Origin of the sequence: Pseudoalteromonas sp. 2CM37A, from assembly GCF_023161885.1 — a bacterium.
In the GTDB taxonomy this organism is placed as follows: Bacteria; Pseudomonadota; Gammaproteobacteria; order Enterobacterales; family Alteromonadaceae; genus Pseudoalteromonas; species Pseudoalteromonas atlantica.
This window is the reverse complement of the sequence record NZ_JALNTJ010000002.1, coordinates 231025-288695: the sequence shown is the minus strand read 5'-3', so window position 1 is coordinate 288695 and position 57671 is coordinate 231025. Positions and strand designations below refer to the sequence as shown.

Sequence of the window (57671 nt, the reverse complement as noted above, 5' to 3'; positions counted from 1 at the left end):
TATTTGTGAGCTCCAATAAGATGAGCCACCTTGGTTATGGCGCAAATCTAACACCACGGCTTTTGCAGTAAGTAACTTGCTACGCTGCTGTTGTATTTTTTCAAACACTTTATTGTAGGCAGCAGTTTGCTTTTCGGTTGATGAAAAGCTAGGCATAGCAATCCACGCAATACTTTTTTCAGGCCAGGTTAAATCAATGGGGAGTTCATCACCGTTGTAGGCATTTTCTAAATGCTTACTGACTGACTTAGGCCTTACAGACCAATTTAATACGTGTGTATAGGTATCGCCATTGGCTTTAACAAATTCGCATTCTTTTAAAGGAGTTAAAAATGGGTTGCCCTCGTCAATGAGTAACCGCCAACCTTGCTGCCACCAATGGCCAGGTTGTGCAACTTGCCCATAAAACTTAAACACTCTCTCACGTATTAAGGTCTCGGTGCTTTGCCCATCACATTGGCTTACAACGTCGCCTTTGCTAATACTTTTGTTTTCACTGTAATACACTTTTAGCGCATCCCCTCGCCACACAGTTCTAAAGCCCGGCCAGCGGCGCGCGGGTCTATCTACGCTTGAAAACGCACCGGCGTGGCCATCTTGTAAAATAGTGCTAAAACGAGAAATTGCCGCTGCATGAACCTGCGGCCCACTCGCTTGAGCCGACAATGTAAGTGCTTCTGCTTTTGCTTTTTTTAATAAGTCAGGGAACGTTGGATTATTAACATCAAACATGCCTGGGTGATTTTTTACCGATATGCTGTAAGCAGCTTCAATATCACGCTCAGTAACACTGCGCCATTGCTCTGGAGTTTTAGGAGTAAGCGATAATTCGGCCATGCTCAAGGTAGGCGTAATTAATAAAGCGCTCAATAAAGTACGGCTAACTATTTTTGTTTTTATGTTCATGAAAATCCATTTTAAATTAAGTTATATAATTACTGTAAACTCATTTGGTAGAACTAAAAATACCTTAAATCCAATAAGTTTAAGCAATTTTTACAGCAATAACTTAGCAACATTGAAAGCAGCTAGTAATAAGTAACATTTAAAATGAACCGGCTTTAAATTTAGGGCAACAGCTTACTTAGCGGTTTGTTCAATTTTGGTTTGTAGTAGTGTTATGCGGGCGTTGAGTTTTCTAAAGCTATACTGTGAATAGAAAAAATTTAAAAAGAAAGCAGCAAAACCTGAACAAGCAAGCCCTATCAATGGGCTGAAATAAAACATTAACAACAAAACAATAACAGCCATCGCTATCGTAAGTCCCAAATAATGAGATGCACTAAATAACTTTCGGTTATTTTTTTCAAGCTGAACTATGTGAGAATCTATATCCATTAAAAATTTCCTTTTAACAAACCAACGTTAACTATCTTGAGCTTTAGGTAGCTACATAAGCAGCATCTAAAGAAGTCCATTCATTCCACTGCGCCTTTGTTAATCGATATAACTGTACGGCACGACCATGAAATTCATGATTGCTATAATCTGTAAAGCCAATTTTCTTTGCTACTCTCAATGACGCAATATGCTCAGGTTCAATAATAACAACGACCGATTGATGAGTAGTTTGAGTAAACACATACTTTAAAACACTTTTAGTCGCTTCGCAGGCTAAGCCTTTATTCCAAAAATCGACAGCTAATCGATACCCTAAATTAGGCTCTTCGTTACCCGCAACACTTTGTGGGGAAATACCACAAAATCCAATCAATAAATCGCTGTTTTTATCTATTAGTGCCCATGGGCCCAAATCATATGAATCGTAGCATTGTAAACACCACTTTATAAATTCACCAGTTGCGGCTTCATCGCACACACCACGAATTGAGTATTTCATTACTTCATCGTCACTAAGAATTTTACTTAATGCCGGCACATCATCAATTGAAAACTGCCGAATAAGCAACCTTTGGGTTTCACAAATTTTCACTCAAACCTCCTTGTAATTACAGCTAAAAACTTTCAAAAACCAAGTAATTAAGGTAGGTCTCTCAGTTATTTAGTTCTTTTATGTTTCGAATGCCACATAAAGTATCCAAATAATATGCCTATTAAAGAAAATATTATTAAAGATGAAATGATTCCATCAAAAAAATCTTGCTCACCTGTAAGGTACATGATTAATTGAAATAAAATAGCTGTAGGAATTCCCCAGCCTAATGGGCCTCTTAGTAAAATAAAACGGAATTTAATAACGTTTATATTCATAAGTTTCCCTTGATTTATAAGCCCAAATAATGAGCTAAAATCAACACAATGCTGATGTATTTCTTAGATTGACAAGCCTAACGTTTAAAGAAATGATAGGCACTAGTGATTGTTTTAAATTAATGCTATTGAAAAAACACTTAACCAACTTAATTGAATACCATAAGAGATACGTTGATAGGTACCAGGTTTACTTTGTAGTTTTATTGCTTTAGCCATAGCAAACAAATAATAAACTGTAGCGATAACAGAAACAATTGAAAAAACACGAAAGTATAGAGAGATAACTTCTGTGGTTGGACTAATAGCTATTAATATTGGTGCTACAACCAGCGAAAGTAACATAATAAAACCAGCCCAAGAATGTACCTTGCAGCTAAAAGTTGGATGTTTAGTAAATGGGTCAGCATCCATAGGAAAATAACCCGCAACCCAGGTACTAATACCATGCACTATAACTAACCAACCAGCAATATTAACCAATTGCGCCAAATACCAGCTCCGCCTTAAATTCATCACCCCACTCAGCCATTCTGTACTTTCCTCTTATGCAGGCTTTCTTGGGGTGTAATTTCGCCACATTAAAACATAACCATATGATAATAAATGAATTTTCAGCTTCATCATCTTTTCTTATTCGACAGTCATCCTCTTTATAATGAAACCAAATAAGATGAAAACCTCACTTCAGCACGTTAATGACACTATACACAATGAGTTTTAACGATTAATTCTGCTCACTTTAATCAAATTATCGTAAAAGTACGATTTTGCCCTGTAATTATTAATTAAGGGCAACAGTTTTTCAGTTGGACTACCACTTGCTTCTAATTTTATTGTAGTTGCAAATGCTCTATAAAAAATTGCCAGCGTTTTTCAACAAAATATGGATTGGCGTCCAATACATGTCCCATCTTAGGCATAATTAACAAATCAAAATCTTTCTTTGCCTTAATAAGCTTATCAACTAACCGTAACGTTGCCGATGGGTGAACATTGCTATCTAGCTCTCCATGTGCAAGTAGCAACTTACCTTTGAGGCGTTCAACGTTAGTATAGTTAGATTGCTGCTCCCAATGTTCGGTCATTGGCCAGCCCATCCAAAGCTCATTCCAACCCGCTTTATCAACTCTAAAATCATGATTTCCAGAAGCGCTTACTCCTGCCTTAAAAAAACCATCATGGCGAAGCAGTGCTTGCACCGTATCATATCCTCCGGCACTAAAACCAAAAATACCAACTCGATCAATATCAATGAAGCGATGCCTTTTAGCCAGTTGCTTAATTGCCCAAACATGATCATCGGTGCCACCTGCTAAGTTTTTATAACTAAACCGATGAAAAGCCCGACCACGTTTGCTGGTGCCTCGGCCATCCATTTTAATGACAATAGCACCTAACTCCGCTAACGCAGGTCGCTGGTTCATAAAAGTAGCAAACGACTTGGGGGTAAAAAAATTATGCGGCCCAGTATAGGTATCATCAATTATCGGGTATTTTTGATTTTCATCGAAATCGCTCGGTTTATACATTAATCCATATAAGGGAGTAACACCATCTTCAGCTATCACCTTAAAGGGCTCCGGTGGTTGCCAGCCAATCTGGAACAACTCACTTACTTGTGCTTCATCAAGCTTAACAAGTTTCTCTCCTGTATTCGCATCTCTTAACCAAGACTGTGTTGGGGTCTTAGCATCAGAGTAGTTATCAATAATATAATTTAAATCCGGCGATAATCGCGTATCATGCTCAAATGGCTCCGGTGTCAATAATTTGAGATTTGAACCATCAAGATTTACACGGTAGAGATGCCTTAAATAAGGATCTCTATTGCTCTCTCGACCTGACGCTTCAAAATACAGCACACCATTTTCTTCATCGACTGCGCGAATAACCCTAACTGTGAAATCACCTTTAGTAATTGGGTTTATTAACTTGCCTGTGGCTAAGTCATAAAGATATAAGTGTTGATATCCTGTGCGTTGTGAGCTCCAAATAACCCGCTCTGAATTATCAAGGTAGTATGCGGTTTGTACCCAAGGATCGATGAATTCTTCATCTATTTCTTTAATGACTGAAACGACTTTGTTCTCTTTAGCAACAACTTTACGTAAATATAGCTCCTGGTTACCACGGCGACGATCTTGATAGTAAAAGTCACCATGATGCCATTGGCCCCAAACTGCCGTTCCATAATAAGTCTGCATTATTTTAGGTGCTGTCATTAAGCTTGCTTTGTGCCTAGCAACATCAACTAAAACTAGCTGACCCATTGGTAACTTAACATCACCAGCCTGAGGATAGTAATAGCGAACTGCATTAACGTTAAAATCTTTATCTGCAACACTATCCGTTAATGTTAACTGGTTAACACCTTGTCTAAAAAGCTTATAACTAATAAAGTATTTACTGTCTTTTGACCAGTAAATACCTAATCGCTTTTGCTCATCAAAAGCTTCATTTGATAACTTTTCTTCAGGGTAAGGGTTGGCAACAGCATAAGGTGTCGCTTCACTACCATCAGTTGTAAGCTGTTTGCAAAAGTGAGTTGGAGTTTCGCATAAAAACAAATTATAGTTTTCTACTTTTGCATAATATTGCTCATCTGGTGACAAGTAATCAATATGTACTTTTTGACTAGAAGTTTTAAGCTTATTCAACTCGCATGCATATTCTGCAATCGTAATATCACATAAAAACTCTTCACCTTTGAAGTCAAATTTTAGTTTACCATTTGACAAACTAACACGCTCCATTGGTGAATCATGCCAAATAACAGCTTCTGCAGTGTCTAATGCTTGTTCTAGCTTCGCCTTGTTGAACAAGGCTTTTTTTTGAAAATTGGTTGTTGATACTAAAACGAATTCCTGTCCATGTGCTAGAGAATAACGTTCAAACCAAAAGTGTTTGTCATTATCCTGAAGCCAATTAGGCGTTAACTGTAGATTATGTACTTTTTTACGTAAGCTCTCAGCGCTATATTGTCGGGCTTGAGCTATATGCGTATTGCTTTTCTTCGAAAACGAAGGCGTATTTTGGCAACTTATTAGTAGTAGTGTAGATAAAACAAGGAGAAGTTTTTTCATTATTTTTCCAAAACCTATCAAGTTATAAGCATAGGTTGTTTCAAATTAAATTTATTTTATTCGACAAATTAATAATATTAAGCCAACAATTAACGTGTTGGCTTAATATTAAAAATATACAATGATATCAAGCTATAACTCGTTAAAAACGATAACTTGCTGTAACAAAGTACTCCAAGCCAACCGCGTTATATTTAGAAATATCAGCAAAAGGCCACCACTCTTCTGATTCATGTTGATGCGGCTTTTTATCGAATAAATTAACAATTGACATACTAATATCTAAGTCATCATTAACATGATAATTCATATTAAAATTGTATCGTGTCCAAGCGCTGTAGCGTTCGTTCTCGTCATCAGACCATCTTACTGGAGATGTACCTAAACGGTTTGCAAAAAGTGTTAATGAAATATCATCATTATACCAACCTAATGTGGCCGTAGTATGCGTACGAAACTCTCTATTCCATTGTAGATCCCTAATATCTTCTATCTCATCTTCAGGTAAAAACCTTTCATTCGTTTCAAATATATGGGTGTAATCAATGTTAAAGAAAATCGCACCAAAATCACCTAAGCCATAATTAAATTTAGATGAGATATCCATGCCTTTTTGTTCGCGCTCACCAGTATTGAACGGACTAGTGATCGTTGAGAGTATGGTATCTCCCTGCGGTCCGCCTCTAGATACGCGACTGAGCATTTCTTGACATCGGGGTGAATCTTTATCAACCGCTTGTCCTGACTCATTAAAGCCAACAATACACTCAGCTTCATATCGCAATACAGTACTAGCACCTAAATTCCCTATTTTTTTCTCCAAACTAATTTCATAGTAATCTGCGGTAATCGACCAATTATCAGTGATATTAGCCACAAAACCAACGTTCAAACTATCTCCGGTTTCTTCTTCAAGCGACAAGTCTCCTTGGGAGTTTTGGCGAACGCCTGATGTACCATAGTTGTCACTACAGCCTGACCAAGTTTGTCCTGAAGTGAGTTCCTCACTTTGCACGCATTTCAGGTAGTCAGTAGGGCTAGCAAATGAAGAACTTTCCCCCGCATACATATAATGCATATCAGGTGCTCTAAATGATGTTGAATAAGAGCTTCGGATCATTAAATCTTCGATCGGTTTCCATGTAAAACCGACTTGATAAGTAAATGCACCACCGACATCTGACTCATCATCATAATAATCATAACGACCAGCAAGAATACCTTCTAGCGCACCTATGCTACTGTCTTTACTAGCTAGCGGAATAGATAACTCTAATCCTAGGGCATAATGGTCACGGTCTCCTTCACCTGTAATACCACTCCAACCCCATATATCGCCTTGCACCGTTTTTTGATCGGTATCAAATTCATAGCCTTCTTTCATATATTCTGAAACAAATGCAAATTGTAAATCTCCGGCAGGTAGTTGCATTACACTACCGGTAAGATCAAACGCTAAACTATATAAATAGGAATCGCCGTCACCAACAGATTTATGTGTCACATCGTTAAACATATCGGGAGTTAACGCACCAAAAAAATCAATACCAGCGGGTTCAAAATTATCATTTAATTGAGAAGCATTAACGACAGCCCATCGAGATCCTTCCCACGGTTGATCCCAATCAACACCTTTTTCACCAAAAAGTAGGCTGAGCATTTTTTGATCATCAAAACGAATAACAGAATCTTCATAATTATATTGGCTGGCAGTCAAGGTAAGAGAGTAATCAAAGTCGTTGGCAATCACTCCCTCAATACCAAAAATACCCACTAAAGAAAGTTCCTCAAACGACTGGTTGGACGTGGGTACTTCAAAATTTCTGAAGGCACGCCAAGCATGCCGACTGCCTTGCCAAGTACTGCCGTCATTTATATCGGTACGAACATCGTAATCAGTAGCAAAACTATAACGATAAATGCCTGCATCACCTTCTGACTGTGTGCCAAGTAAAGTTGCAAATAATCGGCCATCCTCAGTCTCATATTCAAGATTTACAAATGCAGACTTTTTATCACGCTCGTTACGAATAGTATTGGTACCATAAGTATTATCACCACAGTAATATGGATCTGGGTCAAAATGAGAGCGCCCAGGAGGCTGAACGTCTTCATAACCTAGCGGCTCACATCGGCCTGATAAGTCCATCATCATAAATGAATCTGGCTGCCACCTAGCCCAGTAACTCATAACTTGAGAGGTGCCATGACGGTCTACATTTGGCCCATCAGTAGGTTCATCAAACCAATCTCTATCATCACCATAAATGGGGTCTCGTTGGTCAAGTTCAAATACAGCCGTGTAGCTCAATTTATCCAATTTACCGCCAGTACTTAGCGTCAACTTCTTACTTTTACCTCCACCATCTTTCGTATCGCCATAACGCATTGTAACTTTGTTATAATCAAGGTTATCTTTTAAAATAACGTTAACGACCCCTGCAACGGCATCAGAACCATAAATAGCTGAAGCTCCACCACTTAGTATTTCAATACGCTGCACAGCCTCGGTAGGAATCATAGCAAGATTTACTATATTGCCACCCACACCTCCAGAAGGCTTAGGTAATATCGGGATCCGCCGTCCATTAACTAAGGTTAATGTATAGCCGGCTCCAAAGCCTCGTAAGTTTATCGCTTGAGCATTAGCATTAAAATTATTGCTGCTTTCTTCACCTACAAATATTCCCGTATTTTGTGCTAGTGTGTCGAGTGCATCAAAAACATTCGCATGGCCTTGTAATGCAATATCGGCAGCTGAAATAGTAACAATTGGCGATGCCCCTTCAAAATCAGTTCTCTTAATCCGAGACCCTGTAACTTCTATGACTTCAACGTCATTTTCTGCAGTGTCTTCAGATTCAGCCTCTGCAGCCAGAGCTCCGGAACTAACTGTACTTAAAACCATGCCAATAGCTAATGCCAGTATTTTTTTACGTGGTTCGATTCTATTATGTACTTCATTTTCCATTTCTATCCCTCTTTATATCTTATTAATTTTATTTCTTATTAGTTGAATATTTTTTAACCTTAAAAACAACTCATATTAACATACATTACATTTAATATATTGTATACAATATATTCAACTCTTTGGATAATTTAAATCAATTAATGATCAGTCTTAGGTTCGAATATTAAGTGCGACTTTTTAGATTAAGTGGCCAGCTGTTGTGGTTCGGCTATTGAATCGCCCCGTGTTTGCCTGAGACTCAATAACTTGAGAAACTGGGGTGTACACCAGAAACACATATAGCATGGGTTAAGAAGTCTCAAGCTTAACCGTCTAAACTCTCTTCTTACACTCAATCAGCTGAAGAGCTGACTGGCTACTTTAGAGCGTGAGAATAAAGAACTAAAGCGAACGAATGATATTTTGAGGCAAGCTGCCGCTTTTTTCGCCCAAGCGGAGCTCGACCGCAAACAGAAATAAGCGTGGTTTTTATAGATACTTATCGTGAGCATTTCAGTGTCGAGTCAATTTGCAAAGAATTGCCCATTGCACCTTCAACGTATTACGCCCACAAACAGCGACAGAGGCAGCCAAAGCGACTATCTAACCGCAAAAAGCGTGATGTTGAGTTGATGATACTCATTCGCCAATGAGTGGGAAGATAACATGTCTGTTTATGGAGCAAGGAAAATATGGAAACAACTGCAACTTGACGGCAATCAAGTAGCCCGTTGTACTGTTGAGCGACTAATGAGAAATACGGGTATCCAAGGTGCTCGCCGCGAAAAAGCATGTAAAACAACGATACCAGATGAGCAACAAGATAAGCCAAAGGATTTGGTTAATCGTCAATTTACGGCAGAGCAGCCAAATCAACTTTGGGTCGCTGATATCACCTATGTTGCTACGTGGAGCGGATTTGTTTTCGTGGCCTTAGTGATAGATGTATTCTCACGGTACATCGTAGGCTGGCGTGTACCAAAGACGATGCATACAGACTTGATTCTTGATGCGTTAGAGCAAGCCATTTGGCATCGTGGTGATCCAAAAGGACTGTTTCACCTAGCGATAGAGGGAGTCAATATTTACCCATAAGATACACTGAACGACTTGCTGAAGCAGGGATTCAAGTATCTGTAGGCAGTGTCGGTGATTCTTACGATAATGCAATGGCTGAAACGATAAATGGTTTATTTAAAAAAGAAATTATTCGCAGGAATGGCCCGTGGAAAAATGCTGATGCCGTTGAATAAGCAACTTTAGAATGGGTCAGTTGGTTTAACAAACTGGTCTGAGATGAACTCGGGGCGAATTATAAGAGAGCTATCTAAGAAGGTCACACAACGTCACATGTATAGCGTTTCTTCTTCGCCATCATCTAATATGAAAATAAACTGAATACTATAGTATTAACTCAAGAGCTAACATGCCGCTGTTAAATTAGCCCTAAAGAAAAATGATCCATAGATATAGGATAATTAACTACAAATTTAATACTATAGGTATTAAGGTTAAAAAAAGCGCTGCAAATATGCAGCGCCCTCATCACTTAATGGTTGTTGTGTTTAAGTTTGAATTGCTTTATTAGAAAAAGCCGAGTGGATCTTCGCTATAGCTCACTAATAAATTTTTAGTTTGTTGGTAGTGATCGAGTGCGAGTTTGTGTGTTTCGCGCCCTATACCTGATTTTTTATACCCACCAAATGCAGCATGTGCTGGGTACATGTGGTAACAGTTGGTCCACACCCGGCCAGCTTCAATTTTGCGCCCCATGGTATAAGCACGGTTCATGTTTCGGCTCCACACCCCTGCGCCTAAGCCAAATTCTGAGCTATTGGCAAGTTCGAGTGCTTCAGCTTCATCTTTAAAGGTCGACATAGAAATAACAGGGCCAAAAATTTCTTCTTGGAACACACGCATGTCGTTTGTACCTTTAAGCAGTGTAGGTTGTATGTAATAACCACCGTTTAAATCGTCATTTAGCTGCTCTACGTTTCCGCCGGTGAGTACTTCAGCGCCTTCTTTTTTGCCTATGCCTATGTAACTAAGTATTTTATCAAACTGTGCTTTTGAAGCTTGAGCGCCCACCATGGTTTCGCTGTCGAGTGGGTTACCACGTTTAATTTGTTGGGTACGTTCGAGTATGCGCTCAATAAATTGCTCGTATATATCTTCTTGAATAAACAATCTTGATGGACAGGTACATACTTCGCCCTGGTTAAAGTAAGCAAGCACGGCGCCTTCTATGGCTTTTGATAAAAACGCGTCGTCTTTTTCCATTACATCATTAAAAAATATATTGGGCGATTTACCGCCAAGTTCTACCGTTGAGGGAATAATGTTTTCAGCAGCACATTTTAAAATATGAGAGCCGACAGGTGTAGAGCCTGTAAATGCAATTTTAGCAATGCGCTTACTTGTGGCCAGTGCTTCGCCTGCTTCTTTACCAAACCCATTTACAATATTGAGCACGCCTGCAGGCAGTAACTCACCAATAATGTCCATTAAAACTAAAATAGATGCTGGTGTTTGCTCAGCTGGTTTTAGTACCACACAGTTACCTGCAGCAAGTGCGGGTGCAAGTTTCCATGCGGCCATTAAAATAGGGAAGTTCCACGGGATAATTTGCCCAACCACACCTAACGGTTCGTGAAAATGATACGCCACCGTGGTTTCGTCAATTTCGCCAATACTGCCATCTTGAGCACGCAAGCAACCGGCAAAGTAACGAAAGTGGTCCGCAGCAAGTGGAATATCCGCGGCGAGGGTTTCGCGAATGGCTTTACCGTTATCCCATGTTTCGGCCACTGCAAGTAGCTCTAGATTTTGTTCAATGCGATCAGCAATTTTTAATAAAATATTACTGCGCTCGGTCACTGAGGTTGTGCCCCACTGCGTTTTTACGGCATGCGCTTTATCAAGCGCCAAATTAATATCGTCTTTGTCAGAGCGGGGAATTTTACAAAACACTTTGCCATTTACAGGGCTAATATTCTCAAAGTATTGGCCATTAACGGGTTCAACCCACTCGCCGCCAATATAGTTACCATACTGCTGTTTAAATGTGATGAGTGCGTCTGCTGTGCCTGGATTTGCGTAAATCATATGTGTGTTCTCTTGTTGTTGTTAGCTAAAAGTCTAAGCCGAAATACCAGCAACTTGTTAGAGTAATGTAGCTAGTTGCTTTATATTTAATCGGTATTGATTGACATTAGACTATTAAGCGCTTAAAAACTTGATTAGCAGTCCAAAAAAATTGTCTGTGAGTCCAAACGATTTAATCATTAAAAAGGCTGATTATGTATTCGTCACAGTTAAATAAAAAACGCCAACAACTTGATGTACTTATTGAAAACAAAGTGAGCTTTGCTGCCGACAACAGCGAACTGAGTATTTATGATACTTATAAAAGTGCGCAAAAAGTGGCGCTGCATTCAAACGAATTACTGTTTTGTGCCATGCTCAGTGGCAAGAAAATTATGCATGTTGATAATAGTCATTATCATAAAGCGTTTTTACCCCACGAATCGTTTGTATTAGCGCCCGAGCAAGGGGTGCTGATTGATTTTCCACAGGCAACTCTCAACTCACCTACCACCTGTTTAGCGATTGAAATCAGCACAGATAAAATAACCAATGTGGCTAATGCGCTTAATATGCAGCAAAACTTTGCTAGTGATACCTTATTTGAATACAGCCCTAATTTAGTGCATACCCAACATAATGCGCAAACTCAGCAGTTATTAGAGCGAATGGTGCATTTATTTAGTGAGCAAGGCGCCGAGCGACACTACCTAATTGATTTATCGTTAAACGAATTGATCACCCGTTTACTGCAACAACAAAGCCGCGATTTATTAATGGCCAACTGCGATAAACTGCGTCTAAAAAGTAACGTGAGTGATGCACTGCAATACATTGAAGAGCATTTAAGCGACACACTCGACATAGACACATTATGCAAAATAACTTGTATGAGTCGTAGTAAGTTTTACCAGCAATTTAAACTCGCTTTTGGCACCAGCCCTGCGCTTTGGCAGCAACAACTTAGGCTTAAAAAAGCCCGCACGCTTTTATTAGAAGGCCAAGCTATAAGTAAAGTGTGCTACGACCTTGGTTTTAATAGCGCCAGCCACTTTAGCCGCTTGTTTAAACAAACCTTCGGGATTGCACCTAAACAGTGTGGGCATTAATAGCTAATACTTTACTAAGTGGTTAAAAGCGCAGTCATATTTTAATAACAATACTATAATAGCTTACAATACATAAACTTATACCTGCCAGTAACCACACTATGCCGTAGTTATGCCATAAGAAAGCGTTATAGTAGACTTGATGAGGGTTGTGCTTATCCACCAATAGCGTGCATTGCTTACCCTGCTTAAAACGCCACATCATATTTTCGTTATAATCAATTAATATACTGCACACTTGATCATCAAAACGAAAGCTCACTAGCATCGTTGGCTGATGTAAAAGCTCTGGCGCTGTTATTTGATTATTTGTCGCTGCCGTTATTTGTTCTATATGACACACTCGCCAATGGCGTTTATTAACTTTACATTTTAACCAACGAACAAGTGGCAACAAGCCTATTAGTATAAATAAACCCCCTAACCCTAGCAGTACCATACATTCACCTTCATTTTAATTAATTTTTTGGTAAACAAAATGAGTAAATAAATCACTCAACGTTCTACCTACTGATTTAAATACTGTTATTTTTTGTCTACTTTTTCGAACAGGTATATTTTGTTTGGCTAAATAAGCCAGTTCAACACACGGCAAGCTCAGTAAATATACCTTCTTGCATTGGTAACAATAACTTACCAGTTTCATTTAATATATTAATTACTACCTATAAATAGACTGCTACGAGTAATTGTGGAAGTATCTTTTTGGACGACCTGATGTAGTTCGCGCCACTAAACTTAATAGCGTGGCAGTGGTCATTTAGTAAATTACCATAGCCATGAGCCATCAAAACTAGAGGCTCCTTTGAAATTAGAAACACCAGGAGCTGCAGTACCTGGCGCTAGTAACGCAATACTCTCAAAACCAGTATTTACCGGCATTGCTTTAAGTTCAGCATCACTAAACGTTAAGCCAGAGGTGGAAGATGCCATATCTACACGACGAATTGCCGAACCTGTTACCGCGATACGCTCTATATCAGTACCAGCTTTATAAAGTTGTACATCAAGTATTATTGATTGGCCAATAGTTACCGCAACATTTTCTTCAGTCATTGCTTGATAGCCGTCTTTTACAATAGTTACATCGTATGTACCTACAGGTACGTTTCTTAATAAGTAATCACCCTCGGCGTTACTGGTAATGGTGTAAACCAACCCTTTGCTTTTGTGCTTAAATGTAATAGTTGCGCCGGTTAAATCATTCCCCGATTGCGCAACAATATGACCTTTCACAATACTACTGCCATCAACAGCGTGTGCCGCTGGCGCAATTAATAATGCTGCTGTTACCGCAGTTGCCAGCAGGGTTCTAGCACCTACGCCTCGAGTTTGTTTTTTATTATTTGTAATCATGTAAGAATTCCCTGATCTGTAGGTTTTATTGTGAGACTAACCTCGACGTAAAATATACAAAAATTACATATTGTATACAATATTAAATATGTGATAATTTTTAGTTAAAATTTAAATACAAATTAAACAAAGTCAATTGCTCTGCAAGTTTGTAACTAAAAGAAGCTTTATTAAGTATCGTAATTTAATACATGAGCTGAAGTATTTAACCTGAACTCTGGTTAAGAGATTTTCAGTGGGTACTAGGCGAAATTACTTGTAATAGCTAGCCTATTGCAAGTAGATTAAACTCAGTTTACGCTAAGAATAGCTACTTGGGGTAGGTTTATAATCCAGAGTACAGGTTATTAATAAGCAAACTATAGATAGTTAAATGATTAACCCCACTTTATATAGTTAGCGTTACTCGCCTTTGCATGCCCCTGTATAATTTACATATACGATACCCTTTTTAATTTAGTTCTTAGACTTGCCGAAGTTAATTTTACTGATACAATCTAGATGTATAATGTATACAATATTACTTATTAGAGGAAGTATAATGGAAACAAACTGTAAAGATTGGCGATACACAGTTATGCCAGCCGTATTTACATGGCTCAAAGAAACAGAGTCTGGAACCGTTGCAATTGACCTTGATGCAACGAAAAAATACGTTGCAGATATTTTAAAGGTGCAAGGCAAAGGTGGAACTCGTATGGGAGGCCTTGTTGGCTCTGGTACTCTTGGTGAGAACAGCTACCTAAGTTCCGAACAGCGTCTTTCTTTACTAAAAGCTCTCTCAAGTGTTGCTAAAGAATACAATGTTCCATTGATTAGTGGCGCAGCCGCAGAAACCAAAGAAGAACTGGCCAAAATTGTTACAGAGCTAGCAACTGTTGGCGTAGACACCGTAATGGTGATGCCACCAAAAACCAAATACACGCCTTCTGATGAGGAAATGTATGCGTATTATGCCCTTTCTGCCACAGCTGCAAAAGAGGCCGGTATTACAATAATGCCTTATAACAACCCGGACGCCGCTGGCTATCATCCACTTTCAACTGACCTTCTAACAAAGCTTGCCGCTTTACCTGAAATTACGGCGCTTAAAATATCCACCATAGATGTATCTGTTATTGAAACGATGGTGCTAGAAAATAAGGACATAAAAGTACTCGCAGGTGTAGATACGGTAACTATACATGCAGGACTCGCTGGCGCATGCGGTGGGATTACAGGCGTTGGCTGTATATTTCCAAAAGCGAGTGTCACTATGCAGGAATACGTGAATAAAGGTGAGTGGGCCGAGGCAAACAAAATTTCTCAAGCTATGAATTCTATATCTTACCTTGATGCACAACCGTTACTTTTAGAATACCTTAAATTTGCATTTGGCATTCATCATAATGATGTAACTGGCGGACTTCGTACTTTTGGTAAAAAGTTAAATCAACAGCAAATTGATGATGTACACACAAGGTATGCCTTAGCAAAAGAACGACTCGAGGCTCTGGATTTAATAGACTAAATTTTCAAAAATTGGCAAACAAAAGCTCCGTTTTTACGGAGCGTTTTTGTAGCTATAGATAAGCTGCTCTTGCGGTGATTGCACTGACCCTATTAAATAATCATACTTGAGCATAAAAGAAAATCAGATGTATCGTTTATTCAAATATAGCGTAAAGCTAAGCTTGACACTTCTGAGTTTTTTACCCTATCTACCTAAATTATTTTTTACATATCCACTTAATAATACAGATAAGTTGGTGAGATCTTGTTCAGTTATCTAACATCGCACTAAACAAACTAATCGAGGTAAGTTAAAAACAACATAAATATAGCATTCTTATTTGCCTACGGCAGCAAGCTGAGCACATTATAAAATATGTGCTAATAAGGGGGCTTATTTAAAACTACCTTTTTTCGTCTTCTATTTTAAGTAATAGCTTTTTAATGTCGTTTTTGGCGCCTAAGATATGCTTTTTCAAAAAGTCACACGCTTTTTTAGTGTCCTTTGCACGACAGTGATTTAGCAATGTACGGTGCTCTTCTGGTGCAGTGGTTAAACCACCTGCTAGTAAAATATGCATGCGCACATAACGCTCTGAATTTTTACTATACATATCAACTAGTTCACGAGTTTGTGGGCGTTGCGCGCGTGAATACAACTTACCATGAAAACGGCTGTTTAAATCGCCCGTTGCTAGGTGGGTATCACCTGCATCCATGGCGCTTTCTAGCTCAGTTAAGATAAGCTCAGCATCAATTAAATCTTGATCTGTTAAACCTTCTATTGAGTGACTTAGCAGCTCAGCCTCTAGTAATGCCCTTAAATCAAAGATTTCATCAATTTGTGATGCTGAAAGCTCTGTTGCCGTGGCTCCTTTATGCGCTTCAAAATTTACAAGCCCTTCAGCTTCTAGCTGAAGCAGTGCTTCACGAACAGGTATTCGGCTTACATTAAGCTCAGCAGCGAGTGCAGCTTGACGCAGTGGATCACCAGCTTTGATTTCACCGGTTAATATTTTTTTACGAATTGCTTCTGCTACTAATTGGGTGCGTGTTTTGTGTTCGATAGCCATAGTGATCCTTAAGTATTGCATTTAGCATACATTATACTCAAGTAACATGAGATGCCAAGTTAGATTCCGTCCTCAGTTAGCGTTTATAAAGGAAAAGCGGGAATATACAATTTGCATATCCCGCCCAATGAACCTTATGCTTGATAGCAAATTGGTCGCATAAAACGTAACATTGCATTTGTGCCTACAGAGGTACTACGTACATCCGTTGAGCTTGGAAATGGCCCACCGTGGTTCATTGAACCACACACTTCAACACCTGTTGGCATCTGATTTTTTATCAAACGGCCCACTTTATATTGCAGTGCTTCGATGAGGCTATCTGCTTTGCTTAAATCCGCTTTCGTGCCATGAACGCTGGCTGTAAGCTGCCCTTGCAGTTTATTTATTAATGTCATGAGTTGCTGTTCACTGTCATAACGCACAACTAATGCAGCAGGGCCAAACATTTCTTCATTCAACGCTGGGGTTGTTAAATAATCGTCGGCATTACAAACGAATACATGTGCATTAGCATGGAACGTTTGCTCAAGCTTACCTTTCCCTAACACGCTTACTTGAGCAAGTTGACTTCGCTCTTCTACTTGGTGTTTAAACGTTTTAACAATGCCTGGCGAGAGCAAAGTGTCAGATGGTGCATCATTAATACTCGCAGTAATATGTGCTTCAAGCTCATCACACCCGGTTGGCACTAACCAAAGCCCAGGGCTGGTGCAAAACTGGCCGTTACCCATAAGCATTGACTGGCAAAGTGACTGCGCCATTTCTTTACTCTGTTCAATGGCTTTATTGGGTAAAATAACTTGAGGGTTAATACTTCCCAGCTCACCATAAAATGGGATGGGCTCTTCACGTTTAGCAATCGTTTCTTGCAGTTTACTCGCCACGTTAAATGAGCCTGTAAAGCCAACCGCTTTAATTGCCGGCGCTGCAACTAATTGATGTGATATGTCATACTCCTTACTTTGCACCATTGCAAACACGCCTAATGGCATCGCACATTCTTTTATGGCTGCAAGCGCCGCACGTGCCATCAACTCGCCGGTTCCTGGGTGCGCTGTGTGATTTTTAACAATGACCGGGCACCCAGCAGCAAGTGCCGCAGCTGTATCGCCACCCAATGTTGAAAAGGCATAAGGGAAATTAGATGCACCAAACACAGCAACCGGCCCCAATGGTAAATAGTTAAGTTCAGTGTGTGGTTTTGGTAACGGTGATCTTGTTGCATCGGCCTCATCCACTATTTTTAAACCCAAAGGTGATTCAGGGTTTTCGCGCAATGCACTAGCAAACGCTTTAAGTTGATTTACGGTGCGCATGCGCTCCCCCTGCAATCGCGCAAGCGGTAAGTTGGTTTCTTGTTGAGTTTGCTCAAGTAGATCATCACCAAGCGCTAATATTTGATCTGCAATACACTTTAAAAAATCAGCACGTTGCGCATAGCTAGTTTTACGATACTCATAAAAAGCCGATTGTGCGGCTTCGATTGCAACGTTTAATTCAGTGGCGCTGAGATTAAAAAAGCATGTAGGTAGTGGTTCATTACCAGCGGGAGAAAATGCATTAAATTCACCATTCGCTGAATCACCAACCCATTGTCCTGCTACTAAACTTTGTCCTGTTAATGTCATGTTTTGCTCCTGATTATATTACTTGAAACCCAAATGCATATGGGTCATCGTCATCGACTGTGATAGCACTTGTGCCTGTTACTCTAGACCAACCTTGAATACTTGGCAGAATGGCTGTTAAGCCTGCGATTTCTGTTACCTGTTCAATGCAGCCGATAAATTGGCTACCGATATAACTTTCGTGGATAAATTCTTGCCCTTGGGCCAACTGCCCTTTCGCAAAAAGCTGTGCCATACGTGCGCTAGTGCCTGTTCCACATGGTGAGCGATCAATGGCTTTGTCACCATAAAAAACAGCATTTGCGGCATGTGAATTGGCATTTTTAGGTGTGCCTGTCCATAACACATGGCTTGCACCTTGAACGGTTGGGTCAAGGGGGTGAACACATTTTATTTTTGCGTTTATGGCATCACGCACCTGCGGGCTGTACTTTAAAATTTGCCCAGCGCTAAAATGCTCAATGCCTTTGTAATTGGCTTGCGGTTCAACAATAATGTAGAAGTTACCTCCGTAGGCAATATCTACTTTAAGCTCGCCCAGTTCAGGTACTTCAATTACAATTGACTGATATGCTAAGTACGCGGGAACATTATAAATTTTTACCCACTGAACTTTACCATCGGTCATTTCATAATTGATTTGTACACGTCCAGCTGGCGTGTCTAATAGCAAGGTCCCGGGCACTTTTGCATGTAATAAACCATGCTCTAAAGCAAACGTAACAATACCCATTGTGCCGTGGCCGCACATGGGCAAGCACCCTGATGTTTCAACAAATAAGATAGCGGCATCGCCGTCTTCTGTGGTGGGCGGATATAAAAATCCGCCCGACATCATATCGTGACCACGAGGCTCAAACATTAGCGCTTGGCGTATCCAATCGTGATTTTGAAAAAAGTCTTGGCGTTTCTCACTCATGCTCTGTCCGCTCAATTGCGGGTGACCACTGGTAATTAGCCTTACGGGATTGCCACAAGTATGGCCGTCAATACAAAAAAAGGTCCCTTTGAGCATAACTTAATCCAACTTTAATTTTGTTACGTCAATACCGCTTGCCATCGCTTTAGTGTAAAGCGTGGTAACAGCTGCATTTTCATCTGATGCGTTTAGCTTAATAATGCTGTGAACAGTTTGATTATTTAGCTCATCGATCATGTTTGCGCTACTTGCAAAATGAATAGCGCCATCTGCATTAAACTGAGCCGAAAACGCTCCAAAGGCCTCTTGCCAATTTACTGTCATTTTAATTACCTGATTGATGTTTATGCTTGATATAGTAAGTATATTGTATACAATAATCAATATCCTATTTCATCATTCCTTTCTTTAGTGGTATTGAAGGGCATCGATAAAACAGCAGTAAAAACATTAAGCATTTGAATTTAAAAAACAATAAAGCTAAATAACAAGTATTGAAAAATCATATTTCGTAACTTAAAAAATAAATGCAATTTTGAGATAGAGACAATACATCCGTCACAACAAACATATTGCATAAAGAGGTAAGCATTTTGTCTGATAATAAAACACAACATATTGGCGTGGTTGGAGCAGGTATAATCGGTATTTGTTGTGCGTTAAAATTACAACGCGCTGGCTTTACAGTTACTTTGTATGATGAAAATGGCTTAGCTCAAGGCTGCTCGAAAGGGAATGCTGGGCACTTTGCAACAGAGCAAGTATTTCCTTTAGCGCACTCATCGTTATTAAAAAAGCTGCCTATGATGCTATTAAACCCACTCGGCCCTCTAAGAATAGATTGGCGCTATGTGATCAAAGCACTACCTTGGTTTTGGCGGTTTGTTAATAACATGGCTAGCTCAACCTATAAAGCAAATACCCACGCTTTACAGGCGCTCAACCACCGTGCAATTACAGCCTACGAGACCCTGCTAGATGAATTCAAATTAAATCATTTAATAACAAAGAAAGGGAGCTTGCTCACTTTCGAAACAACGCCAGTTACACAAATACAGGCTATGTTTGAAAAATATTTAGCACACGGTATCGCTGTAGAGCTGCTCAATGCTGAACAACTACAACGACTGGAACCTAATTTAGCAAAAACCATAACGCATGCATTATTTTTTAAAGAGGTAGCGCACAGCGTTGATCCTCATTTATTTTGCTTAAGTTTAGCTGAGCAATTTAGAGCTTTAGGTGGGCAGTTTTGCCAACAAAAAGTGATTGAGGTTTCACCTGTTTATAGTGGCTATGAAATTAATTGCCCTGACCAAAAATTTCAAGCCGATAAAGTCATCATCGCAGCTGGTGCGTGGAGCAAATTACTGCTCAAGCCCTTAGGTTACAATGTACCTCTTGATACAGAGCGAGGCTATCATTGCATGTTATCGAGTAATTATGGTCTATCTCGTCCTGTCGCCTCTGCAGAGCGCAGTTTTATTATGACACCCATGAGCCAAGGTTTACGAATTGCTGGAACAGTAGAGTTCGCAGGTACAGAACGTAAAATGAATAATAAACGCGCTTTGGCATTATTACCCAGTGCCAAAGCAATGCTCAATCATTCAGCGGTAACACTTCAACCTAGTAGCGTGTGGATGGGCTGCAGACCATCACTGCCCGATTCATTACCGGTCATAGGCGAAGCACCTAACCACACTAATTTATTTTTTGCATTTGGCCACCAGCACCTTGGATTAACTCAAGGTGCTATTACAGGTGAGCTAATAACTAGTTTGTGTTTACAACAAGTACCTAGCGTAGATATAAAACCGTATTGTATCAGCCGCTTTTCATCTCAAGCTGCTTGCAGTTCACACGCCCCACTTGCACAATAGTCACACTTACGAGGAAAGCACTATGATAGCCCAAGGTATTGGTACCCATACCAAAGAACAAGCACTTGCCAGTTTATCTAATATGACTGACGATTTAACCCCGATCCAACCGCAAGAGCACCTAGAACGAATTAAAAAAGCTCAAGTATACATGCAACAAAATGGTATTGACGCCATATATCTAAACGCTGGTACAAATCTTACTTATTTTACGGGAATGCGTTGGTATGCCAGTGAAAGACTGGTGGGAGCAATTTTACCTGCACAGGGCGATGTACAATATATTGCTCCTTTTTTTGAAATTGGTTCACTCAATGGCTTTAAAGTGATTGATGGCCCAATTCATGGTTGGCAAGAACATGAAAGCCCATATCAGCTATTTGTAGATGTAATAACCGAAATGGGCATTGCAAAAGATGGCACTATCGGCATTGATGAAAGTGCACAGTTTTTTATTTTTGATGGCATTAATAAAGCACAAAGCGGCTTAAAACTGGTTAACGCACAACCCGTAACAACACATTGTCGTATGCACAAATCAACCAATGAACTTGCATTAATGCAACGCGCAATGGATATGACCTTAGTGGTACATAAAGCCACAGCCAGTATGCTGTATGAAGGCATTAGCACCACTGAAGTAGAAGCTTTTATCAAACAAGCGCACCAAAAAGTAGGTGCCCCAGGTAACCATTTTTGCATTGTGTTATTTGGTGTTGCTACCTCTTTTCCCCATGGCGTAAAAGACGCGCAAATTCTTAAAAAAGACGATGTGGTATTAATTGATACTGGCTGTAAAGTGCACGATTACTTATCTGATATCACCCGCACTTATGTGTTTGGCGAAGCAAGTGATCGCCAGCGCCAATTTTGGGATTATGAAAAAGCGGCACAAATAGCTGGATTTAATGCAGCAAAAATAGGCCAAACATGTGAAGCCGTAGATGCTGGAGCTCGTAATTATTTAGCTGAGCAAGGCCTTGGCCCTGAATATCAAACGCCAGGGTGCCCACACCGTACCGGCCACGGCATTGGCTTAGACATTCACGAGTGGCCTTATTTAGTCGGCGGCGATAAAACCCCTCTAGCCACCGGTATGTGCTTTAGTAACGAACCCATGCTCGTTGTACCAAATGAGTTTGGTATAAGATTAGAAGATCACTTTTATATGACCGACAACGGGCCAAAGTGGTTTACTGAGCCATCCCATAGTATCGACGACCCATTTAAATCAACCAGTTAATTTATAACATTCTCTGCTGCATGTATACGAAAACCATGCAGCCACTGGCACTACTCACTTCACTTAGCTTGTTTTTGAGTAATTAATAATAAATTTGCAACATTCCATCAGAGATTAGGCGCTTCTTGCTGTTCACCATATAGGGCAGTGTTTTGTACTGCTATTACAGTGAACTGCTTGAGGTAAATAAGTGTCTAAAATCACGTACTTTACCAAAGCGAAGCATTATGCTTCTGGCATAAACCTCCCACTTAGGCAAAACGTGGGATGTACTTTATAAGGTAAGCGTAGGTCAGTTGGTTAACCATTTTCCGCGCTAGAGACTTGGCAAATTAATGCTCATTTGTTTGGCCCTTATTCAGGTCTTACTACGGTACTATTTCTTTTACTGCGACACCTTACGACCAAGCTGCGCCAATAAATACACAACAACAGGACGTTGCAATCACGCCTTATGAAGATAAGAAATACGAGTTTGAGTTACCCCCTACTTCTAAAGCAATGTTAATCACGATCACGGCACTATTAGATGTAGACGGAGAAGAAATTCGCATCATCAAAAAGCAGTCAATATAACCTTTTGAAGACAAAAATAGTGTAAAAACCTTTCAAACAAAATCAATGCTGACCAGTGAGCAAACTGATCGGCATTTTTCAGTTTTAGTTTTATTTCATAGATAGTGTGAATAAACTTTTCCTTTAAAGTACCATTAATAGGGCGAGTAATTAACGACATCCACTACTGTTATAGTCAACGACTAAACTAACACCATGACTTGAGCCTGATACCTTTAAGTAACCCCAATATTGGCTTGAATTAGCAATATAAATACACTCGTCGTTACCACTATTATTTGACTCAGCCAATTCGTTATTGCCATTAGGCCACGAGCTCTCGGCATAGCTAAGGCTTATATCGCCACTACCATTGGCCGTGGTGATTGCAATCCCACTTTGACTTTGCAAATCAGCAAGACTAAACCACATCGGACCGCTGTTACCTAAACAAACCGCTTCGCCATCATTTAAACGACCGTTGCTACGACTGCCTTGTGTGGCACATACATCGGGCACATTGGAAGTGGCTGGCGTATAAGACGCTGTTAATTGCACATTTTCAAATGCATTATATCCACGTAACATAACCTGATAAGTACCAACTTGTGCTGGGTCAATGGCGCACTGCTCTTCGTTACCACCAATATAAGGACGACAGTCGTAAACGGTCTCTGTTGGTGCCGCTTCATAGCTTACATACAGGTCAGCATCTCCTTCTCCTCCAGTAATTGTAAATACTAGTTCACTGGCCCCTTGCGGAACGGCAAAAGTAAAGTATTGCTGCTCATTTTGCGCGCCGTTAGTCTGAACTGTTTGATTATTTTGCAATATGTTATCACCGGCACTACTATCTTTTTCGATGGTCGCTGTCGTGATAGCTGATTGACTTGCTCCTTGATTGTCAGTAACTGTCAAACTTACGTTGTACTCCCCTTCACTGATATACCTGTGAAGTGGATTAGCCTGATTCGAGCTACTGCCATCACCAAAGTTCCATTGATAACTTACAATTGAGCCATCGCTATCAATACTGCCATTGCTGGTAAAACTGACGTCATTATTTTGCACGTCATAATATGGGCCGTTGATTTGAACGGTCGGCGGAATATTTGTAGGCGCGCCAGCAACTAAATCATCGCACCATTGTACAAATTCACTTTCGTAACTACTTTCCCACTGTTCTGTTTTTGCTTTGTAGGCAATCCAATCACCCACTCTGGTATGGGCAAGCATAGTATTAATTTCATCATAATGGCGTTCAAACATAAACCTCACAGCTAGGTAACCCCAACGATAGATTCGGTCTTGATCAAAACCATCATAAGTAGTGGAAAAGATTTGTGCTAAGGTAAAACGTGAGCCATCACTAATGGTTTCTTTTGCGGCGTCATTATCATTTAAATTAGCAACGTATTCAGCAACCCCTTCCGACCACCAAACAACATCTTCTGTAGGAGAGTTAAAATCGCCATACAGATCAAATCGCCCATCGAGATAGTGCACATATTCGTGCTCTAAATTCCAAACGAAATGCTCTGCATTTGCATAATTTGCTTCATAAGCAATAAAGTTTGCTTGGTTGCCAACAACGGATGGATCACCTTCTAAATACATGCCACCATTATTGGTATTAATACCAAAAATGACCCCCGCATATTTACCGTAATCGTCGCTACTATCGAAAATATTCACTTGTAAAAAGCTATTATTATCATCAGCTACGGGGGTGTTATTAGTGGCAAGTTTAGTATGGAATAGCCCTTCCTCAGCACCCATTGCATCACACGCGGCGGCATGTTGCGCAGCAGTCATATTTTGCGAACGAATTTTAATCGTGCTGCTGCAACTATAGCTTTGTGACAGTGCTTGACCTATCAGGTTATCTACAAACCCACAAATACCATAATCATTACAATCTGCGTAATAACTAACCGAGTCAGCTGCCGCAAGCCAAACCGCATCACCATAGCCAAAGCTAGTATACGTTGAAAAAATAGCATTTAGACCAGTATCTACAGCACTTTGAATCGGTGTATCTGAGTATTGCTTTAACCGAGCAAGTTCACTTGCTGCATTAACAATAAGGTACTGTGCGTCTGATCCAATCATCCATTGTTTTTGAGTAAACGCACTGAGCCTTGTTACTAAATCAGTGTCTTTGCCCACTGCCGTAACAAATTCATCATTCCATTGACCACGATATAACAAGGTAAAGATACCATTCACTGCACTTCGTACATTCCACTTGGCGCCGTAGCTTTCATTAAAACGGCTCAACCATTGTTTTACCACTTCAAGGTAACGATGCTGTTGCTCTGAGCTGTCCATCGTGATGATTACTTCGTTTAACGTTTTAGCATGACCGTCGTTATCGTCGTAAAAATGACTATTGGCAACAAATGCATCAACCGCCCCCACAACTGCGGTGGTGACCCACGTTGCAAAACTAACATTGTCATTATAAAACTCAGCGTAAAAACCAGTTCGTAGGTATAAAAATAGCGCTTCCAACTCTACATTTCCGCCGCCAGCATAAGTCTGTGAAAGTGCCTTAGCATGATTTGCAACAGCAAACATTTTATCAGACGTAAACACCTGACTTTGTGTTAATACAGAGGCACTAAACAACTCATTAATACATTGTGTACCTTGGTTTTGAATTTCTGTAATAATACTTGATGTGCTCGCGTTTGCTAATGCATTCAAATCACACGTAACGGCGACTGCTTGCATCGTCATCACACGCGCATTAAAAAGTTTTTGCTGGCTTTGCATTTTTGCAATCGGTGCTTTTTCATTATGATTTTGTTCAACGCCATGATGATGTAAACGCTCTACAACGGCTGTCTGAGGTTTAAATGTTCGCTCCTCCACCTTGTCAGCCAATGCCATTGAACTCATACCTAATATTGGTAACGCCAAAATCAGTGTATTAATTTTCATATTATACCTTCGATGATTAGTATGTTCTTAATCCAGAACTGGTTATTGAGATACAATTTTTAACACTTTATTATCATTGTATACAATATATTTTATATAACATTAACGAATATTAATATATTAGTTTTGATAAAACGCTCTCAACCAATTCTTTTGTATTGATTTTTACTTAGTTCAAACTCTATTTAATTTAGTGAAGCTGAATATCACTCCCTCAAAGGTTACCCCATAGGGGTGGGTCAGTTTGGCACACTAAACTCTCGCAATATTTAAAAGAGCGTCTTACAACGACTCTTTTAAATAATTAGCACTTTGATTTAAAGCCAGATATGGTAATTTACTCTTTCAACCAGCATCCTCCCTTGAGTAAGTTATATGAATACAAAAAACCGTTGGACATTAAAAAGTATTGCCAAAGAGTTAGGTGTGTCTAATGCTACGGTTTCAAATGCGTTTAATCGCCCTGATCAACTCTCGGCTAAACGACGCGAAGCCATACTTAAAGCTTGCAAAGAGCTCGGTTATTATGGCCCTAATAAAGCGGCGCAATCGCTTCGCAGTGGTACATTTAACATTGTGGCGTTAGTGCTGCCAGATAGTGTGGAATATATGGTGTCGGACCCTGTGGCCAGTAGCTTTATGCGGGGTGTAACCTCGGTGCTTGAAAAAAACGGCATTAATGTTTTATTGTTTTCTGGTAATAGCGATAACCTTAACAGTGTGGTCGACTTTGTAGATGGCTTTATTTGTTATGGCCGCCCTCGAAATCACGCATTAGTAGAGCAGTTAAAAACGGTCTCTAAACATGTGGTAACTATTGATTTTGATATAGCCCGCAATGCCTCAGTAAATATTAATAACGAGCAAGCAAGTTACGAAATAGCCAAGCATGTTTTAAAAAATCAAAGCGATAAAGTCGCTATTTTAGGCTTAAGATTACTTGATGAAAACGTATTGTGCCGCGTATATGAGCATCACGAATTTGAAACAGGGCAATCTATTTCGCACCAACGTTTACGGGGTTATCAACGTGCTTTAAGTGAGGCAAATATAACCGTAGCTGATGACCGCATTTGGAATATACCTGAGAGCAGCGAGCGTTTTGCTAACATTGCCGCTAAAGAGGTGTTGAGTGCCTCCCCTCGCCCTAACGTTATAATTTGTATGAGTGATTTAATTGCCCTTGCCACCATGCGAGAAGCGATAAAACAAGGCATAAAAATAGGTGAAGAACTGCGTATTGTCGGCTTTGATGGAATAGACGAAGCCGCTCGTTTTGTGCCGCGCCTAACCACTATTCATCAAAACAGCCAAGAAAAAGGCGTAATGGCCGCCGAACTATTTATATCTAAAGAAGAAAAAATATGTGATATAAGTTACGAGCTAGATATTGGCGCAAGTGGTTAATAGGTTATGTTAAAAAGGACTGGGTAAACAAAAGCCAAGCTCAAGAGCTTGGCTTTTATGTTTTAATAGCCTGTTAGGCTAACAATGCATTTAAACTTATCGTTGTTTCTTCATCACCATTTACTTGGGTAATAAGTGCATCTCGCGTTTTAAAATTAACACTTAATGCAATAGACTTATCTTCAAGTTGCCACGTTAAACAACATATTCCCTGTGTACCGTGAGCACTAAACTCTCCTGCAAAAGCGGGGTGTTCATTACGTAATTTAATGAGCTCTATTAAACCTTTTACTACAGGTTTATTGAGTGCGTGCTCAATTGTTTCACTATTTAAATACGGACGGTTAATATCACGGCCCACATTGGTACGCGCAAGTAAATCCATATCGTTTTCGCAGGCAAATAAACCACCGTAGTACACTTGCGGCACACCGGGGGCAAAAAACTGTATGGCACGCGAAATCAAATAATCTAAATCGTTAGCGCCTAATGCATTGTAATACGTGCAATTTACTTGGTATAAATCAACGTTACTGGCAGCAGCACCTGTAGCTTGGCGGCTTTGGTTGTTACTGTTGGCATGCATGGTTTCTACAAGGGTGTCTATTTGCTGTGCATTTAATAGCCCTGGCTTGTCGCCCATTGGGCCAGCATCAATAATGCCTATGCCGTCGTGTGTATCAAGTACCGTTAAACAGTTGCGTGGTGAAATTTGTAACCATTTAAGTAATGCATCTACATCGTTATTAAATAAGCTATGTAAAATAAGCGGCGGTAATGCAAAGTCATAAACCATGTTTACACGCTTTGCTACTTCTACTTGTGTTTGGTAGTGGCTATGAATTTCAGCAATGGTTTCCATGCCAAGCTCGTTTGCTTGCTTTGATAAGTTATCTAGGTAGCCAAAGGTTTCGTCTAGCATAAAACAGTTAGTACCGGCTTGTTTAATTGCGTAACCCGCTGCATCTAAACGAATAATATTTACGTTATTTTCAGAAAACTTAGTTAATACGTTATTTAAATACGCAATACCTGCTTCAACTTTTACGTTTATATCAATTTGGTTATCGGTAAACGTGGTCCAAAAGTCATACGTTTGACCATCGCCACACTGCATTGGCGTAAAACAGCTACCGGGGCGCGGGCGATAAATTGCTTGTTGCTCAGCTTCGCTCATACCATTTGGAAAAACGTCTTCTTTTGTTAAAAACAAATCCCAAAATTCTGATTGCTTGCCTTTAGCTAGCACATCTTGAAACTGATAAGACTGCGCCGATACATGGTTAACGATTAAATCAGCCATTAGATCATGGTTTTCACCCAGTGCTTGAATATCAGCCCATGTACCAATGCGAGAATCTACTTCGCTGTGATCAATCGGGTCAAAGCCCGCATCGCTTCCATCAATAGGATTATAAAAAGGTAAAAGGTGCACACCACCAAATACGCCCTTCAGAGGACCTTTTAACAATGTTGTAAGTGCGTTTATATCTTGACCTGTGATTCGATCAGCATATGTGATCAATTGAACTTTATTCTTCATCATGTGTGATTACCAAGTTGAAACTTAATCGATTAAGATATATCTTTAACTAGCACGTACAATTTTACAAGTAATTTTTAAATATTTTACATACAAAAGTTGTGGCAAAGGTAATACTAACTAGAGTAAGTGATTGAGTTATTACTATAACTTGAGCCACAACGAGGAAAAATCACATGACAAATTTACACACACACTCGCAAAGCGACCCAATGCAGCGCATACGAATACTCACTTACATGATGTTTTTTATGTTTGCGATGACCTCAGATGCAGTAGGTATGATCATCCCTGAACTAATCACAGAGTTTGGTTTAAGTATGACCCAAGCCAGTGCTTTTCATTATGCACCTATGGCACTCATTGCCTTTAGTGGCTTGTTTTTAGGCTTCTTAGCCGACAGCCTAGGTCGTAAACAAACCATAATGCTGGGCTTACTTATTTTCTCGCTCAGCTGTTTTTTGTTTGCCTTTAGCAATAGCTTTTCGGTGTTTTTAATTTTGCTGTGCTGTATAGGGCTTGCCATTGGTTTATTTAAAACCGGCGCACTAGCGCTACTTGGCGATATATCTGCAAGTAACGCAGAGCACACTAAAACCATGAATAAAGTAGAAGGCTTTTTTGGTATTGGTGCCATCGTTGGCCCTGCGCTGGTAGGCGTACTGCTTACTCAAAACGTGAGCTGGACTTACCTGTACATTATTGCCGGCGTTATGTGTTTAATTTTAGCGTTAATGGCATGGCGCGCCGACTACCCAAGTGTTGTTAAAAGCACAGAAAAGCCCGCTTCACTTGCCACCACCATGAAAATGATTAAAAACCCGTACGCACTTGGTTTTTCGTTGGCTATTGCATTATATGTGGCTACCGAGGTTGCTATTTACGTGTGGATGCCAACACTTTTAAAAGATTACACAGGCTCGTGGCCTTTACTTGCAACCTACGCACTTACTATATTTTTTGTATTACGTGCTGCTGGGCGCTTTATTGCTGTATGGCTTTTAAATCACTTTAGCTGGCAAGGGGTTATGGCTTATTTAAGTTTAGGCATCGCGCTGTGTTATGTAGGCACTTTGGTAGGCGGTGTTGATTGGGCGGTAGGCTTGCTTCCGCTTTCGGGTTTATTTATGTCGATGGTTTACCCTACTTTAAACTCAAAAGGTATATCGTGCTTTCCTGTTGCACAACATGGTGCAGTAGCGGGTGTTATTTTATTTTTTACCGCGCTTTCGGCCGCACTTGCGCCTTTATTTATGGGCATGATAAGTGATTACTTTGGCCACGTACGCTACGGTTTTTACTTAGCTACCGGCTTTGCTGTGATCTTATTTTTAGCCATGCTTTATAACTTTTACCGCGACCCTGCGGCAAAAGCATTAACTAAAAATGCATAAATGGCTGCTCAAGCCAGAATAAAAATACCTTTAAAATCAATATAAAAACAAAAAAAGTGCAAATTACACACAAAAATAATTTGCATATTGTAAAAACTTTGTTATTTTTACTTAATCGATTAAGTAAAAATAACAAACTCACACAACACAATGAGGCGTTAACATGACAACACACCACACACCTTTATATTTAATCAGTGCCTTAGCACTTGCAGTAAGTCAAGGCGTTCATGCACAAGACGAGCAAGAAACCAAAGTGCAAGCTAAGCAAGGGCTTGAAACAATTGTTGTTACCGGTGTACCTCGCCGCACAACTATTATGGCATCGAGCTCATCAGTAAGCAGTTTATCGCTTGAGCAAGTTGAGGTATCAACGCCACGCTCAACGGCTGAAGCATTTAGAATTATTCCGGGTGTTCGCGCTGAATCAACAGGCGGTGAAGGTAATGCAAATATTGCAGTGCGTGGCTTACCTGTAGCATCGGGTGGCGCTAAGTTTTTACAACTGCAAGAAGATGGTCTGCCTGTAATGCAGTTTGGTGATGTTGCCTTTGGTAACGCCGATATTTTTATGCGCCTTGATAACACAGTGCAAACAATCGAATCAATTCGCGGTGGCTCAGCCTCTACATCAGCCAGTAATGCACCTGGCGGCATAATTAACTTTATTTCTAAAAACGGTGATAACGAATCGGGTAGCGTATCTACTACTGTTGGCCTAGATTACGACAGTGTACGCACCGATTTTGAATACGGCACCTATTTAACCGACAGCGTGCGTTTTCATGTAGGTGGTTTTGTACGCCAAGGCGAAGGCCCGCGCGAAACAGGCTACACATCAAATAAAGGTGGCCAAATTAAAGCTAACCTTACTAAAGATTTTGAAAACGGCTACGTTCGCCTTTATTACAAACACTTAGACGATAAGAGTGTTGGCTACCTTCCTATGCCAATGTACTCAAATGGTGATTCTATTGCCGGGTTTGATGCACAATCAGATACACCGCATTCAGCATTATTTACCAAAACAGTGCGCCTAAACGGTGAAAACCAAATTAGCAGTGGCGATTTACGCGACGGCATGAACCCTAAAGTGGATGCGGTAGGTTTTGAAGCTGTATTTGATTTAGATAACGATTGGCGTATCGAAAACCGTTTTCGTAAATCGTCAATTAGCGGCAACTTTAACTCGCTTATTCCTGCTGAGGTTGGCAACGCATCGTCTATTGCACAAAGTATTGGCGGTGTAGGCGCAACACTGAGTAACGCAAACACAGGCGAAGCATTTAATGATGAACTTGCCATGCGTATTCACACTTTTGATGTAACGCTTAATGACTTTGGCTCTATTGTTAACGATTTTAAACTAACTAAATCGTTTAGCGATGACACTAGCCTAACCTTTGGTTACTTTGCCTCTACACAAAACATTGCTATGTCGTGGTTATGGAACTCGTACTTAATGGAGCTTAAAGGCGACAATGCGGCACTTTTAAATGTAACCGCAGCCGATGGCACTGAGTATTCAGAAAATGGTTTATATGCATACGGCACGCCTTATTGGGGTAACTGTTGTCAACGTGATTACGACACCGAGTACGACACTCGCGCACCGTATGTTGCGTTTTCAACAAAACTTGGTGATGTAAGCATTGATGCAAGTGCCCGCTACGACAGCGGTGAAGCACGCGGTAACTTCGCAGGTGCCGTGACTTCAACAGTAGATATGAACCGCGACGGTACTATTTCTATTCCTGAGCAAAACGTAGCAGGTATTGATATAGCTAATGCAAGCCCAGTAAATTACGACTGGAGCTATTCGTCTTATTCTGTAGGTGCTAACTATCAAATTGACCCAAGCCTAGCTACGTTTGCACGTATTAGTAAAGGCGGGCGCGCAAATGCAGACCGTTTATTATTTGGTAAAGTACGCAGTGACGGAAGCGTAGCTGATGAAGATGCAGTAGATGAAGTAAACCAATTTGAGATTGGTGTGAAAAAACGTTTTGATTCGTTCTCGGTATTTGCAACAGCCTTTTACGCAGAAACAGAAGAGCAAAACTTTGAAGCAACATCGCAAACCTTTTTCGACCGTGAATACGAAGCAAAAGGGATTGAGGTTGAATCAACTTACTTTATGGATGCGTGGGACTTTAGAGGTAACTTTACTTGGACCGATGCAGAAATTGCAAAAGATGCGCTAACCCCTGAAGTTGTAGGTAACACACCACGTCGCCAAGCGGATTTAATTTACTCACTAATGGCGCGTTACAGCTACGATAACGGCGCGGCAGGTGTAAGCTTTATTGGTACAACCGATGCTTATGCACAAGATAACAACGACCTTAAGTTTGACGGCTACACGCAAGTAAATGCGTTTGTAAGCTACGACTTATCAGAAAACTTAAACCTTGCGCTTAATGTAAACAACCTATTCGATACAGTAGGTATTACAGAAGCCGAAGAAGGCTCAGTACCAGAAAACGACATTATTCGTGCCCGTACTATTAACGGCCGCACTACGTCGGTTACTTTAAAATACGCTTTTAACTAAATGTGTGTATTGCGCTGCAGTGAGTCATCTCTGTAGCGCCTTTTAAAGTATGAATAAATAACACCCTTCATGTTTTAGCCCAGCTTTGCTGGGTTTTTTAGGATATTCCAAATGACCAAACTCCTGTGCTTAGGCGAGCTTTTAATTGATATGCTGCCACAAGATGCTCATAACTCAGCGTACTTACCCATCCCTGGTGGTGCACCTGCTAATGTTGCTGTTGGCTATGCAAAACTTGGCGGTGAGGCTGCATTTTGTGGTGGTAAAGGTGACGATCATTTTGCCAATCAATTAAGTAATGCACTGGCGCAATACAATGTAAATACAGACTATTTATTTACCATTGCTGGCTCACAAACCGCCATGGTAATAGTAAGCCTTGATGAAACAGGCGAGCGCAGTTTTGGCTTTTATCGCCATAACACAGCCGATGTACTTTTAACCCAAGCGCATTTAGCGCAAATAAATTGGCAAAGCATAAGCACCCTGCACTTTTGCTCAAACACCCTAACCGATCCAGCCATAGCTAGCACAACGGTTAAAGCGCTAGAACTTGCTAAAACACATAATAAGCTCGTTAGTTTTGATGTGAATTTACGCTACAGCTTGTGGGAAAACACCCATGATATAGCCAGCAATGTAAAGGCCTGCTTCGCTTATTGCGACATAGTTAAACTTTCGCGTGATGAACTTAATTTTTTAGCAAAGCATAGCGAAACAACGGGCGAAGATTACATTCAAATACTATTAAATACCGGAGTAAAACTGGTGTTTTTAACCGACGGGCCTGAGCCTGCTACGGTTTACCACAGCGCATTTATACTTAACGAATCGGCACCAAAAATAAACGCAGTAGATACAACAAGCGCGGGCGATGCCTTTATAGCGGGGGTTTTATACTATTTAAATAACTTAGGGAGTAATTTATCACTAGCAGATAAGTTAAATGATGAAACCAGCATAAAAAACGCCCTGCACTTTGCGCTTCAATGTGGCTCTAAAGCCTGTTTAGCTAAAGGGGCATTTCCGGCATTACCTGTGCTGGCTGATGTAATATAAACAGTTAAAGCCCCAAATAGCGGGGCTTAACCTAATTTATAATTATTGCTTAATAAAAGTAACGCCTTTAGGTGTTTCACCTTGTGGTAAACGGGTTGAGTGCATTTGCGATAATAGCCATTTGTCACCCACTTTTGATACAACCACGCTTTCTAACCAATAAATGTCACCGCTTTTATCGGCGTTTTTAAAATTGGCTTTATTCCAGTAATTAATAAACGCAACATTTCCTTCTACACGCGAATTTATAACACTAAAATAATTAGTTCTTATGTAATCAGCGGGCTTAACAACATTTACAAAGTCATCAATAGTCCACACTTCACCGTGCTCTAAAAGCAAGAATGAATCGTCAACAGCCGCGCGCATTTTTGCGTGATCAAAGTTAGAAACAGCTAAAAATAAATCGCTCACGGGCGTAAATATGGTGTTGTCTTTTGCATGTATTGATGTAGAAAATATGAGTAATACCAAAAGGGCAAGTACATGTTTCATTGTTATTATAATGTGTAGTTTTATTAATACTAAGGAGTGTATTTTAATTAAGCAGTATTAACAATTAAATTAAAGAAAATTCAAAAACTTATTAACGCTCCTATATAAAAAAGCACTCTATAAGAGTGCTTTAACTTAAACTTTATCAATCAAGCTATTCATCTAGCCAATCGATGGCGGCGGTGGCGTTTTCGTAGTATTGCACCTCGCCTGAAATAAACCAATTGCCTATTTTAGCCATGCGGGCTTGCCACTCTTGATTGCCATAAATAGCAATTTTATTAAATTCTTTTGAGTGTCTTACGCCAAGCTTTAAATCATCCCACGCGGCACGAAGCTCCCAGCCTTCTAGCTCGCTGGCATCAATAAGCACGTTTGCTATAGGGTGTTTAACCGCGCCAAGCGCTGAGTCGATCATAGGGGTAATGACTTTATAGTCGTTGTGGGTTAGCGTTCCTACAGCTTTTAGTTTTAAAAAAAATTCTCGGCCTGCGCGTTCAATACCAATAGATAAACCATGTGTTGTGTGTACCATGCTGCTCTCCTTAATCGGGTGCGCTTATGTTATTTACAGCCTGTGTGAGTGGGTTTAATAACGAAAGCTGGAGTTAATTAAAGCCTATAAAGTGTAATTATTCCCTTTAAAAAATAAAAACCCCAAAAATCCCCATCACTTACTGAGTTAAACTATAAAACTACACCGTATTAAGTTAATTAGTACTGAACTAAATCAAACTATACTGCTAAATAATGCTATTTGCTAAGCGTTTTGTACGCGCTCTATTTGCTTATCTACATCTGTTAAGTGCCCTAATTTAAGCCACACTTTTGCACCTTGCTTACCTGCGGTTATATTAAGCTCACTATTAATAGGCAGCCTTAACCAGCTGTGTTTTACTAATACGTCTGATTGCTCACTTATATCGCCTTCAAGCACGAGTAACTCAGCACCACCATTTGCACTAATTTGCATGTTGGCGTCTGCCTCAAAATGCAATAAGCTCACATCTTCAAAGTCATCTTTATAAAGTGGGGTTATGGCAAGGCCTTTAAATGTGTCGTGTTGCACGCTGCCCATATGCTGTGTTTGTAAGCGTACGTGGGTTCTATCTTTTGGCTGAAATTGCCAAAGCTTTACAAATATTATGCAGCCTTCATCAGAGCCTGGTTTGTGCTTTGATTGCGGTGGGTTACGAATATAAGAGCCTTGTGGAAAATCGCCATGCTCATCTTGAAATACCCCTTCTAGTACAAAAAACTCTTCGCCGCCTGTATGCACATGAGGCGAAAACTCGCTCCCTGGTGCATAACGTACAATGCTTGTAGCACGGGCTACTTCTGCGCCTACTCTATCAAGTGGGCGCCTATCAACGCCCGTCATTGGCGAAGGGGTCCAATTAAGTTGCTCACTATGAACAACGACTCTCAGGGTAAAATCGGCGGCTATTTTCATTTTATTACCTTTAAAATTGCATAGTGTGAGAGTAAATTTTATGCATAAAAAAAGCGAGCTTATTAAGCTCGCTTATTTAATTTTTATCGCTTTACGCTACATCTAGCTTTTTATGCTTAGAGTGTACAAACACTAAACCTACTAAGCCAATAACAACCACAGCGGCACCAATTGGTTTTCCTAAGTCGGCCGATAAATTAAAGCCAATAGCAGCAGTCATAATGTACGAAAGTGTTACGCCAGTAGCGATAACGGCAGGTATGCTGGTGATCCAGTGGAATGCACGTCTATCAAATAAGTACTTAGTTGCAAGCCATAGCACACTGGTTGAAAGCAGCATGTTTGAAAATGCAAAGTAGCGCCAAATAACTGAGAAATCTAATTTAGTCATAAAAAAGGCTATCGTTAAAATTGGCACTGCCAGTAATAAGCGATTACGTAAGCTTTGCGGAATATTAAACGCATCTACCACGGTTAAACGCAGTGAACGGAACGCCGTATCGCCAGAGGTAATAGGGAACACCGCAACAGCAATAATGGCCATAATACCGCCCATTACGCCTAAGTAACTATTTGCTACATGGTTAACCACTAAACCTGGGCCACCTTGATCAAGCAATGCTTTTAAGCCTGCGTAACCTTCTGGGAATGCAGCAATACCCGCAAGTGCCCATACACAACCTACAATGCCTTCACACATCATTGCGCCGTAATATACTGGGCGTACGTATTTTTCGTTTGTTAAACAGCGGGCAATAATAGGCGCTTGGGTAGAGTGAAAGCCACTAATAGCACCACAGGTAATGGTAATAAACAGTAACGGCCAGGTTGGCAGGCCATCAGGGTTTGGCTCTAAAAAGTCATGCGCGTGGTCGGCTTCAAAGTAGGCTAAAAAGTCGCCTGCAACTGGTAAGTGTGGTGCATCTAGTAATAACGCACCGGCTATTAATGTAGTCATTACAATCATTAATAAGCCAAATAGCGGATAAAACTTAGTAATAATTTTATCAATAGGTAGCAGCGTTGCTAAAAAGTAGTACGCTAAAATAGCCAAAACCCAAAAGGTATTATTAGCAAAAAAAGTGCCTTCAAATACATCTAAGTTACTTAATAAGCCTGCTGGGCTCATAATAAATACAACGCCCACAAAAAATAGCAGCATGGCTGTAAATATTAGCATAAAGCCTTTAAAGACAACGTTGTAATAGTGCCCTGCTATTTCTGGTAAGCTTTTGCCATCTTCTTTAATGCTCATCACACCTGAGAAGAAGTCGTGTACTGCACCGCCTAATACGTTACCAAGCACAATCCACACAAGTGCTACCGGTCCATAAAGCGCACCTAAAATTGGGCCAAATATAGGGCCTACGCCCGCAATATTTAAAAACTGAATTAAAAATGCACGCACAGGGTGAATGGCTACATAGTCAACACCTTCGCTAAAGCGTTTTTGTGGTGTATCAACTGTTGTATCCATACCTGCTTGTTTTTCAACAAACGGGCTATAAAACTTATATCCCAGTATTAAGATTGTTATGCAGATAAAAAAGATGATCATAAAGCACGTTTCTCTTTTTGTATTTGGAGTATAGAGCGCCTAATTGCCGCCCCGCCTTTCAATCCATGAATAATCGACGAACATTAACAAAGTATTAATCCCCCCGCTATAAGACGAATAGCTAATACACAAGGGTCTGTAGGCCTTTCAAGGTTAAATTTGCAGCAGCCTGTTTGGTATTTAGGCAAGGCAGAGCCTATGTGGTGTGGTTATTCCCCATAAGTAGGCGATAACGCAGCATTAATGCCAAACAGGCGCTGCCCTTCGGGTTCTGCCTAGGGGCGATTTACTCTTTGTTGCCTACATGGATGTAGGTAAGGGGCGTGAGCAGGACGCGGAAGCTTTGCTCGGTTTTGACTTATTCTTACATGGATGTAAGTCATTAGGATAACGCAGGAGCAGTTATCGAGCCCACTAGGTTACAAACCTCGCGCCGCGATTAAACCGCCCCTAGTTTGAACAAATTTCAAACTGCAAAGGTCAACAGACCCTATTTAAGCCACTTTTTATGCACCTTGCTCAACACTTAATCTAAACGGCTTTATTAATAAAAATTAAAGCAAAAAAAAGCGGCTTTACTATAAAAGTAAAACCGCTTACACACACAATGATTGGGTGTAACTGTGATTTTTTACGTTACGCTGGGCTCATAAACTCGTTAATTTGTTCATGAGTCAGTGTAGGTGTAGCACCGGCACTTTCGGCCACCATAGCACCGACTGCACACGCAAAATCAACAGCATGTTGTGCACAATCGCTACTACAAAGCTGATAAATTAACGACCCTAAAAACGAATCCCCCGCGCCTACTGTATCCACAACGCTAATTAAATAACCTGAGTTATAATAATTTTCGCCTTTTATGGTTAGTAGTGCACCGTGGCTGCCTTTAGTTACACATAAGTATTCGGTGTTAGTTTGCTGTGCAATAAACGCTAAGTTTTGCTCAAGTGAATGGAACTTACAGCCCATTGCTTTGGCAATTTCGTAAAGCTCTTCATCGTTTAATTTGATGAAGTCGGCTTTATTCATTAAATCTACTAATGTGTCTAACGTGTAGTGTGGCGCACGTAAATTTACGTCAAACACTTTAAAGTTAGCTACATCAACTAATTGGTTTAATGTAGCAAGTGAGGCTTCGCTTCGGCCAATTAGGCTGCCAAATACAAATACATCACTGGCTTTTACTTTTTCAATAAGTGAGTCTGTAAGCTCAATGTTATCCCACGCAGTGTCGGCAACTATTTCGTAGCTGGCTGAGCCGCTTTTATCTAAGGTAACTTGTACTGTGCTGGTTTTTTTGTCGTTATTAACGCCAATGTATTCGCAGCTTACGCCTTTGCTTTTAATTTCGCCTAGTAGCTCAGTACCCAGTTCATCGTTACCTACAGCGCTTATCATGTCGGCTTTAATGCCCAGTGAGTTAATACGCACACACATGTTAAGCGGCGCGCCGCCTAAGCGTTTATCGTTTGCAAAACAATCCCATAGTACTTCGCCAAAGCAACTTACGCTTACTTCTTTACCTTGTTTAGAATCAATTAAAATGCTCATTATTAGTTACCTTTAGGCTCAAGCACGTTATTCATAATTGCTTTAATTTTGCTTGCCGGTGCGTATAACGCTTCTACATTGTTTTTGTAGTGAGACGTAAAGGCACTTTGCGTGTTTAAATCACCAAATAAGCTTGTTAGCGATAAAAATGCAAGGTCATCAGTCGCCGTTTTAGCCGCGGCTTCATGTAACTCGCTTTGCATTGCATCAATTATTTCAAGTTTATTGCCTTGCTCATCTTCGCCTTTATCGCTGTAAAAACACCATGCAGCAATAACCAGGGTCGCAAGTGATACATCACGGCCATGGGCTAGATTTTCGTTAATAGTGGCAATTAAAAACTTAGGTAGCTTTGCTGCGCTTTCTGAACAAATGCGCGATAAGCTGTCTTTAATGTTTGGATTAGCAAAGCGCTCAATTAGCGTGTCTTTGTAGATTTCAAGATCAATGCCTTCTAATTTCTCTAGGTTAGGCGTTACTTCTCTATCCATAAACGCACGTAAGTACTTAGCAAATAAAGGATCTGATACTGTTTCGTCAATTGTGCCGTAGCCATGTACAGAGCCTAATAAACCCAGTACCGAATGGCCTGCATTTAATAAGCGTATTTTCATGGTCTCAAAAGGTGTTACGTCACTTACAAATTGTGCGCCAACGCTATCCCAATTTGGGCGTCCGCAGCAAAATGAGTCTTCAATTACCCATTGCGTAAACGACTCACAGGTAATTGGCCATTCATCGCTAACACCGTACGCATCAACAACGTAGTCAATATCGCTCTTTTTAGATACTGGCGTAATACGGTCAACCATTGCATTTGGGAAGGTTACGTTAGTAGCAATCCACTCGCTTAGCTCTTTATCTTGCTCGGCCGCAAAGGCAAGTAGCATTTTACGCGTTACATTACCGTTGTGCTGAATGTTATCGCACGACTGTACTGTAAACGCATCAAGGCCTTGTTCTTTACGTAGCTTTAACGCAGCAGTAATGTAGCCAAACGCCGTAATTGGGTCGTTCGGGTTATTAATGTCGTTAATAATGTCTGGGTTTGAGTAGTCAAACTCACCCGTAACTGGGTTAAAGTTATAGCCGCCTTCGGTAATGGTTAACGACACAATATGCGTATCGCTGTGCGCAAGCTTATTAATAACCGCTTGTTTGTCCTCTGGAGCAAACAAAAAGTCAATCATAGAGCCAATAACTTTGTTATCTATTTGCCCGTTTGGGTGTCTTACCGTTAGCGTGTAAAGGTAGTCTTGTTGCTTTAAAATATCGCGCAGACCACGGTTACCTTCTAATAAGCCAACACCACAAATACCCCACTGTTCAGCACCTGGCGTTTTTAATAGCTCGTTAATGTACACCGCTTGGTGTGCACGGTGAAAGCCGCCCACACCAATATGAACTATACCCGCTTTTAGCTTACTACGGTCGTAGTTTGGTGTATCTACATGGCTTGGCATATCTGCCAAGCTTTGTTGGTTTAGCCCTTTAACAAGAGCGTCAGTGTGCTGGTGTTGCGTCATGGTGCGGCCTTACTAAAACAATATTAAAAATTTAAATTAAGATGCAGTATTGAGTGCTTTATGGCGCAATAGCGACCAGTAAGCGGTTGCAAAATAAATAATGGTGCAAATAAAACATGCAATTTCAAACTGAGATTTATTTCCTGCGTAAATGCTCATGCTGTCACTAAAAAACATTACTTGGCTGGCAAAGCCAAAAATAATAAGTAACGAAACAGTCGACACGCCATTTAACACTTTGGTTAGCATTGAGTTATCAACAACTGGAGCTTGAACGTTTTCTGCAAGCCCTGCTTGGTACTCTTTAATGTCTTGCTGCTCTTGCTCTTCTGCTGCAATTTCTTTGCTGTAGTCTTCACCTGCGCCATATTTTTTAGCCAGTAGCGTGTAAATAACAATGGTGAAAATCCAAGTAGGAATAAATAAGTAGTAAAACGACATTACATCAATCGCATTTAAACCAAAGCCAAACACAAGTGCTAATGCCCAAGAGGCAATGGCTGGTACGCTACGTGTAATGTTTTTGTATTTAGCCCAGTAGCGGGTTAAACCAATTTTAGGAAATAAAACATGCTCGGCAAATACAATGCCGCCTACAGGTACTACTAATAAGCCTGCGTAAGTTAAAAGCGGTAACATTTGCGAAAATACAAACGGGAAACACGCAATTATAACGGTTACAACACCGACAATTGCGGTAGTGCGCTCGCGCGATTGGTCAACAAAAATAGATTGTGCTGCAAGGCCTGCGCGGTAAAGGTTAGCGTTAGCTGTAGTCCAGCCCGCAATAATTACAATAACAAAGCCTGTCCAGCCTAATGCGTGGTAAGCAACGTCACCTGGGTCAAGTGAAGAAATAGTTGTTTTAAGTAATACCGCAACACCTGCGCCCATAATACCAGCCGAGATCCATGCTAAGTAATGGCCAAAAAACATACCTACGCCTGAAAACAAACCATAGCTTTTGCGTTTAGCAAATCTAAAAATTGCCATATCAATTAAGCCAAAGTGGGTAATAGAGTTTGCAGCCCATGCAAAACCAATAACCTCTAATAAGCCAATACCTTTTTCGCCATCAGCGGTGGTACCGGTCCAAATAGAAGAATCCCCTATCGCCATAAAGTCATCAAACCCAGTTAGCGTGGTTACTCCTAATACATGATTAGAAAGCTCAGGGAACAAGGCAAACGAACCCGCTATAAAAATAACAAATAACCATGGCGCACAAATTTTAGAAAAATCAGCAACGGTTGAAAAACCATACATAGCCACAAATACAACAATAGAGCCAACCGATAAAACAATGGCCACAAATGCTAAGCTGTTAGGGTACCAATCGAGTTGCGCGGGTATATCAAACAAAAACCGCACTGCGGTTGCCGATACCGTGATCATGGCGGCGGATATCACACTAAATATGACCACGTTTGCCCAGTTATAGAGCTTGGTCATTGAATTACCCGCAATTTTATTTAGGTAGTTGTATAAACTTAAGCGTGTTTCTACCGCAATTGGAGAGGTAATTAACCACCACGAACACATAGCTAATAGGTTACCAATTAATAAACCTAATAAAATGTCGATGGTCGATGCGCCTAATGCAACAAAGGTTGCACCAATAACAAACTCGGTTGCAGCAACGTGTTCACCAGCGTATAAACCAGCAAAGTGCTTCCAACCATGAAGCTTATGATTAGCAACGGGCAATTGCTCTTCGTTAACATCGTTAAATGTTTGTGTGTGTGGACTTGATGCCATGGTATTTTCCTATTGTTTTAAGCACAGCCCTAACTAACCTGAACTCTGGATAATAAATCTATCTCAAGCAGCTATTTCCAGCGCTAACTACGTTAAATTTACTTGCAATAGGCTAGCTATTGACGCGTAATTTCGCCTTGTTTTCACTGTAAATCTCTGGCTAGAGAAAATAAACATAGATATCACTTTTGATTTAATATGTTAGTAAATCTCTTAACCAAAGTTCAGATTAACTATTAATTTAAATAAGTGTTTTTTATTTAAATTAATAGTGAGTAAATCACCGTGCCTTTTTATAATGCTACTACTATAACTACTTAATAATTAATGCATTTTTACGTTAAGCTTTGTCAGTGTCATAAAGCTCAACGTTGATATTCTATTACTGTGTTTGTAATGTTGGGTACTGCTTATAAAAGTCATCCCAATGCGTTAAATGCGCTACCTCTGGGTAAGCTTGGTGAACAAAGTTCACTGCATCTTGCATATGCCCACCCCCGCTGTAATGCAAAACCTGCATATTGGCGGCAAGTGCGGCGCACACGCCGGCTTTTGAATCTTCAATCACTAAACAATTTTGTGGCTTTACGCCCATTTGCTTAGCGGCATGTAAAAATAAATCGGGCGCGGGCTTACCATTTTTTACCTCACTTGAGGTAAATACCTTATTAAAGTGCTGCGATAAATTAACCACATTAAGCGCTTTAGCGGTGCGTTTAGGGCTACTGCTTGTTGCAATGCAACAAGGTACAGATAGTTGCTCTAGCACGTGTTTAATGCCGTTAGTTGGCATTAATGCAGTTTCGAACTCGTTTAATAGTGCTTCTCGGTAATCGGCTTCAAAGCTCTCAGCTAAGGTCACGTTAAAGGTATCGAATAAGTTTTGGGTGACTGTTTTAAAATTACAGCCCAAAAAATATTGCTGTACATAGGCTCGGTCAATATTAACGCCAATCTCTGCAAGCATGTTTATTAACACTTGCGCGCTTAATATTTCGCTATCTATAACAACGCCATCACAATCAAAAATAACTAATTCTATTTTAGTATTCATATTGCCCCTTTTTATGCACCTAGTTTGGTGCAACCTTAACTTGAGCATAAGCCCAGCAAGTGAGCATATTCTCCTTATTGTTATAATAAGTCAACATCTTGTTAGTGAAAAACGCACCACAGTGGTGAATATTTATTCATTAAATATGAAATTGTCTGTATTTTCATTGATTTCAAAATTGCAATTACGACTAAGGTCGAACATTACAAAACCGCTATTTAGAAAATAGAAGGCAGCACGCAAACAACAATCTAAATTTATGATTACTCCAATCTAAACAATCAATTTTACCGAACTCACTTTTGTTAATACACTCGTTAACAGTTAAACAGCCAGCAACACTGCCGGCACTTTTATACAGATGAGGTCGACAATGAATACTCAAAAAAACACGATTAATAATAAATCTACGTTAACGCTAAGCGCATTAGCTTTAGCAATGGCATTACCTGCAAGTGCCGCAACTACCCTTACTAAAGACAACGGCGCAGCTGTTGGCGACAACCAAAACTCTATTACCGCAGGTGAGCGCGGAAGTGTATTACTTGAAGACGTACACCTAATTCAAAAGCTACAACGTTTTGCACGTGAGCGTATTCCTGAGCGTGTAGTGCATGCGCGTGGTACAGGTGCACACGGTGTGTTTGTAGCGTCTAAAGAATTAGATGACTTAACAATTGCTGCACCGTTTGCAGAAGCGGGCAAAGAAACTGACGTATTTGTACGTTTTTCATCAGTAATTCACTCAAAAGGTAGCCCAGAAACACTGCGTGACCCACGTGGTTTTGCTACTAAGTTTTACACCGACCAAGGTAACTGGGATTTAGTAGGTAACAACTTACCGGTATTCTTTATTCGCGATGCGATTAAATTTCCAGACATGGTTCACTCGTTAAAGCCATCACCGGTAGATAACATTCAAGATCCTAACCGCTTTTTTGACTTTTTCTCATACGAGCCAGGTTCTACTCACATGTTAACGTGGGTATACAGCGACTACGGTACACCAGCAAGCCTACGTAAAATGGACGGTTGGGGCGTACATGCTTACAAAATGATTAATAAGTCAGGCGATGTTAAATACGTTAAGTTTCACTGGGTAAGCCAACAAGGTATAGACAACCTTGATGCTAAAGAAGTAAACGAAGTGCAAGGTAAAGACTTCCAACACTTAACACGCGACCTATACAGCGAGATTGGTAAAGGCAACTTCCCTAAGTGGGATCTTTACATTAAAACCCTTGATCCCTCGCAGTTAGATGACTTTGACTACAACCCATTAGATGCAACAAAAATGTGGTTAGACGTTAAAGAAACTAAAGTAGGCACCATGACCCTAAACCGTATGCCAACTAACTTCTTCCAATCTACAGAACAAGTTGCTATGGCACCGGCAAATGTAATTCCGGGTATTGAGCCATCTGAAGACAGACTTTTACAAGGGCGTGTTTTCTCTTACGCCGATACGCAAATGTACCGCTTAGGTGCTAACCACCAACAATTGCCAATTAACCGTGCAAAAGTTGAAGTGGTTAACTACAACCAAGACGGCGCAATGAACTACGGTAATACAACAAGTAACGTGAACTACCAACCAAGTCACGAAAACGTTGCAGAAAACCCAATTGCACGCAGAAGTAACACAGAGCTTAAAGGCTACGTACAACAAGCAGCAATTAAAAAGCAGCAAAACTTTGCTCAAGCGGGTGTACTTTACCGCAGCTTTAGCAAGCAAGAGCGCACTAACTTAGTTAACAACTTAGCCGGCGATTTAGGCAAAGTGAAAGACAGCAAAGTTATGCACAAAATGCTTAGCCACTTCTACAAAGCAGATAGCGAATACGGTACACGCTTAACTAACGCTGTAAACGGCGACATGAAACAAGTTAAGCAACTAGCCGCTAAGCTTTAATATTTTACCCTACCTGTAAGTTATTGAGGAAAGCCTAGCTTTCCTCTTTTTTAAAAAGGTAAACAGTATGCGTAAATTACTTATTATATTTACTTTAGTGATGAGCTTTTCAAGCTTTGCCAATGAGCCACAAAGCCCTGTAACGGAACAAAGCACCGCCCAGTCGCAATACGACAGCTTACTTGCTTATTACTTTGCAGCCGCACGCACCGACGACACCGCCGTAATAACGCAATTTGTAGATGCTGGCATTCCTATTAATAGTTACAACAACAAAGGTTACACCGCGCTAATGATTGCCACCTACCATGGCAATAAAAATACGGTAAACACCTTATTGCAATTAGGCGCTAATGCGTGCCTTGAAGACAACCGCGGTAACACAGCCCTAATGGCCGCCATATTTAGAGGCGAATTTAGCATAGCTAAAACACTTGTTAGCCTTGATTGCGACAACGCACATCAAAACAAAGCCGGCCAAACAGCCGAGCAATTTGCACAAAAATTTGGCCAACAAAAAGTACTCGACTTATTAGCACAGGTAAATAATGAAAAATAGATTCAAATGAGAAGCCCTACTCAATGGGCTTTCATTTACCTTAAATACTTTTACTTATTCTAATAAAAGTTTATTTATTAATGCTTCATGCTCTATCCCTGCTTCAAATTTTAAAGCGCGTATAAAGTCCATAGAGTTAGCAGGCCTATTTGGGTAACTATTATTTTTCCAGATCGACCTGAGCGCGCGAATAATAGGTTTATCACCAATAACAGCTCGTAACTTGGCAAAGACAATGGTTGATCGAGAATATTGATTGAAACCTTGTGTAGCATCAACCAAGGCTAACTTTTCCTTTATACTCATTAAAGCACTTTGCTGATAACGTGATGTTTCATACTCTACAAGCGCTTGCATGGCCTTTTTCCCATAACGTTGCTCTATAACAACAAGCTCAATGTACTTTGCTAAAGACTCCACTAAAAAAGCGCTATCTGCAAATACTCCATTACCAATATCATGCCCAAACCATTGATGCGCAGTTTCGTGAACTGCACGGCGATAACGTTGATCAAAGCCTGCATTAGCACTTGGCTTTGATCTAAAACCAACACTGTCTTCAATAAGTATAAGCTGCGGCAGTGCATAACCTGTTACACCAAGCCTAGGCGAGCCTATTAAACTTAATTGTTTTGCTCTATAAGGGCTTATCTTATTAAGCCATTTTATTGTATCGCCCATTGCGCTAAGGTTTACAGCTATAGAATCTGCTCGTGCAGGCTCATTTTTGTCTTTAGCAAACACGTTTAACATCACGCCATTTTGCTGCTTGGTAACAGGGGAGTAAGGCACCGTCACCCAAGCTGGGATTGCATTTATGGGTGTACGAGTCTCAAAATGAAATATTTCGCGGTCATCTTTGCTGGTACGTGATATTTCTTCTCCTTGGGTTATAACCTGATAACCACTTGTTGTACTCACTTTACTAGACATAGTAAGCCACTGGTAATGAGTACTTGCTTTCGCCGTTTTAGCAAATAGCTTCGTGGGTCTAATAGACTGCTTCACTTTAAGTGCGTGTTGCTGCCGAAGTATAGGATCGGTTAATTCATAATTATCTTGATAGCCAACAGTGGGCAATAAAGGCACTGATCTTATATAGCTAAATTCAGGGGTTATTATCTGATGGCCTCTCACTGGCCAAAGCTTAGCTTGATGAAAATCGAACCGTGTAACTAGTTTACGTATTTCTCCTGGCTGCATTTCATTCTCTAACTTAAACACAGCTTGATTAAGCAAGGGAAAGCTTTTAGCCCTTTGCGCGCCATCGATTTCAATATTAGCCCATTTATAAAAACCTGCACGCCCAATTAATACCTCTTTAATAGACTCTTGATGAGTGTTTTTTAAAGTATATATTAAGGAAAAATGAGCCTGCTGCTTTTGTGGGTAAAAGTCTACATTTGCATCAATGTGAACAATTCTTGGCTGTGCTACATTGCGCCATTGTGAAAAAGACTTTTCGTACTGTGCTTTAAAAGCCTCACGCTTATGCGAGTTGGTTAAAGGCTTCTCTTCAACTAGTCTTAAATGCAATTGAGTAAATAATGCCACAGTGATAAGCAGAGGAATGAATAACCAAAAATGTTTAACCCCCAATACTCTTCGGCTCAACCCAGTACCTCGGTGATTAAAAACTCCCGTAATTATAACTAGACTTATACACGCCACTAACCAAACTGATATATAAGGCCAATAACTACTCATACTTGCACGATAACCCCAAAAGTTATCTGGTGCTTGCAAAGGCGTCCAACCAACACTCCACAATGTATGTGTAAGACCAAAATAAGTCATTATTGGTGTGAATTTGATTAGTAAAATAGCACCAATTAGCAAACCGGCAATAAGCTGCGAACGACATAAATCAAATACGCACAAAAATACACATGCAATGATGGTAAGAGGAATAAACATCAAAAATAAAATGCTCAAATGTGCTTCCAATTGATATGCACTGTGTAAAAACCACTGAGCTGCACTTGCACCTAACAAGCTCATTGATAAAAAAACCAATATCATCGTACCTAATACGAATAACTGACTGATTATAAAGTAATATGTTTTAAGGGGGGTGGCAGCAATTAGCTCTGCTATATTATAGTATTTGGCGAAACAGCTTACTTGCCAGCTCCACAAAGCCAACAATAAAGTCCCAATTAAAAGTTGCATATCAAATGCATAATAGCTAATCGCATCTAGACTTTTGGTGCTCATAACACTCATTGGTTCAACATACCCTGACGACGAAGCAACACTGTTAAAAACCATCACTGGCCAAATAAGAATAATCAGTAACGTTATAGGATGTGAAACCAAATTAACCAGTGTAATTTTATATAAACTGGCCATCATCAAAAATGGTTTTTGTGTGACCCTAGCTGTTGTATATTCAGCGGGTTCTAACATGTTATGACGAATGTATTCGTTAGTACTTTGACCTTTATTAGCTTTTTTATTCTTTAAAATTGTATTTTGATTAAGAGTAACCAAAAAAATACCAACAGCGAGCAAACTCACGACAACGCGATTGATGGCAAACGAAGCTCCTAATGAATTAGTTAAACTGTTTATTACACCGGTGTATGCAAAAGGGTCAAGCCAAATAAATAATGTATAAAAGCTATTGCTTATAATACTGCTTCCAGCAAGCATTGGGTTTCCGGTAATACTTGCAAGCACTATATAGCCTACCCACAGCACTGCAAAAAAAACATAATTAGGTAATGAAGTTGCTGATTTATGGCAAATATAAAAAGCAATCACAACTAACAAGCAGCTATTAGGTAACAATACTAAAAAGCTACTAAATAAAGTAAAAGAAGCCGTATTTGGTATATAGCCTAATTGCCTTATATGCATGAACGCCATTATTAAAATAGCGCTTAAGCTGATAATGAAAACCAAGCAAATCAGTATGCATACCCTTGCTAAACTGCGCTTAAATAAGCTAGTTTGCGTAACGTAAATAAGCTCCTGCATAGACGCGTGTTGATCTCGTAAAAATATAACGGGTGCCAATACTCCCACAAGCATAGGTAACTGCATCATTTGTAGCATTGTAATATTTAACTTAAATTGTTTTAACGAATCAACCTCAACCGTTGCAAGCTCATATGACAACATAATCGCAAATATTAAAGGGATAATTATACAAAGCCAAACAAGTGGTTGGCGCACTGCATATCGCCACTCATTAAAAATCAACATGTTTGATGTCCTTTATTGAGTGAATAAAAGTACTTGTCTTGAAGCGTGGCGGGCGAGTTTATCGCATTTTGTGCAGGCGCCGTATCTGCATAAACACGAAATGAAGACCTTCCATAGCGATGGCTCTTACTTAATACATGCTGATTTGGTATGCCGGTAGGTAGGCTTTCAAGCTGCCATATCTTACCGTCTAAAGTAGTTAGTAACTCTTTTACGTCTCCGCTTTGTATAAGTGCTCCTTTGTCTATAATGGCTGCGTAGTGACATAAACTTTCTATATCTTCAACAATATGGGTCGATAACAGTATCAATCTGTTTTGGCTTATACTTACAAGCAAATTATTTAGACTTTCTCGTTCCATTGGATCAAGTCCTGCGGTGGGTTCATCCATAATAATTAGCTTTGGGTCTCCTAATAAAGCCTGAGCTACGCCAAAACGTTGCTTCATTCCTCCCGAAAAATTAACAAGCTTCTTATTAGCAAACTGAGTCAAATTAGTCAGTTCAAGTAAACTATTAATTTGGTTTTTACGTGTATTACCATCTATACCTTTTAACACTGCGATATGCTCAAGTAACGCTCGACAACTCATATTGGGATATACGCCAAAATATTGTGGTAGATAACCTAGTTGCGAACGAAGTGCATCTGGTTGGCTAATCACATCAAGGCCATTAAAATTAATGTATCCGGAGTCTGCATTTTGTAAACACGCAATTGTGCGCATAAGGGTTGATTTACCCGCGCCATTTGGCCCAAGTAGTCCTACCATACCGGCGGGTAGAGTGATCGTCACATCATTCAAAGCTTGCGTACCATCTACGTATTTTTTGTTGATATTTTTCAATGTAAGCATTAGTTTCATCCTTAGTTGATATAACACCAGCTTAAGAAATCAAGTTGAAACAAGCGAACATGTAATGGTTAACGCATTGAAATAAATGATGAAAACGAAAAAGTGACGTTGATCATTTAAATATGTACTTTCATCATAAAAATAAGAAGCCTAGGCATACTTGGAATATTCATTAACAACATGAAATAAAACAATTATTTTGAATTAATAATTACGATTTAAATGATTTTATCGATAAACTAATGCGCTTAGCGTAGTGAATTATGTAAAGGTAATGTTTACAATAAAAAGACAACTTTATCCCAGCCTAACTGCTCACTAATTATAATAAAAATGGAGTTATATATGCAGCAAGCCAATACACCAATATGGCAACGCTTTAGCATTACCCAACTTATAATCTATTTACCGCTAATGGCTGCTATTTTGCTCGAATCTCACATACGCTTTTTGTCCTCAAATATGGAGTCAATTGGCCAATACCTGACTATTAATACTCAACTTTTTCTACAGTGCATTCCCTTATTTATTGCCCATGCATTTGCGTATCGCTTATTGCTTACACCCGCAATCATAGCTTGGTTGTTAGGATTTTTAGCCTACCCATCTCTCCTACTGATTTTAAATATCCAGCTTTTTAACTTTGCTCAGTGGCAATTTATTAATGAACAATGTTGGGCAATGTGCGCATCTGCAAGTGGTATATGGCTTATCACTAGACGCACTAATAGAAATCACAATGTGTTGAGTAAAAAATGGCTTAAATCTTTGTTATCACTTGATAGCGTTGTGTGTATAGTACTTTTAGGTTGGGCAATAATTACAGCTAGCATACTTAATACCCATATTAATCCCATGTTAAATCAGCCTATTGAGCCCATTATTGACGTGCATAAAATATTTACACAATTTGATATTTTTTTGGGCTATCTTTGGCAAATTACTTTTTCTGTAGGATTAGTCTATGGCGTGTATTTAATAAACCGATACTTATTAATACGTTATGTATTAACGTATCATGGAGTATTGATGTTTCTGTTTGCAAATTTAATCAGCCTCGCTGTACTTACACCTGTTTTAATATCCTGTGTGCTACTGTTACCAATTAATGATTTACCTGTAGGCATTGCTAACCTAACTCCAGGCGGTAATAATAATATTTTTAGCCCCGAAAACTATCAGTTTGTATTTTTATTTTTGGCTATAAGCACCCCCATTATTTTAGCGTTTGAACGACAGCAACAACACGTGCAAATTAGTAATATTGCTCAACAACAAACAAAAACAGAACTAAAACTACTTCAACAGCAAATTAACCCTCATTTTTTATTTAATACATTAAACAACCTCTATGCGCTGACATTAAAAAAAGCAGATAATGCACCAGGCTTAGTTATGGAATTAGCTAATTTACTACGTTACAGTGTTTATGAAGGTCAAAAAACACAAGTGAGTTTAGAAAAAGAAATCAATTACTTAAAGGGTTTTATTGCCTTACACAATATACGAAACACTGATCGCTGTCACTTTGATGTGCAATGGCCTGAATACCAACAACACTATTTAATTTCTCCACTACTGTTAATAATGATTTTAGAAAATGCGATAAAGCATGGTGTGGAGCCCACATCACAAAAAGTAACGGTTGTGTTTAAAATCACCATGGCCAATAACATACTTACGCTATTCTCCTCCAACCCTATTCTAACTAATAACAATTTAGAACACGGCGTAGGGCTTAACAATTTACGCCGCAGGCTAACTCTTTTATATCCTAATAAGCACACATTAATTATTGATAAAAATAACACCCTTTGGCAAACCACACTTAAACTGGAGCTGACTGCATGCTAAACACAATAATTGTTGATGACGAGCCGCTCGCTCATGAAGTGTTACTGCATCATTTAAGTGCTCATAAAGATATTAATATAATCGGGCAATACCTTAACGCTAAAGATGCATTATGTGCTTTAGCCACATCATCTATTGATTTGTTATTTTTAGACATAAACATGCCAGAGATATCAGGCATTGCATTACTAAAAGTGCTCGCAAACCGACCTCAAGTCGTTATTATTAGTGCATATCAAGAATATGCTTTAGCTGGTTTTGAACTTGATGTAACTGACTACCTACTTAAACCAGTATCAGCGCAACGCCTAGACCGAGCATTAAATAAAGTACGGCAAAAAAGAAAACTTGTAACGCTAAATTCTAAGGCACCTCTAACTATTACGCTTAAAATCGACCGTGAAAAACATAAAATTCATTTAAGCGAAATAGACATGTTTGAGGCTTATGGAAATTATGTAAAGGTATGGCAAGGTGAAAAAGCATTACTTGCAAGCAGTACTCTCAAATACATAGTACAGGAAATTGACACTTCATTTATTCAAGTCCACAAATCTTACGTTATTAACAAGAACAAAGTGATCACATTAAGTAATGAAAGCATTCAACTTTCATCAGGCGTGTCAGTTAAAATTGGCAAGTCATACAAACAACTTGTTCGTGATATTATCTAATATTAGCCTGTTTGAGACTCCCTCTTTTATTGTAAAGCCCTAATACTATAGGGCTTCAAATTATTATACCAAAAGAGTAGGTTATACTTTGCGGTGCATTATTTAAGAGGCACTTAAAAGCGATACGTTACAGACGCACCAAGCGTTTGAGGGTTAACAACAGCCACATAGCCTGTTAGGTAACGCCCGCTTGCAGGTTCTACCGATGTATATTCCTCTTCATCAAACGCGTTGTTAATATAAGCGCTCATTAACCAATGCTCACTATCGTAACTAATTGTGGCACGTGTAATTGTGTAACCATCGGCAATACGATCTTGTGTATTAGTTAAATCACCATAATATTCATCCACATAATTAGCACTTACATTAACTTTTAAGCTATCAGTAAACCAATGCGACAGCCCTAAGCTAGCTGTAAGCTCTGGTGCAGAGTTAAGCTCGTTGCCAACTGCATCGCTGTACGTGGCCGATTCATCTATTTTAGTTTTAAGTAACCCAAGCCCTGCATGGAGTTGCCATTACTCACCTAACATACTGTATGCTTCAAGCTCTAAACCATAGCTATGAGCATCATCAATATTAGTGATTTTTCTATCTGAACTTAACGCTTGATACCCGCCAAAGTTATTATAAAAAATGTTCGCACTAATATTAATATCACCATTATTAAGTACACTGCGCGAGCCTAGCTCATAGGTGTTTACTGATTCTTGGTCGTAGTAGTAATACTCTTGTGCGGTAAAATCTAACGCGCCGCCACCCGAGTTATAACCTCTACGGGCGCTGGCCGATAACGTTGTTTCATCTGTAATTTTGTATTGAATCGCTAATGTAGGTAATTTTATAGTGTTAGAGTCATCTAATTGCTCAACTAACCTACTGCCCCCAAAAGCCATATCAAAATTACGAAGCTGCTCTTCGCTCTCTGTTCTAAGCCCTGCGGTGAGCGTAAATGCTTTAGTTAACTTAAAGCTTGTTTCTGAATAAATTGCTTTTGAGTCACTGCTGTCGTCACCAAAATAATCTGTTGCGCCTACACCTTTAAAAAAGGGACTCAGCACGCAAGTTATTGGGGATTAGTTAGCCTTGCAGGTTTGTGCTTTTGCATGGCGGGCTCTACCCTATTACAAGCCTTGTTAACAGAGCACTATTTTAAATATTATCAAAGTATTACTGTTGATTTTAGTGCGGTAGTATTTGCACTTATATTTTACTTTAGTGCCAAAAAAGTAAAAGCAAAATCTGCTCACAATACAAGTACGCCAGTATAGTTTTACAACGGGGTTTAAGCTAACAAATTAAACCCCTTTTACTGCTTTGCCCCTTTACAAAACGTCAGCGCTAAACACGATACAAACCGGTATATCGCCCCCTGGTAATTAAGCTTTGGTTTAAGCTGTTATTCTATTCTTGATTAAACTGGTCTAACCAGCTACCATTTTTAGATTGAGCATTTAAAAAAGCAATAATAAGTAATGAACACAAACGCTTCAAAGCACGTCACTATAACCTGTAACGACAGGCAAACTCTAAGCGCACACCTATTTACACCCTCCAGCACTATTAAAGGTGCGGTGATGATTGCCCCTGCAACCGGTATAAAGCAGCAGTTTTATGCAAACTTTGCTACTTACTTACAGCAAAATGGCTTTGGCGTTATTACGTTTGATAACAGAGGCATTGGCCAATCGCTTAACCGCAGTATTAAAAAAAGCAAAGCCAGTTTACAAAGTTGGGGTGAGCAAGACATGCCTGCGGTGCTTGAGCATTTGCAAAGGGTATTTCCTAATACGCAGTATCATTTAGTGGGTCATAGCGCCGGCGGGCAATTAGTGGGGCTAATGCATAACGCCAACGAGCTAAGCTCCGCGTTTAATTTTGCTTGCTCGTCGGGTAAATTAACTAATATGAGCTTAGCGTATCAGGTTAAAGCGCACTTTTTTATGAATGGGGTTATTCCTCTTAGCAATGCCTTGTTTGGTCATACTAAATCGCAGTGGTTTGGCATGGGCGAGCCACTACCTAAAGGCGTAGCTAAACAATGGCGAAAATGGTGTAACGCCCAAGGGTATGTGCAATCAGCATTTGGTGATACCGTATTTCAACACTGTTACAACACGCTTTCTATGCCCTCAATATGGGTTAATGCTACCGATGACGATATTGCTAACAATGCAAATGTTGCCGATATGCTCTCGGTTTTTCCTAAATTAAAAGCACAAACCCTAACCTTAAACCCACACGACTATGGTTTGAAGGAAATTGGCCATATGAAATTTTTTAGCAAAAAATCTGACGGATTATGGCCACTTGCGCTTAATTGGCTAAACAAACATAGTTAAAGAAGGATGCATTTACTCCGTTAATTTACGGCGTTAATTTGCTTTTTAACTGGTTTTTCACGCGTTACGAAATAGCATACGAGTGAGCCGCCAGTTACCATTATTACTCCTTGCCAAAACGAGGCACTAAGGGTAATTGATAAATAAAGCGCCGAAATAATCGCCGAAAAAACCGGCGTAAAATACGAAAGCGTACCAAGCAACATTAAGTTACCGCCAATAATAGCTTGGTTCCAAAGAGCATACCCGCTGCCAACAACCACACCAGCTAACACAAGCGTTACGGTCGCGTGCAGTGTAAAGGTCATTTTTGGCTCGTCACTTAATCCATACAACACCCATAAGCTTAGTGCCGTGGCGATAAAAAACAGCACAATGGCATTTTGCCCATTGCTATTTTTTTGAGTAATTACACAGTAAACAGACCAAATAAAAGGCGCTACAAACGCCAATAAGTAGGCCGTTGGGTTACTGGCAAAATTGCCCATAATACTATTAAGAGATAACCCACTATCGCCACCAACGCACCAAGCCACACCAAAAAAAGCGAGCAGCATACCGGGGTAAATCCAAACACTTACTTTACTACGATTAACTATAATACTAAGCAAAATGGTAAGTGTGGGCCATAAATAATTTATAACTGCCATTTCTACCGCTTGGTGACGATTATTAGCAAGCCCTACAAACAGCGCTAAACACACCTCGTAAAGTGCAAATAAAGCAGTGCCCCAAATAATATAACGCTTATTAAACCCAGCAAACTTAGGCCGTCCCATTACCAAAATTAAAAACAGCGCGCTTACACTGTACATGAGTGCCGCCCCACCTATGGGGCCAAATAACTCCGAAACATCCCTGAGCAGAGCCACTAAACAACTCCATAATAAAATAGCGGCAATGCCATAAAGCGTGTATTTATGATTAGAAAAAAAGTCCATTAACTACCTAAAAGTACTACTTACGTTTGACGTTACGCTAACAGTAATTAGTGGGTTAAACAATTGTTGCTCATCATTTATTGTTATAAAGATGTTTTTGGCCTGCACTTAAGTGTTTGACCTTTTGGTCAGTAAAGTTACAATCATTCAACACGTTAAAAACAGCATCGCCATAATGAGCACACAAACAAAGCCAAATAAAAAAGAACTCACCCGAGTAAAAAACCAAACATTAATACTCGATGCCGCCGAGCAATTGTTTTCTCAGCTTGGTTACGATGGCACCAGTATGAGTATGGTTGCCAAAGAAGCAGGCGTTCCTAAGGCCAATATTTTATATTATTTTAAAAGCAAAGACGGCCTATACGAAAACGTAATAGACCGCATTATTGCACACTGGAACTTAGGCTTAGATAACGTAACCCCTGAGGACGACCCTGCGCATGTGTTGTATCACTATATTAAAAGCAAAGTCATACTTGCAGTAAACCAGCCGCTGCAATCACGTTTATTTGCCAGTGAAATACTGCGCGGCGCTCCTTATTTGCAAAACTACTTTAGAACCAACACACGCCCGTGGGTAAAACAAAAGGTAGACGTGTTTCAGGCCTGGATAGATGCAAACAAAATGGATAATGTTGACCCTTACCATTTATTATTTACCATTTGGTCAACTACGCAGTACTACGCCGATTTTCAGGCCGAAGTGCTACTGGTAATGAACAAGTTAGAATACGACGAAACCGATGTGGCACAAATAACGCAATCAACTGCCCACATAATTTTAAAAGGTATTGGTTTAAAAATACCTGAGCACAGTGAGGCTTAACCCATGGATAACTTTACCACCCCAGACTTATTTGACGATCACCGCAATAGCGTACAAGTAGCCGACAGCGGCCTGCGCCACTTTGGTAAAAAAACCACGTTTAGTGGCCAAGCAGTTACCGTTACCTGCCCAGACGATAACTCGTTTGCCGCCGACATACTGCATGAAAACGGCAAGGGTAAAGTACTGGTTATTGACGGCTTTGCTAGCAAACGCTTTGCTTTTATAGGCGATATTATGGCGGAGCGCGCGTTAAAAAACGGCTGGGAAGGCGTGATTATTAACGGCTGTTGCCGTGACATTGAAATACTTGCCACTATGGATTTGCCGGTTATGGCGCTAGGCTCAACCCCGCGCAGTACATTAAAGCGTGGCTTTGGAGATAAAAATCAAACAGTGACCATGCTTAGTACCACAATTAACCCTAACGATTGGCTATACGCCGATGTAAATGGCTTAATTATTAGCCCTAACGCATTACTATAAACGCCACACTTGCAACCAAGTTGGTGCAATCACGCACCAACTTGGTGTGTTTTCACCTCTAAATTACGCCTTCTTTAATACTTATATTTTTATAAATATCTGCTAAACCCCATACAAACCAAACAAAACCTGACCGAACGGACAGCTTTATTGCATTTGGCATTGCTTTTGCTTAGCTTTTAGGCAATATAATAGCTAACCGATTAAAAAGCGGATCAGGCTCTGTAAAATAAAAATAAGATGTTACGCAGTGGGCTAAAAAATAATAATAACTAATTCGTCTTTTTAATCATCCTAAATCTGATTATAACCAGTTGGTCAGATTTACTTTATAACGAGTGGTGATATGAGTACCAAAACACATAATAATTTTACCGGTATTTTTTGTGACCATGGCCCTAACGCATGGCAAACACAAACCCACGGCAAACTTGTAAATAAGCGCCTTGCGGTAAAAGATGTATTTGCTGTTAAAGGCGAGCGCAACAGCGCAGGTAACCCAAGCTGGTTTAAAGCAGCAAAACCTGCACAGCAAACAGCAAGTGCCGTAAACAAACTAATGAATGAAGGTTGTCGCTTTACAGGCTTTACCCATACCGATGAGCTGGCTTACAGCTTAGAGGGCAATAACATTCACTATGGTGCAGCACAAAACCCAAAACTTAAAGGCCATGCAAGTGGCGGCTCAAGTATGGGCTCGGCAGCAGCTGTGGCGGCTAACCTAGCCGATATTGGCTTAGGTACTGATACTGGTGGCTCTATTAGAATACCGGCAAGTTATTGTGGCTTATTTGGTATAAGGCCAAGCCATAACGTAATTGAAAAAGATGGCCTAATACCGCTAGCGCCCCCATTTGATACCATTGGTTGGCTTACGCAAAATGCAGAGCTGCTAAGCGATGTAGGCAATGTACTGTTACCAAATCAAGCTATTAATAACGTTGATACTTTAGTTATTTGCGAGCCATTATTTGAGCTGGTTGACCCTGCATTACAAGCCCCACTTAAACAACTGCTTGAAAAAACCAAACCTTATTTTAAACACCATAAAGAATTTGAACTGCCTAACAGCAGCTTATTAAGCGAACTGGCTGACAGCTTTAGAATAC

At 40.0% G+C, this 57671-nt stretch carries 42 protein-coding genes, 3 pseudogenes and 1 other annotated feature (2 of these 46 only partly in view); of the genes and pseudogenes, 17 read left to right on the top strand and 28 right to left on the bottom strand.

Annotated features, from left to right (window positions below; translation table 11 throughout):
* The 7 genes from MTF68_RS04990 to MTF68_RS04960 form a co-directional block, all read right to left on the bottom strand.
* Positions 1 to 906: the 5' portion of a S41 family peptidase gene (locus tag MTF68_RS04990; RefSeq protein WP_248461859.1), read on the bottom strand. It extends 567 nt beyond the left edge of the window; the window shows 906 of its 1473 coding nt (coding positions 1-906); it begins with the start codon at positions 904 to 906; its stop codon lies beyond the left edge, outside the window.
* 174 nt (positions 907 to 1080) lie between these two features.
* Positions 1081 to 1338 (bottom strand): hypothetical protein, encoded by a 258-nt coding sequence (locus tag MTF68_RS04985; protein WP_248461858.1) that lies wholly within the window; start codon positions 1336 to 1338, stop codon positions 1081 to 1083.
* Positions 1339 to 1381: 43 nt separating this feature from the next.
* Complete coding sequence (locus MTF68_RS04980) at positions 1382 to 1933, bottom strand: GNAT family N-acetyltransferase (RefSeq protein WP_248461857.1); 552 nt, start codon at positions 1931 to 1933, stop codon at positions 1382 to 1384.
* Positions 1934 to 1998: 65 nt separating this feature from the next.
* Positions 1999 to 2211: a hypothetical protein gene (locus MTF68_RS04975; RefSeq protein ID WP_248461856.1), complete on the bottom strand. Its 213-nt coding sequence runs from the start codon at positions 2209 to 2211 to the stop codon at positions 1999 to 2001.
* Between the two features lie 114 nt (positions 2212 to 2325).
* Positions 2326 to 2727, bottom strand: a complete 402-nt coding sequence (locus MTF68_RS04970; RefSeq protein WP_282448215.1) for a DUF998 domain-containing protein — start codon at positions 2725 to 2727, stop codon at positions 2326 to 2328.
* A gap of 317 nt (positions 2728 to 3044) precedes the next feature.
* A complete protein-coding gene (locus tag MTF68_RS04965; RefSeq protein ID WP_248461855.1) occupies positions 3045 to 5297 on the bottom strand; it encodes a DPP IV N-terminal domain-containing protein in 2253 nt (750 codons plus the stop codon).
* Positions 5298 to 5439: 142 nt separating this feature from the next.
* Entirely contained in the window at positions 5440 to 8268 is a 2829-nt protein-coding gene (locus MTF68_RS04960) for a TonB-dependent receptor (RefSeq protein WP_248461854.1), read from the bottom strand.
* A gap of 254 nt (positions 8269 to 8522) precedes the next feature.
* On the opposite strand from MTF68_RS04960, the pseudogene MTF68_RS04955 reads away from it, so the two are divergent.
* Positions 8523 to 9500 (top strand): annotated as a pseudogene (locus MTF68_RS04955) (IS3 family transposase); the annotation flags it as partial.
* Positions 8688 to 8804, top strand: a sequence feature (AL1L pseudoknot). (Overlaps the previous pseudogene by 117 nt.)
* A 334-nt stretch (positions 9501 to 9834) precedes the next feature.
* Here the strand turns inward: MTF68_RS04955 and MTF68_RS04950 are convergent.
* Positions 9835 to 11355, bottom strand: coding sequence for an aldehyde dehydrogenase family protein (locus MTF68_RS04950; protein WP_248461853.1), 1521 nt, complete (start codon positions 11353 to 11355; stop codon positions 9835 to 9837).
* A 194-nt stretch (positions 11356 to 11549) separates the two neighbouring features.
* On the opposite strand from MTF68_RS04950, the gene MTF68_RS04945 reads away from it, so the two are divergent.
* Positions 11550 to 12443, top strand: coding sequence for an AraC family transcriptional regulator (locus MTF68_RS04945; RefSeq protein ID WP_248461852.1), 894 nt, complete (start codon positions 11550 to 11552; stop codon positions 12441 to 12443).
* Positions 12444 to 12477: 34 nt separating this feature from the next.
* Here the strand turns inward: MTF68_RS04945 and MTF68_RS04940 are convergent, their stop codons facing one another.
* Complete coding sequence (locus MTF68_RS04940) at positions 12478 to 12882, bottom strand: hypothetical protein (protein WP_248461851.1); 405 nt, start codon at positions 12880 to 12882, stop codon at positions 12478 to 12480.
* A gap of 341 nt (positions 12883 to 13223) precedes the next feature.
* Positions 13224 to 13799: pseudogene (locus tag MTF68_RS04935) on the bottom strand (carboxypeptidase-like regulatory domain-containing protein); the annotation flags it as partial.
* A 541-nt stretch (positions 13800 to 14340) separates the two neighbouring features.
* Here MTF68_RS04935 and MTF68_RS04930 point away from each other — a divergent pair.
* Positions 14341 to 15309: a dihydrodipicolinate synthase family protein gene (locus MTF68_RS04930; protein WP_248461850.1), complete on the top strand. Its 969-nt coding sequence runs from the start codon at positions 14341 to 14343 to the stop codon at positions 15307 to 15309.
* A 385-nt stretch (positions 15310 to 15694) separates the two neighbouring features.
* Here the strand turns inward: MTF68_RS04930 and MTF68_RS04925 are convergent, their stop codons facing one another.
* From MTF68_RS04925 to MTF68_RS04910, 4 genes are all read right to left on the bottom strand, one after another.
* A complete protein-coding gene (locus MTF68_RS04925; protein WP_248461849.1) occupies positions 15695 to 16363 on the bottom strand; it encodes a GntR family transcriptional regulator in 669 nt (222 codons plus the stop codon).
* Between the two features lie 134 nt (positions 16364 to 16497).
* Complete coding sequence (locus tag MTF68_RS04920) at positions 16498 to 17994, bottom strand: aldehyde dehydrogenase (NADP(+)) (RefSeq protein WP_248461848.1); 1497 nt, start codon at positions 17992 to 17994, stop codon at positions 16498 to 16500.
* 13 nt (positions 17995 to 18007) lie between these two features.
* Positions 18008 to 19009, bottom strand: coding sequence for a 4-hydroxyproline epimerase (locus MTF68_RS04915; protein ID WP_248461847.1), 1002 nt, complete (start codon positions 19007 to 19009; stop codon positions 18008 to 18010).
* Positions 19010 to 19012: 3 nt separating this feature from the next.
* Positions 19013 to 19237: a hypothetical protein gene (locus MTF68_RS04910; RefSeq protein WP_248461846.1), complete on the bottom strand. Its 225-nt coding sequence runs from the start codon at positions 19235 to 19237 to the stop codon at positions 19013 to 19015.
* A gap of 269 nt (positions 19238 to 19506) precedes the next feature.
* On the opposite strand from MTF68_RS04910, the gene MTF68_RS04905 reads away from it, so the two are divergent.
* Positions 19507 to 20796 carry an FAD-dependent oxidoreductase gene (locus MTF68_RS04905; RefSeq protein ID WP_248461845.1) on the top strand — a complete coding sequence of 430 codons (1290 nt, stop codon included), beginning with the start codon at positions 19507 to 19509 and terminating at the stop codon, positions 20794 to 20796.
* Between the two features lie 22 nt (positions 20797 to 20818).
* Positions 20819 to 22039, top strand: coding sequence for a Xaa-Pro peptidase family protein (locus MTF68_RS04900; RefSeq protein ID WP_248461844.1), 1221 nt, complete (start codon positions 20819 to 20821; stop codon positions 22037 to 22039).
* Between the two features lie 726 nt (positions 22040 to 22765).
* Here the strand turns inward: MTF68_RS04900 and MTF68_RS04895 are convergent.
* The gene (locus MTF68_RS04895; protein WP_248461843.1) at positions 22766 to 25540 is read right to left on the bottom strand and encodes a collagenase; all 2775 of its coding nucleotides are present in this window, start codon (positions 25538 to 25540) and stop codon (positions 22766 to 22768) included.
* Positions 25541 to 25915: 375 nt separating this feature from the next.
* On the opposite strand from MTF68_RS04895, the gene MTF68_RS04890 reads away from it, so the two are divergent.
* Positions 25916 to 26947, top strand: a complete 1032-nt coding sequence (locus MTF68_RS04890; protein WP_248461842.1) for a LacI family DNA-binding transcriptional regulator — start codon at positions 25916 to 25918, stop codon at positions 26945 to 26947.
* A 73-nt stretch (positions 26948 to 27020) separates the two neighbouring features.
* Here MTF68_RS04890 and gtfA read toward each other — a convergent pair whose 3' ends face one another.
* Positions 27021 to 28493: a sucrose phosphorylase gene (gene gtfA / locus MTF68_RS04885; RefSeq protein WP_095206589.1), complete on the bottom strand. Its 1473-nt coding sequence runs from the start codon at positions 28491 to 28493 to the stop codon at positions 27021 to 27023.
* A gap of 173 nt (positions 28494 to 28666) precedes the next feature.
* Between gtfA and MTF68_RS04880 the strand changes: the two genes are divergently transcribed.
* The 3 genes from MTF68_RS04880 (at position 28667) to MTF68_RS04870 (ending at position 33497) form a co-directional block, all read left to right on the top strand.
* Positions 28667 to 29884: an MFS transporter gene (locus tag MTF68_RS04880; RefSeq protein ID WP_121638347.1), complete on the top strand. Its 1218-nt coding sequence runs from the start codon at positions 28667 to 28669 to the stop codon at positions 29882 to 29884.
* Positions 29885 to 30047: 163 nt separating this feature from the next.
* Positions 30048 to 32438 (top strand): TonB-dependent receptor, encoded by a 2391-nt coding sequence (locus tag MTF68_RS04875; protein WP_248461841.1) that lies wholly within the window; start codon positions 30048 to 30050, stop codon positions 32436 to 32438.
* Positions 32439 to 32549: 111 nt separating this feature from the next.
* Complete coding sequence (locus tag MTF68_RS04870; protein ID WP_248461840.1) at positions 32550 to 33497, top strand: carbohydrate kinase; 948 nt, start codon at positions 32550 to 32552, stop codon at positions 33495 to 33497.
* 42 nt (positions 33498 to 33539) lie between these two features.
* On the opposite strand, the gene MTF68_RS04865 is transcribed toward MTF68_RS04870, so the two are convergent.
* The 8 genes from MTF68_RS04865 to MTF68_RS04830 all read right to left on the bottom strand — a co-directional run bounded on the left by MTF68_RS04865 (position 33540) and on the right by MTF68_RS04830 (position 42895).
* Positions 33540 to 33992 (bottom strand): nuclear transport factor 2 family protein, encoded by a 453-nt coding sequence (locus MTF68_RS04865; RefSeq protein ID WP_248461839.1) that lies wholly within the window; start codon positions 33990 to 33992, stop codon positions 33540 to 33542.
* Positions 33993 to 34146: 154 nt separating this feature from the next.
* Positions 34147 to 34527, bottom strand: coding sequence for an STAS/SEC14 domain-containing protein (locus tag MTF68_RS04860; RefSeq protein ID WP_248461838.1), 381 nt, complete (start codon positions 34525 to 34527; stop codon positions 34147 to 34149).
* Between the two features lie 225 nt (positions 34528 to 34752).
* The gene (locus MTF68_RS04855; RefSeq protein WP_248461837.1) at positions 34753 to 35445 is read right to left on the bottom strand and encodes a cupin domain-containing protein; all 693 of its coding nucleotides are present in this window, start codon (positions 35443 to 35445) and stop codon (positions 34753 to 34755) included.
* A gap of 91 nt (positions 35446 to 35536) precedes the next feature.
* Positions 35537 to 37003, bottom strand: coding sequence for a carbon starvation CstA family protein (locus MTF68_RS04850; RefSeq protein ID WP_004589533.1), 1467 nt, complete (start codon positions 37001 to 37003; stop codon positions 35537 to 35539).
* Positions 37004 to 37639: 636 nt separating this feature from the next.
* On the bottom strand, positions 37640 to 38557 hold the full coding sequence (locus tag MTF68_RS04845; RefSeq protein ID WP_248461836.1) for a carbohydrate kinase: 918 nt from the start codon (positions 38555 to 38557) through the stop codon (positions 37640 to 37642).
* Between the two features lie 2 nt (positions 38558 to 38559).
* Positions 38560 to 40083, bottom strand: coding sequence for a mannitol dehydrogenase family protein (locus tag MTF68_RS04840; protein ID WP_248461835.1), 1524 nt, complete (start codon positions 40081 to 40083; stop codon positions 38560 to 38562).
* Between the two features lie 36 nt (positions 40084 to 40119).
* Positions 40120 to 41841: a hypothetical protein gene (locus tag MTF68_RS04835; protein WP_029772305.1), complete on the bottom strand. Its 1722-nt coding sequence runs from the start codon at positions 41839 to 41841 to the stop codon at positions 40120 to 40122.
* 382 nt (positions 41842 to 42223) lie between these two features.
* On the bottom strand, positions 42224 to 42895 hold the full coding sequence (locus MTF68_RS04830) for an HAD family hydrolase (RefSeq protein ID WP_096042795.1): 672 nt from the start codon (positions 42893 to 42895) through the stop codon (positions 42224 to 42226).
* A 373-nt stretch (positions 42896 to 43268) separates the two neighbouring features.
* On the opposite strand from MTF68_RS04830, the gene MTF68_RS04825 reads away from it, so the two are divergent.
* Both MTF68_RS04825 and MTF68_RS04820 read left to right on the top strand, forming a co-directional pair.
* Complete coding sequence (locus MTF68_RS04825) at positions 43269 to 44807, top strand: catalase (protein ID WP_004587093.1); 1539 nt, start codon at positions 43269 to 43271, stop codon at positions 44805 to 44807.
* A gap of 67 nt (positions 44808 to 44874) precedes the next feature.
* Entirely contained in the window at positions 44875 to 45366 is a 492-nt protein-coding gene (locus MTF68_RS04820; protein ID WP_248461834.1) for an ankyrin repeat domain-containing protein, read from the top strand.
* A gap of 54 nt (positions 45367 to 45420) precedes the next feature.
* Here the strand turns inward: MTF68_RS04820 and MTF68_RS04815 are convergent, their stop codons facing one another.
* Together MTF68_RS04815 and MTF68_RS04810 are read right to left on the bottom strand one after the other, a co-directional pair.
* Entirely contained in the window at positions 45421 to 48576 is a 3156-nt protein-coding gene (locus MTF68_RS04815; RefSeq protein ID WP_248461833.1) for a M1 family aminopeptidase, read from the bottom strand.
* Complete coding sequence (locus MTF68_RS04810; protein WP_248461832.1) at positions 48570 to 49433, bottom strand: ABC transporter ATP-binding protein; 864 nt, start codon at positions 49431 to 49433, stop codon at positions 48570 to 48572. Before MTF68_RS04810 ends, MTF68_RS04815 begins: the two co-directional genes overlap by 7 nt.
* Before the next feature lie 345 nt (positions 49434 to 49778).
* Between MTF68_RS04810 and MTF68_RS04805 the strand changes: the two genes are divergently transcribed.
* The gene (locus MTF68_RS04805; protein WP_248461831.1) at positions 49779 to 51287 is read left to right on the top strand and encodes a sensor histidine kinase; all 1509 of its coding nucleotides are present in this window, start codon (positions 49779 to 49781) and stop codon (positions 51285 to 51287) included.
* The gene (locus MTF68_RS04800) at positions 51281 to 51961 is read left to right on the top strand and encodes a response regulator transcription factor (RefSeq protein ID WP_248461830.1); all 681 of its coding nucleotides are present in this window, start codon (positions 51281 to 51283) and stop codon (positions 51959 to 51961) included. Before MTF68_RS04805 ends, MTF68_RS04800 begins: the two co-directional genes overlap by 7 nt.
* A gap of 113 nt (positions 51962 to 52074) precedes the next feature.
* Here the strand turns inward: MTF68_RS04800 and MTF68_RS04795 are convergent.
* Positions 52075 to 53025: pseudogene (locus MTF68_RS04795) on the bottom strand (TonB-dependent receptor).
* 414 nt (positions 53026 to 53439) lie between these two features.
* On the opposite strand from MTF68_RS04795, the gene MTF68_RS04790 reads away from it, so the two are divergent.
* Positions 53440 to 54306, top strand: coding sequence for an alpha/beta fold hydrolase (locus MTF68_RS04790; RefSeq protein WP_248461829.1), 867 nt, complete (start codon positions 53440 to 53442; stop codon positions 54304 to 54306).
* A gap of 20 nt (positions 54307 to 54326) precedes the next feature.
* On the opposite strand, the gene yddG is transcribed toward MTF68_RS04790, so the two are convergent.
* Positions 54327 to 55247: an aromatic amino acid DMT transporter YddG gene (yddG, locus tag MTF68_RS04785; RefSeq protein WP_024032801.1), complete on the bottom strand. Its 921-nt coding sequence runs from the start codon at positions 55245 to 55247 to the stop codon at positions 54327 to 54329.
* A 175-nt stretch (positions 55248 to 55422) separates the two neighbouring features.
* On the opposite strand from yddG, the gene MTF68_RS04780 reads away from it, so the two are divergent.
* From MTF68_RS04780 to MTF68_RS04770, 3 genes are all read left to right on the top strand, one after another.
* Positions 55423 to 56076 carry a TetR/AcrR family transcriptional regulator gene (locus MTF68_RS04780; protein ID WP_024032802.1) on the top strand — a complete coding sequence of 218 codons (654 nt, stop codon included), beginning with the start codon at positions 55423 to 55425 and terminating at the stop codon, positions 56074 to 56076.
* Between the two features lie 3 nt (positions 56077 to 56079).
* Complete coding sequence (locus MTF68_RS04775; protein WP_054981718.1) at positions 56080 to 56562, top strand: putative 4-hydroxy-4-methyl-2-oxoglutarate aldolase; 483 nt, start codon at positions 56080 to 56082, stop codon at positions 56560 to 56562.
* A 346-nt stretch (positions 56563 to 56908) separates the two neighbouring features.
* On the top strand, positions 56909 to 57671 hold the 5' portion of the coding sequence (locus MTF68_RS04770) for an amidase family protein (RefSeq protein ID WP_154944856.1). The gene runs 446 nt beyond the window's last position; the window shows 763 of its 1209 coding nt (coding positions 1-763); its start codon is at positions 56909 to 56911; its stop codon lies off the right edge, out of view.

Excerpts from the sequence above, each read along its gene's own strand:
- MTF68_RS04890 (WP_248461842.1), top strand. The coding sequence starts at position 25,916 with ATGAATACAAAAAACCGTTGGACATTAAAAAGTATTGCCAAAGAGTTA.
- MTF68_RS04965 (WP_248461855.1), bottom strand. The coding sequence starts at position 5,297 with ATGAAAAAACTTCTCCTTGTTTTATCTACACTACTACTAATAAGTTGC.
- MTF68_RS04840 (WP_248461835.1), bottom strand. The coding sequence starts at position 40,083 with ATGACGCAACACCAGCACACTGACGCTCTTGTTAAAGGGCTAAACCAA.
- MTF68_RS04875 (WP_248461841.1), top strand. The coding sequence starts at position 30,048 with ATGACAACACACCACACACCTTTATATTTAATCAGTGCCTTAGCACTT.
- MTF68_RS04960 (WP_248461854.1), bottom strand. The coding sequence starts at position 8,268 with ATGGAAAATGAAGTACATAATAGAATCGAACCACGTAAAAAAATACTG.
- MTF68_RS04945 (WP_248461852.1), top strand. The coding sequence starts at position 11,550 with ATGTATTCGTCACAGTTAAATAAAAAACGCCAACAACTTGATGTACTT.
- MTF68_RS04920 (WP_248461848.1), bottom strand. The coding sequence starts at position 17,994 with ATGACATTAACAGGACAAAGTTTAGTAGCAGGACAATGGGTTGGTGAT.
- MTF68_RS04845 (WP_248461836.1), bottom strand. The coding sequence starts at position 38,557 with ATGAGCATTTTAATTGATTCTAAACAAGGTAAAGAAGTAAGCGTAAGT.
- yddG (WP_024032801.1), bottom strand. The coding sequence starts at position 55,247 with ATGGACTTTTTTTCTAATCATAAATACACGCTTTATGGCATTGCCGCT.
- MTF68_RS04820 (WP_248461834.1), top strand. The coding sequence starts at position 44,875 with ATGCGTAAATTACTTATTATATTTACTTTAGTGATGAGCTTTTCAAGC.
- MTF68_RS04825 (WP_004587093.1), top strand. The coding sequence starts at position 43,269 with ATGAATACTCAAAAAAACACGATTAATAATAAATCTACGTTAACGCTA.
- MTF68_RS04895 (WP_248461843.1), bottom strand. The coding sequence starts at position 25,540 with ATGAAAATTAATACACTGATTTTGGCGTTACCAATATTAGGTATGAGT.
- MTF68_RS04855 (WP_248461837.1), bottom strand. The coding sequence starts at position 35,445 with ATGAAAATAGCCGCCGATTTTACCCTGAGAGTCGTTGTTCATAGTGAG.
- MTF68_RS04850 (WP_004589533.1), bottom strand. The coding sequence starts at position 37,003 with ATGATCATCTTTTTTATCTGCATAACAATCTTAATACTGGGATATAAG.
- MTF68_RS04975 (WP_248461856.1), bottom strand. The coding sequence starts at position 2,211 with ATGAATATAAACGTTATTAAATTCCGTTTTATTTTACTAAGAGGCCCA.
- MTF68_RS04810 (WP_248461832.1), bottom strand. The coding sequence starts at position 49,433 with ATGCTTACATTGAAAAATATCAACAAAAAATACGTAGATGGTACGCAA.
- gtfA (WP_095206589.1), bottom strand. The coding sequence starts at position 28,493 with ATGATGAAGAATAAAGTTCAATTGATCACATATGCTGATCGAATCACA.
- MTF68_RS04800 (WP_248461830.1), top strand. The coding sequence starts at position 51,281 with ATGCTAAACACAATAATTGTTGATGACGAGCCGCTCGCTCATGAAGTG.
- MTF68_RS04985 (WP_248461858.1), bottom strand. The coding sequence starts at position 1,338 with ATGGATATAGATTCTCACATAGTTCAGCTTGAAAAAAATAACCGAAAG.
- MTF68_RS04950 (WP_248461853.1), bottom strand. The coding sequence starts at position 11,355 with ATGATTTACGCAAATCCAGGCACAGCAGACGCACTCATCACATTTAAA.
- MTF68_RS04830 (WP_096042795.1), bottom strand. The coding sequence starts at position 42,895 with ATGAATACTAAAATAGAATTAGTTATTTTTGATTGTGATGGCGTTGTT.
- MTF68_RS04860 (WP_248461838.1), bottom strand. The coding sequence starts at position 34,527 with ATGGTACACACAACACATGGTTTATCTATTGGTATTGAACGCGCAGGC.
- MTF68_RS04805 (WP_248461831.1), top strand. The coding sequence starts at position 49,779 with ATGCAGCAAGCCAATACACCAATATGGCAACGCTTTAGCATTACCCAA.
- MTF68_RS04900 (WP_248461844.1), top strand. The coding sequence starts at position 20,819 with ATGATAGCCCAAGGTATTGGTACCCATACCAAAGAACAAGCACTTGCC.
- MTF68_RS04865 (WP_248461839.1), bottom strand. The coding sequence starts at position 33,992 with ATGAAACATGTACTTGCCCTTTTGGTATTACTCATATTTTCTACATCA.
- MTF68_RS04930 (WP_248461850.1), top strand. The coding sequence starts at position 14,341 with ATGGAAACAAACTGTAAAGATTGGCGATACACAGTTATGCCAGCCGTA.
- MTF68_RS04780 (WP_024032802.1), top strand. The coding sequence starts at position 55,423 with ATGAGCACACAAACAAAGCCAAATAAAAAAGAACTCACCCGAGTAAAA.
- MTF68_RS04915 (WP_248461847.1), bottom strand. The coding sequence starts at position 19,009 with ATGCTCAAAGGGACCTTTTTTTGTATTGACGGCCATACTTGTGGCAAT.
- MTF68_RS04880 (WP_121638347.1), top strand. The coding sequence starts at position 28,667 with ATGACAAATTTACACACACACTCGCAAAGCGACCCAATGCAGCGCATA.
- MTF68_RS04835 (WP_029772305.1), bottom strand. The coding sequence starts at position 41,841 with ATGGCATCAAGTCCACACACACAAACATTTAACGATGTTAACGAAGAG.
- MTF68_RS04925 (WP_248461849.1), bottom strand. The coding sequence starts at position 16,363 with ATGGCTATCGAACACAAAACACGCACCCAATTAGTAGCAGAAGCAATT.
- MTF68_RS04870 (WP_248461840.1), top strand. The coding sequence starts at position 32,550 with ATGACCAAACTCCTGTGCTTAGGCGAGCTTTTAATTGATATGCTGCCA.
- MTF68_RS04775 (WP_054981718.1), top strand. The coding sequence starts at position 56,080 with ATGGATAACTTTACCACCCCAGACTTATTTGACGATCACCGCAATAGC.
- MTF68_RS04970 (WP_282448215.1), bottom strand. The coding sequence starts at position 2,727 with ATGAATTTAAGGCGGAGCTGGTATTTGGCGCAATTGGTTAATATTGCT.
- MTF68_RS04940 (WP_248461851.1), bottom strand. The coding sequence starts at position 12,882 with ATGGTACTGCTAGGGTTAGGGGGTTTATTTATACTAATAGGCTTGTTG.
- MTF68_RS04790 (WP_248461829.1), top strand. The coding sequence starts at position 53,440 with ATGAACACAAACGCTTCAAAGCACGTCACTATAACCTGTAACGACAGG.
- MTF68_RS04910 (WP_248461846.1), bottom strand. The coding sequence starts at position 19,237 with ATGACAGTAAATTGGCAAGAGGCCTTTGGAGCGTTTTCGGCTCAGTTT.
- MTF68_RS04815 (WP_248461833.1), bottom strand. The coding sequence starts at position 48,576 with ATGTTGATTTTTAATGAGTGGCGATATGCAGTGCGCCAACCACTTGTT.